Consider the following 55870-nt stretch of genomic DNA (forward strand, 5'->3'; position numbering starts at 1 on the left):
ACCCAGGTGGACGCCGCCGTCGACCGCTGGGTCTGGTACGCCGGCTGGGCCGACAAACTCACCGCCGTCACCGGCGCCGCCAACCCCGTCTCCGGGCCGTTCTTCAACTTCTCCACCCCCGAACCCACCGGCGTCGTCGCCGTCGTCGCACCCGACTCGCCGCTACTCGGCCTGGTATCCGTCCTGGCCCCCGTCATCGTGTCCGGCAACACCACCGTGGTCATCGCGTCCGAACCGGCGCCGCTGCCCTCCATCACCCTCGCCGAGGTCCTGGCGACCTCCGACCTGCCGGGCGGTGTCGTCAACCTCCTCACCGGCCACCGCACCGAGATCACACCCTGGCTGGCCGCCCACATGGACATCAACGCCCTCGACCTCGCCGGCGCGCTCCCCGAGCACGTACAGGAGCTGGAGGACAAGGCGGCCGGGAACCTCAAGCGCGTTCTGCGCCCCACGGGCGACGACTGGACCGCCGAACCGGGAACCACACGCATGACCGCGTTCCTGGAGACCAAGACCGTCTGGCATCCGGTGGGCGTCTGAGCTGAAATGGCGCTGCGTGTGTAGAGGGTCACGAAGTGTGGAATAGATCTCCCCGTAACTGATCACAGTGGGGGGAGATCAGTGCCTACCAAGACCGCATCGCGTACGGCGAGCCGAGGGACGGCCGCCCGTACGAAGAGCACATCAGCGACCAAGTCCACCGCCGCCAAGAAACCGGCGGCCAAACGGACCTCGGCGGCCAAGGCGCCGTCGCGGTCCACGACCAGCCGCACGACCAGCCGCACGACCGCGACCAGGAGCAGTACGGCGAGGAAGCCGGCGGCGTCCAGCCGCTCGGTGTCGTCGTCGACGGCCGCGACCCGCGTCACCAAGGCCGCGAGCCAGGCCAAGACCGCCGCGACGCAGATGAAGTCGGTGGCGACCAAGGCGTCCTCGTCGGCCAAGGCCATGACGGCGATGACCAAGGCGATGACCAGCGCGACCAAGGCCATGTCCGACGCCGCCAAGGCGATGGACGCGGCGGCGAAGGTCATCACCACCGCCAAGCCGACGGGGACCCGCGCCACGACGGCGAGGAAGACCACGGCGGCGAGCCGGAGCGGCACGAGCCGGACCACGGCCCGGAAGTCCACCACGGCGGCGTCGAGCCGCTCCAGGACGACGGCGTCGGGCCGGGCGGGTGCCGCGAAGACGTCCACGGCGCGCAAGTCCACGTCCAGGGCGGCCACGTCGCGGACGGCGAGCGCGGCGAAGACCTCGGGCACGGCCAGGGCGTCGGGAACGGCGAAGACGGCGGGCACGGCGAAGACGGCGGGCACGGCACGGAAGACGGCCGCGCCCAAGTCAAGGACCAGCGCCGCCCGCAAGACGACGTCGTCGCGGACGAGCGCGAGCACACGGTCCGGCGCCGCGAAGGGGGCGGCCGGATCGGGGGCCGCCAAGTCCGCGTCGTCGGCCCGCAAGACGCCCGCGCGGCCCGCGCCGCCGCCGTCCGTGGTGGAGCCGAAGACCAACTCGCTCCAGCACTCGACCCGGACGGACGGCGGGTTCCTGAGCGGGCTCACCGATGCCGGCCGCGAGCGCTGAGCCACCGATGGACGAGAAGGACATCCTGGCCCGCATCGACGCGTTCGTGGGGGAGGAGCGCCGGCTCCGCGAGCGGTACCAGCGCGACGAGCTCGACCGCGAGGAGGAGCACCGGCGGCTGGAACGGCTGGAGGTCGCGCTCGACCAGTGCTGGGACCTGCTGCGCCGCCGCCGGGCCAGGCTTGAGGCCGGCGAGGACCCCGGCGGCGCCGAGGTCCGGCCGCCGGACGAGGTCGAAGGCTACCTGCAGTGACCCCGCCTCGACCGAGGCGCCCGCTGCGGTTCGGCCTGTCCCTCGCCCCGGACGCTTCCGCGCCGCTGGTCCGCATCGCCCAGGAGGCGGACCGGTGCGGGCTCGACCTGCTCGGGATCCGCGACCAGCCGTACCGGCGCGACACCGCCGACGCGCTCGCGCTGATGGCGGCCGTGCTGGCCGGCACGTCCCGGATCCGGGTGCTGCCCGCCGTGGCGTGCCTGCCGCTGCGCCCGCCCGCCGCGCTCGCCAAGGCGATCGCGACGATGGACCGGCTCAGCGGCGGCCGTGCCGAACTCGGTCTCGGCACGGGGATGGAGCCGGGCGGCGTCGAGGTCTACGGCGGGCCGCGCCTGGCCGGCGCGGCGTCGCGCCGTGCCCTGGAGGAGGCCGTGCAGCTCATCCGGCTGCACTGGAGCGACCAGAACGGGCTCCGGTTCGCGGGCGAGCACTACCGGTTCGCGGCGTCGCAGGCGGGCCCGGCGCCCGCGCACCAGATCGGCATCTGGCTGGGCGTCACCGGTCCGCGCGGCCTCGACCTCGCCGGAAGGGTCGCCGACGGCTGGATCGCGCCGTCGTCGCTCGTCCCGCCGAAGCGGCTCGCGGACGGGCAGCGCCGCCTCGACGACGCCGCGCTCAGGGCCGGTCGGGGGCCCGGCGAGATCCGCCGCGTCTACGTCCTCGAAGGGGACGTCGACGGGCGGGAGTCGCGGGGCTTCCTGCACGGCCCGCCGCGCCAGTGGATCTACGAACTGACCGAGCTGGCCATCGGGCACGGCGTCGACTCGTTCCTGTACGGCGGCAATCCCGAGCAGCTCCAGGTGTTCGCCATGGAGATCGTCCCGGCCGTCCGGGAGCAGGTCACCCGCGAACGGGCCGGGCCCGCGCAGGGCGGGCCACGGCCGGAGGCCCCGTCACGGGCCGGTCAGCCATCGCCCCACGGTACGAGCGTGCCATGACGTGCGGCGCCGCGGCCGGCGCCCGCCTCACATGCGCTCGGGGGTGGGGACGCCGAGGAGGCCGAGGCCGGTGACGAGCGTGCGCAGCGTCGCCGCGCACAGCGCCAGCCGCGACGCCCTCGTCTCCTCGTCGGGGGCCTTCAGCACGGGGCAGTTCTCGTAGAACGTCGTGTAGGCGTCGGCGACCGAGTAGACGTAGCTCGCCAGCCGGTGCGGCTCGGCGGTCTCGCCGGCCTGCTTCAGCACGGCGCCGAACCCGAGCAGCTCCAGCGCCAGCGCGCGCTCGGCCGGGTGGGTGAGCGTGATGGGGCCGGTCGCGTCCTCGGGGGCCACGCCGCCCTTCCGGAAGATCGACCGGATCCGCGCGGTCGCGTACTGCAGGTACGGGCCCGTCTTGCCGTTGAACGAGATCATCCGGTCGAAGTCGAAGGTGTACTCGCTGTCGCGCGCCACCGACAGGTCGGCGTACTTCACCGCGCCCATGCCGACCGCCTGGACGATCCCGGCCCGGGTCGCGTCGTCGAACGGCTCGTCGTGCTGGATCTCGTCGAACACGGCGCCGGCGCGCTCGACCGCCTCGTCCAGCAGCTCCGACAGCTTGACGGTGCCGCCCGCCCGCGTCCGCAGGATCTTGCCGTCGGTGCCGAGGACGTTGCCGATCTGCGCGTGCTCGGCCTTCACCTCGTCGTTCAGCCAGCCCGCCATCCGCGCGACGGCGAACACCATCTGGAAGTGCAGCGACTGCGGCGCCCCGACCACGTAGACCATCCGGTCGACGTGCTCGGTGTCGACCCGGTACCGGATCGTGGCGAGGTCGGTGGTGGAGTAGTTGTAGCCGCCGTCGCTCTTGCGGATGATCACGGGGAGGGGCTCGCCCTCGCGGCCGGTGAACCCGGGCGGGAACGCGCACAGCGCCCCGTCGCTGATCACCGCGATGCCCTTGTCCTCCAGCTCCCGCGCGGTCGGTGCCAGCAGGTCGTTGTAGTAGCTCTCGCCCTTGATGTCGTCGTCGGTGAGGGTGACGCCGAGCCGCCCGTAGACGGAGTTGAAGTACCGCTTCGACACCTCGACGAGGACGTTCCAGAGCCGCAGCGTCTCGGCGTCGCCGGCCTGGAGCGCGACGACCCTCCGCCGGGACCGGTCGGCGAACGTCTCGTCGCTCTCGAACTTCTGCCGCGCGGCCTGGTAGAAGGCGGTCAGGTCGCTGACGGACGAGTCGTCCCGCGCGGCGGCGTCCTCACCGAGGTCGAGCAGGTGCTCGATCAGCATGCCGAACGGGGTGCCCCAGTCGCCGACGTGGTTGTCCCGGACGACCTCGTGCCCGAGGAACGCCAGGATCCGCGCGATCGCGTCGCCGACGATCGTGGTCCGCAGGTGCCCGACGTGCATCTCCTTCGCCACGTTCGGGGAGGAGTACTCGACGACGACCTTCTGCGGCTTGTCCGCGAGGGGGACGGCGAGCCGCTCGTCCTCCAGGGCCCGCTGCGCCTCACCGGCGATCCACCCGTCGCTGAGCGTCAGGTTGATGAACCCGGGTCCGCTGACCTGCACCTCCGAGACGACGCCCGCGGTGTCGAGGTTCGCCGTGATCTCCTCGGCCACCTCTCGCGGCCTGCGGCCCAGCTTCTTGGCCAGCGGCAGCGCCACGTTGGCCTGAAGGTCGGCGAACTGCGACGGCCGGATGACCGGGTCGGTGTCCGCGTACGACGGTCCGAATGCGGCGCTCAGCGCGGCCTGGACCCGGGCGGCGACTACGAGTTGCGGATCGGGCATGCTCCAAGGTTATCGGCGACGCGCCAAGGCCCGGAATCGGTTTTGCGCGAGGCTAGGGCGCGGCGGGCGGCTCTTTGCGGTCGGGGACGGTGTCGCCGGCGGGGGAGGGGATCTCCGGGACCTTCTCGCCGGGCCGGTCGGCCGGTCTCTCGGCGGGCCTGTCGCCGTCGCGCTCGCCGTGCGTCCAGCGCCCGAACCGGGACGTGCGGGTCGCGGCGACCTGCTCGCGGATCCGCTCGACGATCCGTCCGGCGGCCAGCCGGTGCGCCAGGTCGCAGGCCGAGGTGATGGCGCGGGCGCGGGAGGCGCCGTGCGCGATCACGACCGTCCCGTTCAGGCCGAGCAGGACGCCGCCGCCGTAGGTGTCGGGGTCGAGGCGGTCGCGCAGGTCCTGGAGGCGGCGCCGCTGCAGCAGCGCTCCCATCCGCGCGGCGGGGGTGGAGGTCATCGCGTCGCGGATCTCCGTGAACGCCGTGGCGACCGTGCCCTCCACGGTCTTGAGCGCGATGTTCCCGGTGAACCCGTCGGCGACGATGACGTCGACGCGCCCGCCCAGCAGGTCGTGGCCCTCGACGTTCCCGGCGAACTCGATGCCGTGGCTGCCGGTCGCGAGCAGTTCGTGCGCCCGCTTGGTGAGCTTGTTGCCCTTGCCCGGCTCGGTGCCGATGTTGAGCAGGCCCACGGACGGGCGGTCCACCCCGAGCAGGATCTGCGCGTACGCGGTGCCGAGCGCGGCGAACTGGACGAGCCCCTCCGGCTTGACGTCCGCGGTGGCGCCCGCGTCCAGCAGGATCGTGGGGCGCGGCCGGGTCGGCAGCGCCACCGCGATCGCCGGCCGCATCACGCCCTGCTGGCCCTTGAGCCGCAGCCGCGACGTCGCCACCACCCCGGCGGTGCTGCCCGCCGACACCAGCGCCGACGCCCGCCCCTGCTTGATCAGATGGCAGGCGATCGCGATGGAGGAGCGGGGCTTGCGCCAGCTCGCGAGCGCGCCCTCGCCCATGTCCAGGGCCTCGTCGGCGTGCACGATCGGGATCGTCCCGAGGACGCCGTGCAGGTCCAGCTCCCGCCGGATCCGCGTCGCCCGCCCGACCAGCACCAAGCGGACGCCGTGCTCGCGGACCGCGGCCACCGCCCCCGCGATGATCTCCTCGGGGGCGTGGTCGCCGCCCATCGTGTCGACCGCGATCGGCAGCGGGCGCACCGTCGCCGGGCGGCGCGGCGCCGGGCGCGGTTCGGTGTTCCTCGGCGGCGGCGGAGCGGCCCGCGGCGGCGCCGGGCTCGTGCGAGGCGGGTCCGGGCGAGGCGGTACGGTGCGGGGCGCCGCGGGGCCGGGCACCGGCGGGCCGGGCTCCGCCGGGCGAGGCGTCACGGGCCGCGACGGCTCGCCTGTGCCGGTCATGGCCGCTCCAGGAGGACGAAAGGAAAGACGGTGGGCCGCAAGAACGCAGCTCATCGCATCGTATGGCGTCCTTTCACCTGCCTTGGCGCCCCACGCCCGGAGTGGCGATCCTCACGCCGCCGGCCCTAGCCCTCCTGCTTCCGGCAGTCGGCGCCCAGGCACGACGCGTTCTCCACGACCGGCCGGCCGTCCACGAGGATCGTGTAGTAGTTCCTGCGCGTCTCCTGCTCACCGCTGCCGATGACCTCGACCGGCTTCTCGTCCGAGGTCATGCCGGTGCAGGACACCCGCATCTTCTTCTTCGTCCAGCCGGGCAGGTCCGCGCACCGCAGCGGCGCCCCCAGCCGCACGCCGTGCTGGTGCAGCTCGGCGGCGGCGGTCACGGGAAGCGCCTTGCGCAGCGCGGCCTGGGTCTTGTAGTGCAACTCCTCGCCGCCCGACAGCAGAAGGAACGCGCCGCCGCCCACCGCGGCGATCACGAGGAGTGCGGCGGACCCCAGGATCAGGGCCGGCTTGCGGCCGATCTTGAGGCGCGGCATCTTCACGCTGGGAATCTTCACACTCGCTACGTCACCGACGGTACGGGGGTGTATGCACTGCGTGTTGGGTTTTTCCGTTCCGTATGCGGATTCGTTGCCCGGTCAGCCGTTCGGATGCTCGCAGCCGAGGCCGAGGCAGTCCTTGCGGAGCACCTCGCGACCGCCGACGGTGACCACGTAGGACTCGCGTGGACGCTCGGTGTCGGCGTCGCGGGCGATCCCCGCCACGGTGACCGGTTCCCCGGTCGTGGTCCGGGCCGTGCAGTCGACGCGCACCACCGAGTCGGTCTCACGCCCCGGCGACTCGCAGTCGGGGCGTTCGCGCAGCTCGATGCCCCGCGCGTCCAGCTCGTCCACGACCCCGTCGGTGACGGCGTTGCGGTAGGCCCCGTCGGAGATCCTCTGCATGACCTTGCAGCCGGACATCGTCACGGCCAGCAGGACGGCGAGCACGACGGCGGGAAGGCGACTCACGCGGCCCCCTCCATCCGGCCGAGGCCGGCGACCGCGTCGGCCACCGCGTCGGGACGGTCGAGCGGGAGCATGTGCAGGGCGTCCGGGAGCTCGATCCGCATGCCGTGCGGCGTCATGCCGGCGAGCCGCTCGTGCGCCTCGGCCCAGGCGCGCTTGCGGTCGTCGCCGTCCACGTCGCCCAGCGCGGTCACGACGGCCAGCGGGACGGGCGGGAAGGGGCGCCGCTCGCGCAGCGCCGCCAGGTCGGCGGCCATCTCCCGGTAGGCCAGCTCCTCCGCGAGGACGGCGCCGAGCACCGTCCCGCGCCCGTACACCGACCGCACGACCTCCTCCGGGACGGCCTCGTCCCGGAGGCTGGTGCGCTTGAGGATCATCCGGCGGCCGAACGGCCCGGCGGCCCGCGCCAGCCGGGTCGCGCCGAGCACCACGCCCGCCGCCGCGGCGAGCGGGGCCAGCGCGGCGGCCAGCCGCACGGGCACCCACGCGTCGCCCTCGTAGCTCGGATCGAGCAGCACCATGCCCCGCACGAGCCGGTGGCGCGTCCTGGCCAGTGCCTCGGCGGCGAACGCGGCCATCGAGTGCCCGAGGACGGTCACCGGCCGGCCGGCCCGCTCCGCCAGCGCCCCCATGACGGCGGTGTCGCGGCGCAGCGAGGGCGGTGCGGCGGCGGCGGGGCTGAGCCCGAGGCCCGGACGGTCGTAGACGATCACCCGGTGCCCCTCCCGGAGCAGCGCGACGGACGGCTCCCAGTCGAACCAGGCGCCGCCCAGCCCGGAGCTGAGCAGCAGCGGCGGCCCGTCCGCCGGGCCCGACTCGACGACGTGCACCTGCTCGCCGCCCACGTTCACGATCTCGCCGGGGCCGCTGTGCGTCCCGCCGTCCGTCCCGCCGTCCGTGCGGCTCACAGGCACGCCTCCTCCCGCGCGGCCGACGCGTTCCGTGCCTCGCGCGCCGCGTCCCGCCGGTCGGAGTACAGCGCCCACGCGATGGTCAGCAGCCCCAAGCACAGGATGCCGATCTGGACGCGCTGGACGACCCCGAGCCACTGCCCCATGTACATCGCCACCAGCGTCCCGAGCGCGGCCACCGACTCGGCGAGCGCCAGCAACCAGCCCCAGCGGGCCAGGGCGGGCCACCAGCCGTACCGGCGGGCGGCCAGGGACAGCAGCAGCAGCGCGGCCACCCCGCAGACGATCACGGCGCTGCTGGTCACCGAGTGGAACTCGTGGGAGAACGACACGTTCTCGGAGCGTTCCCGGAGGGCGCACCAGGTCTCCAGGCTCGGTGCGCAGTCCAGGGGGAAGGACGCGTCGCCGATGGCGCACACGCCGAACAGCGCGAGGAACACCCATCCGGCGGTGGCGAGGGGCTTGCGGGTGAGCTTGCGGAGCGTCCCGGCCGCCACCAGGATCGACAGCACTCCGGTGATGAGGTCGCCGGCGCTGTAGACGAAGTGGTACGGCTGGTCGGAGGCCGACAGCTCGCTCACGTAGCCGTTGAAGAAGTCCAGCTTGGGGCTGAGGGCGTTCTCCAGCACGAAGCTCGCGTAGGTGACCGAGGCCAGCCCCGCGAGGACGATCAGGCGCATGGGGACGACACCCGGCCCGCCCCGCTGGTCAGAGTCCACCCGGCCCCCTCACGCCCGCACGCTCCCGTGCGCCGATCGGTCCTACCCGCCCCCAGTATTTCCGAACCGGACGCAGGTACGTGACCTGGGTCGGCTCTAACGGAGTATCCGCTGGCCGGAGGCTTAACGCGGGCTGAGGGAGAAGTTGACGTCCCGTAGTCGTTGGACAAGACATGGGGCTTCAACGATGATGACCAGGCCATTTGTCGGGATCGTCCTGACCTTGGCTTTGTCAGTGACGGACAGGGGGTATCAATTAGTCATGAAGTCACCCCAAACGGTTGAATAGGGTGGCCCGAGCAGTTCTGATCACGGTACGTGACGGCGCGCCCGGGTGCGCCTCCCCGCTGACAGCAAGGAGTACCAACACGTGACACTGGTGAACGACGCGGCTCCCGCAATGCGATCGACCGGTCGCAAGTTCCGCGCCTTCACGGCGAAGCACCTCGACGAGCTCACCGCTCGCGCGGGGCTGACACCCGCGCAGCGGCTCGCGACCCGGGCGGTGGCGACGGTACTGCCGTTCCGGACGAACGCCTACGTCATCGAAGAGCTCATCGACTGGTCGGCCGCTCCCGACGATCCGATCTACCGGCTGGTCTTCCCACAGGAGGACATGCTCCCCGCGGAGGACGTCGCGCACCTGTCGGACCTGCTGAGCCGCGAGGCGCCCAAGGCCGAGGTCGAGGCCGCCGCCCACCGGGTGCGGATGAAGCTGAACCCGCATCCGGCGGGCCAGATGGAGCTCAACATCCCGAGCTTCGGGGACGGCAAGATCCCCGGGATGCAGCACAAGTACGACGAGACGGTGCTGTACTTCCCCAAACAGGGCCAGACCTGCCACGCCTACTGCACCTACTGCTTCCGCTGGGCGCAGTTCGTCGGCGAGGCCGACCTGAAGATGGCCGGGGACGAGCCCGCCGCGCTGCGCCAGTACCTCCTCGCGCACCCCGAGGTGACGAGCGTCCTGTTCACCGGTGGCGACGCCATGATCATGGGCGAGCCGGTGCTGCGCCGCTACATCGAGCCGCTGCTCGACCTCGACCAGCTCGAATCCATCCGGATCGGGACCAAGTCGCTGGCGTACTGGCCGCAGAAGTTCGTCACCGACCCCGACGCCGACGACATGCTCCGGCTGTTCGAGCAGGTCGTCGCCTCGGGCAAGAACCTGGCGTTCATGGCGCACTTCACCCACCCGCGCGAACTCGAACCCCTGATGGTCGCCGAGGCGTGCCGCCGCATCCGCGACACCGGCGCGATCATCCGCACCCAGGCGCCGCTGATCCGGATGATCAACGACGAGCCCGCCGTCTGGGAGACCATGTGGCGCACGCAGACCCGGATGGGTCTCGTCCCCTACTACATGTTCGTCGAGCGCGACACGGGGCCGCAGGACTACTTCGCCGTCCCCCTGGCACGGGCGTACGACATCTTCCGCGACGCCTACAAGAACGTCTCAGGGCTGTCCCGGACCGTCCGCGGCCCGTCCATGTCGGCCACGCCCGGCAAGGTCTGCGTGGACGGGGTCGTGGAGATCGCGGGCCAGAAGGCCTTCGCGCTGCACTTCATCCAGTGCCGCGACGCCGATCTCGTCGGCAAGCCCTTCTTCGCGCAGTACGACCCTGAGGCCGTCTGGCTGGACGACCTCAAGCCCGCGTTCGCCGAACGCTTCCCCTGGCAGGTGTAGGGCCGCCCGTGGCGTGTTCGCCCGCTCCTGGGCGAGCACGCCACACCCTTCAGCGAAGGGGCCGGTGGAGGAAGAGGCACGCGATCAGCGTCGCGGCGCCGCACAGCACCATGACGTGACCGGGCGCCATCGCCTCGCCGAGGGCGCCCGCCGCGCCGATGCCGACCGCCTGGCCGGTCATGAGGCCGCTGCCGTACAGGCCGACCGCCTGCCCGCGGATCTCCTCGGGCACCGCGTCCACGAGCCGCCGCTGGACGACCAGCTCGTAGCCCAGCCCGAACGTCCCCGCCGCCATCAGCGCGCACGCCGCCGGCAGGCCCGGCCCGAAGGCGAACAGCAGGAGCGGCGCGCCGGTCAGCGCGGCCAGCGGCAGCGCGAGGCGCTCCCGCAGGTCCGGGCGGATCCAGCGCGCCGCCACCAGATTGCCCGCGAACATCCCGGCCGCGGCGGCCGACAGCAGCAGTCCGGCCGCGTCCGGGCGCCCCAGTTCCCCCGCGTACGGGACCGCGACCCCCTCCGCACCCACCGACAGGGAGATCGGCAGCCACCCGGCCAGGAGCAGCCCGCGCGTCGTGCGGCGGCCGAGCAGGAGCCGGTTGGTCCGCCACGTCGCCCGCGCCGCCCCCGTGGACGCGGGCCGGGACGCCGCCGGCGCGTCCGGGAGGCGGAAGCGGGCGAGGCCCGCGGCCAGCGCCGCGCCGGCGGCGGCGAGCCAGAGCGCCCCGGCCGGGGTGAGCACCGACAGCAGCAGCCCGCCCGCGGCCTGGCCGGCGATCTGGGCGGCCGCGCTGGTCATCGTGAACAGCGACCGCCCGAGCACGTAGCCGTCCCCGGGGAGCAGGACGGGCAGCCGGGCCTGGACGCTCGCGCTGCCGACCGGGGCGAACAGCCCCACCGCGACGAGCAGCGCCATGATCAGCGGCAGCGGGAGCCCGCCCACCGCGAGGACGGCCGTGACCGCCAGGCGCAGCAGGTGGTAGCCGGTGAGCAGCCGCCGCGCCGGGAGGCGGTCGGCGAGCGAGAGCAGCAGGGCGCCGCCGACCACGTACGGGAGCATTCCGGCGGCGAAGACGAGCGCCGCCGCGACGGGCGAGCCCGTGCGTTCGAACGTCTGGACCGACAGCGCGATGGTGCGGACCGAGTCGCCGGCCACCTGGAGCGTCTGCAGGGAGAACAGCGTCCGGAACTCGGGGACGCCGAAGACGTCGCGGTACCGCGCGGAGGTCGTCGAAGGAGCGGCCATGTCGGCGACTGTGCGGCCGCCGGTACCGTCCTGGACAATGTTTCGGGGAGGAGCGAAACATGTACCGCATCGTGGTGGGACCCGGCGACCTCGCGGCCAGCCGGTTCGGGGTCGCCCCCCTGATCGAGGTGCACAGCGCGCTCGGGGTGCTCGCGGGCCGGATGCCGGTCGGGCCGCTCGGACCCTGGGCGGAGCGGGTCCGCCCGGCGTACCGGCGGGTGGCCGGGGACCCGGCCCTGCGCGCGCTGGCCTTCCTGCGCCGCCCGCACGGGTACATGGCCGACTTCGTCGTCCCGCCGCCCGCCCGCCCGAACCTCACGGTCGCCGATCAGCTGGTGACCGTGCGGGCGACACCGCTCGGCCAGGCGCGCCGCGAGCTCGCCCGCAACCTCGCGGGGCTGCCGGAGCCGGACGCCGCCGTCCGGGAGGTGCTGGAGGCCCCCGACGTCGTCGAGCGGCTCGCCGCGGGCCTGGAGACGGCCTGGCGCGCCCTCCTGGAGCCGGACTGGCCGGTGCTGCGCTCGATCCTGGAACGCGACATCGTCCACCGCGCGGGACGCCTGGCAGCCTACGGCTGGGCGGCGGCGCTGGACGGGCTGTCCAGCAAGGTGCGCTGGCGCGACGGCGTCATCGAGGCGGACATCCACGGCGACGCCACCTACCGCCTCGGCGGCGCCGGGCTGACGTTCGTCCCCGTCGTCTTCGCCGAACTCGGCGCGGCGCTCGAACAGGACTGGCCGTACACGCTGATGTACCGGGCCAGGGGAGTGGCGGCGCTCTGGGAGAGCCGGGAGCCGCACGGCGAGGACGCTCTGGCCAGGCTGGTGGGCCGCACACGGGCCGAGCTGCTGCGCCTGCTCGCCGAGCCCGCCACGACCAGCTGGCTGAGCGCCCGCCTCCGGATGAGCGTCGGCGGGATCGGCGACCACCTCGCGGTGCTGCGGGAGTCCGGGCTCGTCACGCGCGAGCGCAGCGGCCGCTCCGTCCTCTACCGCCGGACGGCCGTGGGGGACGTCCTCATCGGAACCGGCTGACGCTCGACGGAACCGACTGAGGCCGCCCCGGACAGGGCCTCGGGACGGCCTCGGCGCGGACGCTCACGCGCGCCTGCGGCGGGTGCGGGGCAGCAGGACGGCCGCGGCCACCAGCCACAGGAGCCCGCCGAACCGGATGACCGGCAGCAGCGGCGCGAACCCGTCGGCGAGCAGGGCCAGCGTGGACAGCATCCCGGCGGCGGCCAGGGCCAGCCCGATCCAGGTCAGCGGGCGCGGCAGCAGCCCGGCGAGGAGACCGGTCACCGAGACCCCGGCCACGAGCATCGCGAAGCCCGCGCCGTAGAAGGGGCCGCCGGCCAGGAACGACAGGTCGGCGAGCGCGCGGGCGAGCGCGGGGCTCGCGTCGTCCGGCAGCCGCCCGCCCGTCCAGGCGGCCATCGCGCTCAGCGTCAGCGCGACCGAGGCCAGCAGCCCGCCCGCCAATGTGATGGCCGAACCCGGCGCGGTGATGCCGAGCGCGCGCAGCCTGCGGTACAGGACGGCGGCCAGCAGCGCCAGCGGGATCGCCGAGGCCAGCAGCAGCCACGAGCCCGCCTTGATCGCGGTGCCGTGCTCCTGGGCGTACCGCAGCACTTCGGCGCCCGGCGCGTCCGGATGCGGCGTGGCGCGGTTGGCGATCACGTATCCGACGGTCAGCGCGGCGAAGGACAGGACGGGCACGAGCAGCGGCGGCCCGGACTGCGGGCGGTGGCGGGACGGCGCGGAACGCTCCGGAACGGATGCGGTGGTCATGAGCTCTCCTCGATGGGTTCATCGCTATACACTCGATAATGATTACAAAGCAGAACGATTGTCAAGTGGCTATCATGTCCACATGGGTATGAACGATGAGGAGGGTCGTCCCCCGGTCCAGGTCGGGGTGGCGTTCCTGCTGGCCCAACTGGGCGCGCACGCGGCCGGCCGGTTCGCCGAGCGGATCGCGGAGCTGGACCTGACCCCGCCGCAGGCCGGGCTGCTCCGCATGCTGGCCGGCGCCCCCGGCCGCAGCCAGCGGCAACTCGCCGACGAGCTCGGCATGCCGCCGAGCCGCTTCGTCCCGTTCGCGGACGAGCTGGAGGAGCGGGGGCTCATCGAGCGCCGCCGCAACCCCGAAGACCGGCGCCTCTACGCGCTGTACCTGACCGACGAGGGCTTCGTCCTGCTCGCCAGGCTCGCGGAGGCGGGCGCGGCGCACGAGAGGGAGATGTGCCGGGCGCTGTCGGAGGACGAGCGCCAGGACGTGAAGGCGCTGCTGGAGCGCGTCGCCGAGCAGCAGGGGCTCGGCAGGGGGATCCACCCCGGCTTCCGGCACCTCAGGCCGGGGCGCAGGCCAGGGTGAGACGCGCGAGGCCGTCCCGGAACCCGGGACGGCCTCGGAGTGCGGGCGGCGTCAGACGCCGAACTCGGCGACGATCGTGGCGCGCGCCAGGGTGTGGGCGGTGATGTTGAAGCCCACGACGGCCGGGGAGGTGTCCGGGCCGAGGCCGAGCGACTCCACGTCCAGCGCGTGGACGGTGAAGACGTAGCGGTGCGGGTCGCCGGGCGGCGGGGCGGCGCCGCCGAACGCCCTGACCCCGTAGTCGTTGCGGGCGTGCACGCCGACCTTGGCGTCCTCGGTCCCGGCGCCCGTGGGCAGCTCCGTGACGCTCGCGGGGATGTCGAACAGCGACCAGTGCCAGAAGCCGCTGCCGGTCGGCGCGTCCGGGTCGTAGCAGGTCACCGCGAAGCTCTTCGTCGCGTCCGGGAACCCGGACCAGCGCAGGTGCGGGGACTCGTTGCCGCCGCTGAAACCCCAGTCGTCGAACACGTGCCGGTCCGCGAGCCGCTCGCCCTCGGCGACGTCGTCGCTGGCGACCGTGAACGAGGGGACCTCGGGCAGGTGCTCGTGCGGAAGCGGGGGCTTGCCGGGCATGGCGACCTCCTCCATCAGGATCATCGTGACACCCCATCTCTACCAGGGGGCGTCACGTTCTGACGGCCGCCATCGTGAACTCGGCGACGAAGCGGTCGACGAACAGGGTGAACGGGCACGCCGATCATCGACCAGAGGGTGTCGCCCAGCCGCAGCGCCACCCTTGCCGGTGCGCGCTACTTGCCGGTCGCCTCGATGTAGGCCGCGATGACCTCTTCGGGGTCGCCGTCCATGTGCATGCGGCCCTCGTCGATCCAGATGACGCGGTCGCACATGTCCTTGACCGTGTCGAGCTGGTGCGCGACGAGGAACACCGCGCCGGCGTCGTTGCGCAGCTCCTCGATGCGGCGCTTGCTCTTGACCCGGAACTTGGCGTCGCCCGTGGCGAGCGCCTCGTCGATCAGCAGGACGTCGTGGGTCTTGGCCGCGGCGATCGCGAACCGGAGGCGGGCGCCCATGCCGGAGGAGTACGTCCGCATGGGGTACTGGATGAAGCCCTCCTTCAGCCCGGCGAAGTCGACGATCTCCTTGTACTTGGAGCGGGTCTCCGCCGGGGTCATGCCCATCGCGAGGCAGCCGAGGACGATGTTGCGCTCGCCGGTGAGGTCCTTCATCAGGGCCGCGTTCACGCCCAGCAGGGACGGCTGCCCGTCGGTGTAGACGCCGCCGCGGTGCGGGGGCAGCAGCCCCGCGATCGCCTTCAGCAGCGTCGACTTGCCGGAGCCGTTGGTGCCGATGATGCCGACGGCCTCGCCCCGGTACGCGACGAACGACAGCCCCTTGATCGCGTGGACCTCGGTCATGGACGGGCGGTGCTTGCGGCGCAGGACGCGCGAGAACGCGCTCGCGGCGTTGCCCTTGCCGCCCGCTCCGTACACCCGGTAGACGATGTGCAGGTCGTCGACGACGACGATCGGCTCCCGGGTCGGGTCGATGGCGGCGGTCCCGCGGACCTTCGTGTCAGCCACGGCCGTAGCGCTCCTCGGCACGGTAGAAGAACAGGAACCCGCCCACCAGCATCACCGCGGCCCACACGACCGCGTAGAGCCACAGCTGCCCCGTCGAGGTGGCGTGCGCGAGACCTCCGACGTAGTTCCGGTACTCGCCGAGCAGGACGTGCCGGCTGAGCTCGACGTACACGTACGCCGGGTTCAGCTGCAGCAGCTCGCCCAGCCACGGGTACTCGGCCAGCCGGGTGCCCGGCTTCATCAGCGACGGCAGGCTGAAGATCACGCCGGACATGTAGAGCCAGGTCCGCATGACGAACGGCAGCAGCTGGGTGATGTCGCGGTTGAACGCCCCGAGCCGCGCCATGACCATGCTGATGCCCACGTTGAACATGAGCTGGAGCGCCATCACCGGGACGAACAGCAGCATCTGGAAGCTGATCGGCTCGCCGAACGCGAACACGATCACGAACAGGACGACCAGGGCGAGCAGCAGCTGCTGCAGTTCCACGATCGCGATCGCCAGGGGAAGGGTGGCGCGCGGGAAGTGCAGGGCTCTGATCAGCGAAAGGTTGTCGCCGACGGACTTGGACCCCGACGTGACCGACCGCTGGGTGAACCCGAACAGGAAGACGCCGGTCACCAGGAAGGGAATGAAGTCGGGCACTCCGCGCTTGGTGTCCAGCAGCAGACCGAAGATCAGGAAGTAGACGCCGGCGTTCAGCAGCGGGGTCAGCAGCTGCCACACCTGACCCAGTCGCGAGTCGGTGTACATCGAGATGTTCTTGGCGGATGCGAACGCCCAGATGAAGTTCCGGCGATCCCACACATCTTGGATGTACTTGCGCAGCGGGGGGCGCGCAGCGCTCTGCCTCAGCCCGTATCGTGCGGCGTAGTCGGCCAGGGTCCCGTTCACGTGAGGATGCTCCGCGATCGTCCCGACCGACTCGCCACCCGGGGTTCCGAGCCGTTCCGGGTGACTCATGTCGCGAAGCCTATTGCAGTCGCTGAGTCCACAGTGACGTTCGCCCGCATGTGACCCCCGATTTGAGATCTTTACGGAATCATGTCGGCCTCCCTGGGGATACCCGGGACATGCGCGTCAACCATTCCCGGCGCACCTGTGCGCCGTCACGATCCGTCACCCGGCGCCGGTCGCGGCAGGCCCAGGAGCACCGGGCCTGGCCGCAGAGCGTCCCCCTCCTGCGCAGGCTCGGCCGGATGGACCGGTGGGCGTTCGATCAGGTGGCGTCGGCGCGGCTGCGCGGGCTGGAGTACGTCCTGCCGCGGCTGTCGCGGTTCGCCGACCACGGGGTGCTGTGGTTCTCGGCGGCCGGCGCGATGGGGATCGCGGGACGGCCCCGGCTGCGGCGCGCGGCGCTGCGCGGGGCCATCGCGATCGCCGTGGCGAGCCCCGCGGTGAACATCGTCGGAAAGCAGGCCTTCCGCCGCAGGCGGCCCGTCGTCGACCTCGTCCCCCCGATCCGGATCCGGTGGAAGCTGCCGACGTCGCACGCCTTCCCCTCCGGGCACTCGGCCTCGGCCGCGGCGTTCGCGACCGGCGTCGCGCTGGAGGCGCCGGCGGCGGTGGGCGTCCCGGTCGCGGCGACGGCGGCGGCGGTGGCCTTCTCCCGCATCTACACCGGCGCCCACTATCCGGGCGACGTCATGGCGGGGCTCGGGATCGGCGCGCTCGCCGGGATCGGGACGCGGTTGGTGTGGCCCTCCCGGCCTCCGGTGGCGCGCGTGGCCCCGGCCGGGGACGGGAACGTGCGAGTCGCCCAGGACGGGCGGGGCGTGGTGGCCGTCGTCAACCTGGCCTCGGGCCCCTCGGTCGATCCGGAGGCCGGGATCCTCCCGCGACGTTCGGAGATCGCGCTCGCGCTGATCGAGGCCGAGCTGCCCGCGGCGGAGATCGTCCGGCTGGAGCCGGGCGGGGACGTCGACAAGGCGTGCGCCGAGGCCGCCGAGCGGGCCGACGTGCTGGCCGTGGTCGGCGGCGACGGCACCGTGAGCGCGGCCGCGCGGGCCGCGCTGGGCCGCGACGTCCCGCTGCTGGTCGTCCCCGGCGGGACGTTCGACCACTTCTCCCGCGCGGTCGGCGTGGAGACCGCGGCGCAGGCGATCAGGGCCTACCGGGAGGGCCGCGTCGGCCGCGCCGACGTCTCCTACGTGACGCCGTTGTCCGCCGAGGCGGGGGACGGGGCGGAGCAGGTGTTCCTCAACACCGCGAGCATCGGCGCCTACACCGAGGTGGTCGACCGGCGCGTCCGGCTGGAGAGGCGGATCGGGAAGTGGCCCGCGCTCGCGGTCGCCGCCGTCCGCACGCTGCGGCACTCCGAGCCCGTCGAGCTGATGGTGGACGGCAGGCGCCGGCGGGTCTGGCTGGCGTTCGTCGGCAACGGCGTCTTCGGCTCGTGGGGCGCCGCGCCCACCTGGCGCGAGCGCCTCGACGACGGGCAGCTCGACGTCCGCATGGTCACGACCGGGAGCCGCGCGCCCCGCGTCCGCGCGGTCGCCGCGATCGTCGCGGGCCACCTGCGCGTCACGCCCGGGTACCGCTCGTGGCGGACGACCGGCATGGAGGTCGTCTCGCCGACCGGTGATCTGCGGCTGGCGCGCGACGGAGAGCTGGCGTCGCTGCCGCGCGCGGTGCGCTTCGGCAAGCACCCCCGTGCACTCCGAGTGTTCACGATTCACGCCCCGGTGACCGGGTAGGGCACGGGAAGTCCATGAAGGAGGAGATCACACGATGACGAGCCGTGACCTGGGAGTCGCGCCCGGCGACCTCAGCGACGACGACCTGCTCCGTGAGCTCGGCCACCTGTACGAGACGAGGTTGGACGCGCTGCGGCACGCCGCCGACCAGGCCTACGGCGAGCACACGCGGCGCATGAACGAGTTCGAGGCCGAGTACCTGCGCCGGCGTCCCGGCCGGGAGATCGACCCCGAGCGGATGCGCGACGGGGCCCGCGCCCGCTGACGGCGCCCGGCGCGCTCCCCACGCCTGCCGTCCCGGAGGGGCCCGTGTTGTTCGGACGTTCGTTCTGTTCGGGTAAAGGCGCGGGCGCCCGCCGCGGGTGAGCGGCAGGGTCCGTGAAAGATCCCGTTGGGATCGTCGGGGGGTGTGGTCGGTGGGGCGGATCGGGCCTGGGCGCCGTCGGGAGGGACGGGGGCGCCGCAAGCGGCTACGGCACGGCGTCCGGCATTGGTGGCCCATCGTGGCGGGCACCGCCGCGTCGACGGGGCTCCTGCTGGGCGCCTACCTGGAGGGCCCGCGGCTCTCCGGGGTGTCGGCGGCGCTCACCGTGCCGCACCGCGACGCGGCCAGGCGGGGCGGGCCCGGCGCGCTGCCGCCCGAGCGCCTGATGAGCACGTTCACCACGCGGTTCGCGGCGGGGGAGCCCCGCGTCCACAACATCGAGCTCGGCGCGCGGGCCCTGGACGGTCAGGTCGTCGAGCCCGGCGCGACGTTCTCGTTCAACGACGCCGTCGGGCCCCGCACCCGGAGCCGCGGGTACGTGCCCGCGCCCGCGATCATGGGCTCGCGGCTGGCGGACGACGTGGGCGGCGGCATCTGCCAGGTGTCCACGACGCTGTACAACGCGGTGTTCCTGGCCGGGCTGGACATCCGGAAGGCACGCGCCCACACCCTGTGGATGCCGGAGTACCCGGAAGGGCGCGAGGCCGCGGTGTTCTATCCGCAGCTCGACTTCGCCTGGAGGAACGACACCGGCGAGTCGGTGCGGATCCAGGTGACCTACTCGGCGACGTCGCTGACGGTGAACCTGTGGGGCCGGCGGAGGTACGAGGTGCGGTCGCAGACGTCCGACCGCTACGGCTTCAGGCCGTTCGAGTCGGCCGTGGGCCGCGGCGGCGAGTGCATCCCCATGGCGGGCCGGGAGGGCTTCGAGGTCGACGTGTGGCGGATGCTGCTCGCCGATGGGCGCGAGGTTCGCCGTGAGAGGTTCCACACCGAGTACCGCCCGCAGCCCGAGGTGGAGTGCCTCTGATCCGCGTGGCAGGGTGGGATGCATGGAGGGAACGTTCGAGCTCGGGCCGGAAGACGGGCGGCTGCTCGTCCGGACGGGGCGCAGCGGCCTCGGCCGGCGCGCGGGGCACGACCTGACCATCGAGGCCGCGCGCTGGTCGGCGGCGGTCGAGGCGCGCGAGCCCCTGGAGGCTTCGTCGGTCGAGGTGACCGTCGAGGTGGACGGGCTGGAGGTGCGGGAGGGCGCCGGCGGTGTGAAGCCGCTCACCGACCAGGACCGCGCGGAGATCGTGAAGAACCTGCGGAAGGTCCTGGACGTCCGGCGGTATCCGCAGATCCGGTTCGTCTCCACCGCGATCGGCGAGGACGCCGTCGAGGGCGACCTGACGATCATGGGCCGGGTCAAGCCGGTGCGGCTCGCGGCGGCCCGGGACGGCGAGCGGGTGCGCGGCGGCGTCACCGTCGAGCAGAGCCGCTGGGGCATCAAGCCCTACTCGGCGTTCTTCGGCGCGCTCCGGCTCGCCGACGAGATCGAGGTCGAGTTCGACGTCCGCCTGCCCGAGTAGGCCCCGCCCGGCGGCGCCGGGCCCCAGGTTCCTCCGCCGCTGAAGATCGAATGCACTAGGGTGCTTGATCACCGCATTCCGGACATTCGATCTTCAGGGGGCCGCTGTGGCGGAGCTGAGCAGGCGGAACTTCGGGAAGGCGGCGGGCCTGGTGGCCGCGCCGGCGCTGCTCGCGGGCTGCGCGTCCGGGGGGTCCCGGACGGCGCGGGCGGCGGCAGCGGCCCGCACGTGGGGGGTGACCGGCAAGGCGCTCGCCGGACTCGGCGGCTTCGACGCCACGCTCAAGAGCTTCATGCAGGCGCGCGCGATCCCCTGCGGGCAGCTCGCCGTCGTCCGCAAGGGCAAGCTGGTCCTGTCGCGCGGCTACACCTACGCCGAGGACGGCGCCTTCAAGACGCAGCCGACCTCGCCGTTCCGCATCGCGAGCATCTCCAAGCCCGTCACGGCGACGGCGGTGCTCCGGCTCGTCCAGGACGGGAAGCTGAAGCTCACCGACCGGGCGGCGACGCTGCTGGGGCTCTCCACGACGGCCGACCCGCGTCTCAAGGACGTCACGGTGCTGCGGCTGCTCCAGCACCTCGGCGGCTGGGACAGCGGCATCTCGCCCGACCCGATGTTCCGGGACGCGGCGATCGCCAAGGAGCTCGGCGTCGCGCTGCCGGTGTCCCAGGCGAACATCATGAAGTACGCGTCGGCGCGCGCGCTCGACCACGCGCCCGGCACTCAGTACGCCTACTCCAACTACGGGTACCTGCTGCTCGGCCGGATCATCGAGAAGGTCACCGGGAAGAAGTACGAGGACTACGTCCGGCAGACCGTGCTCGCGCCCCGGGGCATCACGCGGATGCGCCTGGGCAAGTCCCGCACGAAGGCCACCGGCGAGGTCCCGTACTACTCGACCTACACCGGCGCCACCGTGTTCGACAACAGCGGCACCAAGGTGCCCTTCCCGGACGGCGCGTTCAACCTGGAGAACATGGACGCGCACGGCGGCTGGCTGGCCACCGCCATGGACCTCACGCGCTTCGCGGGCGTGTACGACGGCGGGACGTCCGTCCTGACGTCGGCGTCCGTCAGCCGGGCGTTCGCCAAGCCGGAGACGGGCGTCAACGCCGACGGCTGGTACTACGGCTGCGGATGGCAGGTGCGTCCGGTGACCGGCGGCCGCAACACCTGGCACAACGGGAGCCTGGCCGGGACGTACACGCTGCTGGTCCGGCGGTACGACGGCCTGTCGTGGGCGGTCCTGTTCGACCAGCGGCAGGAGGGCGCCGCCGCGAGCTACGGCGACATCGACTCGCTGCTGCACAAGGCCGCGAACGCGGTGACGACCTGGCCGACCGGCGACCTGACCTCCACCTACTTCTAGCACGAGGACCCGCCTCTGGCGCGGGCCGCGCGTGCGTACTGGTCGTCCAGGCTGCGCGGGAACGGCATCATCCGGTGCCGTTCCCGCCAGGGCGCGTACTGGCGGACGGCGTTGAACCCCGCCGCGGTGACGATCCGCTCGACGTTCGGCCCGGGCACCCAGGCGGGATAGACGTCCAGATGGGCGACGTGCGGCGGCAGGCCGCCGGGTCTCGCGGGCGACACCAGCGTCATCGGCGGACGGACCCGTTCGAGCGACGCCATGTCCTGCGCGTAGGCGACGAGCTGGAGCGTCTCCGCGTCGGGGCCGCTGTGCACGATGAGCCAGCCGTCCACGTCGACCGGCTCCGACGGGGGATCGGCGAGCGTCAACGGCACGACCTCGTCCGACACCGTGCGCAGATGGGCATGGTGGGCGGGATCGAGTTCCTCCAGGACGAACGTCCGGTCGAAGCGGGGCGGGCTCGCGGGGAGCAGGGGCCGGTAGGCGTCCCAGCGCAGCAGCCGCGCCAGATGCGTCGTCCTCGTCCCGGAGGGGAATCCGGTCAGCTCCCCCCTCAGCCCGGCGGGGAACGCGTCCACGATCACCTCGTCCGGCCGCAGGGCCGTCGGGCCGGCGGTCTCCACGACGTCCCAGCCGTCCGTCACGCGCGGGTCGGCCGCGAACCGCGACCCGGTCACGACGGTGACCGGCCCCTCCCGCCCGAGGGTGTGCAGGACGGACCGGAGCCGCGTCAGATGCCCCAGCCCGTCACCGGCGGCGTAGCAGACGATCAACGTGTCTCGTCGAGGACGGCCAGGTAGCCCGCGGTCTCGGCGGCCGGGGTGAAGTCGCGCCGGATCCGCTCGGCGCCCGCCGCGCCGAGCTTCGCCAGTTCCTCGCCGCCCGCCCGCGCGGCCCGGTCGACCGCCGCGCGGCACGCGTGCGGGTCGCCCGCCGGGAAGGTGAACCCGATCTCGTCGTCGGCCACGTCCGCCAGCCCGCCGGCGTCCGACGCGATCAGCGGCACGCCGAGCGCCGCCGCCTCCAGCGCCACGTTCGGCATCCCGTCGTAGAAGGAGGGGAGCGCGACCAGGTCGCAGCTCGCGTAGACGGCCGGCAGGTCGTACCGCTCCAGGAACGGCAGGAACGAGTGCGGGACGTCGTGCTCCCCGAGCCACTCCCGCACGGAGTCCTCGACCTCGCCGACGAGCAGCAGGTGGAAGGCGTCGGTGCGGCGCGACGCCGCCAGGGCCTCCAGGAAGAAGCCGACGCCCTTCTTGACCTTGAGCTGGCCGATGAGCCCGATCGTCCGGCGCCCGGGGGCGACGTTCTCCTCACGCCACGCCCGGCCCTGCTCCCGTTCGGAGGGCAGCACCCGCCACTGCGCGGTGTCGACGCTGTTGGCGACGAACGCGACCGCCGCGTCCGGGGCGAGCGCCGACACCAGCGGCGCGTGCGAGCGGGCGACGACGCACACGCGGGACGAGGCGCGGAGCGCGTCCGCCAGCACGCCGCGCCGCCGCATCGAGAAGGCGCCGACGTCGATGTCGTTGCCGCGCAGCAGCGTCACCAGCGGCGCGCCGAGCAGCGCGGACAGGACGGGCGCGGCGAGCATCGCGTGGACGCCGCCGAACGCCGCGACGTGGCTGTACCCGGTCAGGTCCGCGGCGGTGATCGTCGTCCACAGGCGGCGCAGCGCGTGCTCGGAGTCGTCCCCGAGCGGCGCGGTGACGAGCCGCCCGCCGTGCTCGCGCGACACGCTCCACGGCCGCGACCGCCGGGTCAGGTGGGCGACGTCGACCTCGGCGCCGGCGCCCCGCAGGCCCCGCACGATCCGGTCGCACGACTGCGCCATGCCGCCCCGGCTCGGCGGGTAGTGCTCGGTGATCCACAGGACGCGGGGCATCAGCTGTCCACGAAGCCCGTGTCGTCGTCCGGTCCCCAGTCACCGCCGTGGGAGTAGTCGTCGCCAGGGTTGAACGCGCCGCGGTCGTACTCGTCGAACGAGGAGTACCAGTAGCCGTCGTTGTAGGTCTGCGAGCTGCCCCGGTAGTAGTCGCGCCGGTACCCGTGCGTCCAGCCCGGGTGGTGCGGGTCCTGCGTCCGGTACCCCTGCGCCGCGGCGCATTCGGGGCACAGCGCGTTCGGTCCGGCGTGCGCGGCGCAGACGGGCCGGCCGCACTGCGGGCACGCCGCCACCGCGGCCTGCCCGCAGCGTCCGAGCACGAAGAACCCGGTGGTCACGGTGCAGCGGTTCACGTGGTCCTCCTCGCGGCCGTGCCGGGCGGCGTCCACCGGAACGGCTCCGTCGACACCTGCAGGATCCGGTCCACCAGCACCCTGTCCTCCACCGGCCCGGGGAACTTCCCGCTCGCGCGGACCACCAGCCGGCTGCCCTGCTTCACCTGCACCCTGACCCAGCGGGGCGGCGGCGACGAGGGCCGCCGGACGGCCGCGTCCTTGGCCAGCCTCCGGGTGACCCGCACGAGCTGCACCGTCTTCGACTTGCTCTTGTACTTGATCTTGCCGCGCGCGTTCCTCTTGCGGTACTTGCGGTGCCGCACCCGGTCGGAGACCGAGAGCTCCACGACGCTGCCGTCGCGCAGCTCCGCCCGCATCCGCAGCCACGGGTCGAACGCGTACCACTGCCTGAGCCCCGAGATCGGGGGCCGGGAGGGCAGCGACTGCTGGGGGCCGTTCTTCTCCGGGACGCGCGACCCGCGCATGTCCGCGGACACCGACAGCACCCCGTCGGGCGGCATGTCGGCCGACAGCACCCGCAGCAGCGGCACGAGCACGCCCGGGACCCGCTGGTGCAGCCGCCACCTGCGCCGCCGCACCTGCGCCGCGTGCTGCGCGAGGCTCTGGATCACCGGCTCCCAGTCGTCCCGCCGCAGCGAGACGGAGAAGCCCTGCTCCAGGGTCAGCGCCTTGTGCAGCGGATGGAACCGCTCGATGGCGGCCTTCTGTTTACGCCAGAACATGACGAACCACCTATCGACCCCGTGTCAGCGTGCGGTAGACCTCGGCCAGCCGGGCGCGCGACCGCGCCCAGGTCAGGCTCTCCTCGATGTGCGCGCGGCCCCTCCGCCCCATCGCCGCGGCCTCCTCCGGGTACTCCAGCAGGATCCGGACGGCCCGGGCCAGCTCGGCGGGACGGTCCGCCGGCACCAGCCGCCCGTGCCGCCCGTCCGCCATCAGCTCGCGGACGGCGGGCAGGTCCGAGGCGACCACCGGGACGCCCGCCGCCATCGACTCGATCACCTTCAGCGGCGCGCACCCCTGGTCCAGGTTGCGGGCGCAGCCCGTCAGCGGCGCCACCGACACCTCGGCGTGCGCCAGCCAGGCGGCGACCTCGTGGTGCGGCAGCGCGAACCGCCAGTCGACCCGCCCGGCGACGCCGAGGCGCTCGGCCAGCCGCCGCACCGGCTTGGCCCGCCGCTCCGGGACGGACGCGCACACCACCAGCCGCAGGCCGGGCAGGTCGGCGAGCCGCGCGAACGCGCGCATCAGCACGTCCAGGCCCTGCCACGGCTGCAGCGCGCCGACGTAGACGAGATACCGCTCGGGCGCGCCCGCGGGACGTTCCGGCCTGTCGCCGACGTCGGCGCCGTTGGGGACCAGGTGGATCCGCCCCTCCGGCACCCCGAGCCCCCGGACGGCCTCGCCGATCACCCGCGACGGCACCACGACCGCGTCGCTGCGCTCCAGGCAGAACCGCTCCAGCTCGCGGATCTTGCCGAGCGTGGCGGGCGCGGCCCAGGGCCAGGTGTGGCTCATCTCGATGGACGGCAGCCCGTTGACCTCGTACACGACCGTGTGGCGCCGCCCGTCCGCGACCGCCGGAAGCGCGCTCCACGGGTCGCGCACGTGGCAGACCTCCAACGTCTCCCAGTGCGGCCGCAGGTGGGCCGCGACCCAGCCGGAGAACGCCTCGGCCCGGTCGATCAGGTTGGGGATCGACGCGTCGAACCGCGCGACCTCCCGCGTCCCCTCCCGCTGGTAGCGCGGCAGGTCGCCGCCGCCGATCGCGGCGAGCAGCCCGCCCCCGAACCGCGTGAACAGCTCGTCGGCCATCTGCGCGATGTGGACCGCCGACCCCTTGCTCGACGGGAACCGGTCGAACGCGACGTACGCCGCCCTGTGCCGTGGAGGACCGTGGCTCATCCGACCGCCGCCCCCTCCGGCACGGTCCGCAGCCCGCGGTGCCAGGCGATCTGGTCCGCGAGCCCCTCGGCCAGGTCCGTCGCGGCCGTCCAGCCGAGCAGTTCCCGGGCGCGGGACGTGTCGGCCCAGGTGCGCGTCGCGTCCCCGGCCACGGGCGTCTCGCGCCGGATCTGGGCCGGGACGCCCAGCGCGCCGGTGAGCATCGCGATCGCGTCGCGGACCGCCACGTGCTCGGCGTGCCCCACGTTGACCGCGACGCCGGGCGCCAGGTCCTCGGCCGCCGCCGCCAGCGTGGCCGCGACGACGTCCCGCACGTGCGTGAAGCTCCTGGAGCTGCGCCCGTCCCCGAACACCGGCAGCGGGCGCCCGTCCAGCGCCGCCTCGACGAACCGGTGGAACGCCATGTCGGGGCGCTGCCGGGGGCCGTAGACCGAGAAGTACCGGAGCAGCACCGTCCGCAGCCCGCTCCCGGCGGCCGTCCGCGCGAGCCGCTCCGCCTTCGCCTTGCTCACCGCGTACGGGCTGGCCGGCTTCAGCGGATCGTCCTCCCGGTTCGGGCGCGGTCCCGCCGACCCGTACACCGACGAACTGGACGCGACGACGACCTTCGGTCTCAACCGGGGCGGCCGCTGCACGCAGGCCGCGAGGAGCCGCCGCGTCGCCGCCACGTTGTCCCGCTCGACGACCGCCCTGCCCGGCCCCCACGAGTCGCGCACCCCGGGCCGTCCCGCCAGATGCACGACGACGTCCGCGGCCGAGACGGCGGTGAGATCGTCCACCGCGAGGTCGAGTTCGGCGGCGACGACCCCCGGCCTGGTCGCGACCCTCGCCCACGTCCGCCGCGCGACGCCGGGACTCAGCGAACGCTCCGGCGCGTCGACGGCCAGCACCTCGTGCCCCGCCCCCGAGAACGCGTCGACGACATGGCTCCCGATGAACCCCGCCGCACCAGTCACCACCACCCGCACCCGGGCACCCTATCCATCACCCCCCGAAGTAGGACAGGGCTCCCGTCCCTGCTCACACGGGACTCTCCGCCGGGACACCTCGGGGCGCGGTGCGGAAACCTGCGGGTCGACGCTTCCCCGGTGAACAGAAAAGGGGTGGCCGGACATGCGTCCGGCCACCCGCTCCGTTCCTCACCGCATCAGCGGCGAAGTCCGGTCAGCTCTGGCTCGTGGTCCCCTCGGGCTTGGCGCCCCCGGGGTGGGAGCCGTCCGTGTCGTTCTTGGCCTGGCCCAGCAGCTCGAAGCCCGCCGTCCGGACCTCGGGGTCGCTGCTCTGGGTCATGTTCACACCGTTGTTCCACATGGCGGCGTTGTGGGTGTCACTCATCTAGATCACAACCTTGGGTGCGTCTGGTTTCAACCCCGCGACGCGAGGTGACCCGGTCCTTGATGACCGGGTCGACGACCATCTTAGATGATCTTGCTGCCGCGCTGTCACGCCGTCATCGGACGCCGGCAAGGCCAGGGGGTCGGGACCGCCCCCTCACCCGGCTCGGCCGGAGTTCGCCTGCCCTGCCTTTCCGGCCGCCCGTTGTTGTGATATCCAAACCGGGCGGCCCACTCCTGTCGGCGCCGCGCTTGCGGCCGGGGGCAGGTGGTGCAGGGGCGATGGGAGCGGGCATCGAACCGCTGAGCGAGGCGTTCCAGACCGGCGGCCGAGGCGGCGCGCAGCCGGAGAGCGTCCCGTGGCGGCTAGTCGTGGTGGTCTTCGACGGCGCGCTGCTGGGGAGCATGTCCTTCGCCTGCGGAGTGTTCGACATCGCGATGCACTACGGCGCCCTGCCCGGCATGGACCTGCGGATCGTCGCGGGCGAGCCCGGCGCCGCGATCGTCGGCGGAGGACTGTCGTGCGCCGTCCCGCATGATCTGGAGGCGGTCCGGGCCGCGGACCTGATCGTCGTCCCGAACCTGCCTCAGCTGACGGCCGAACGCCCGCCCGAACCGGTGCTGGAGGCGGTGCGCGCCGCGCACGCGCGGGGCGCGCGGGTGGCGGGCCTGTGCAGCGGGGCGTTCGTGCTCGCGGCCGCCGGCCTGCTGGACGGCCGCCCGGCGACGACGCACTGGTCGGTCGCGGCACGGCTGGCCGAACTCCACCCGGCGGTCCGGGTCGACGCGTCGGTCCTGTACATCGATGACGGTGACGTGCTGACCGCGGGCGGCGGCGCCGCGGGGATGGACCTCGGGCTGCACCTGATCCGGTCCATGCTGGGCTCCGCGGATGCCAACCGGGTGGCCAGGGCCATGGTGGTGCCGCCGCACCGGCCCGGCGGACAGGCCCAGTACGTCGAGGCGCCGGTCCCCGACCCCGACGCCGCGGACCCGGTGGCCGAGACGATCGCCTGGGCGCTCGAACGCCTGGACTCGGCGCTGCCCGTGTCGGCCCTGGCACGCCGCGCGCACATGAGCCGGCGCAACTACGACCGCCGGTTCCGGGAGATCACCGGCTCCGCGCCCGCGCGGTGGCTCGTCCACCAGCGCGTCATCCGCGCGCAGCAGCTGCTGGAGACGAGCGACATGCCGGTCGACGAGGTCGCCCGGCGCTCCGGGTTCCCCTCGGCCGCCGCGCTGCGCGCACGTTTCCGGCAGGTGGCCGGAGTCACCCCCACCGCCTACCGCGAGACGTTCGCTCACCCCACCGAGGGCCACGGTTTGTCCTGAAACCGTCGCCCGTCGGCCGGAATCGACCTCACGGCCGAGCGCGACGGCGGATGAGAATCAGGCCACCAGAGCTACGGAACCCCGCATGAACAGAAGGGAACCCCCACGCCCATGCGCTTCCGAGGTTTCACGCTCGCCGCCGCCGCGCTTCTGGCGGGCGCCGCCCTGACCGTCCCCGCGTCCGCCGCCGCCCCGGCCGACACCGGGCGGTCCGTCCCCCTCACCAACACCGCCACCTTCAACAGTCCGCCCGGAGCCGAGATCGTCAGCCATCTGGCCGACATGATCGAGGGCGCCAAAGAGGGTTCGACGATCATGTTCACCGCCTTCCGGTTCCAAGAGCCGATGATCGCCGATCAACTGATGCTCGCGGCGAAGAAGGGCGTGAAAGTCCAGCTCCTGGTCGACGCCGGGGCGATCGACTCCCCGGAGTACACCCGCGTTAAGCAGGCCCTCGAAGATGACGGCAAAGACGAGACGTGGGCGCGCCACTGCCGGCAGGTACTCGGTGCTCCTCCGTACCCCTCCTGCCAGGGAACGAACGCGATGCACAACAAGTTCGTTCTCTTCTCCGAGACCATGGGAGCCCTGAATGTGGTCTCCACCGGCTCGGCGAACATGAGGAAATCCTCCGGCAGCGATGCTTGGAACAGCTGGTACACGCACGTCGGAGACGCGGGCCTGTTCAACCGCTACGCCGGTTACTTCCAGGACATGCTGAGAATGGAGGGGAAGCCCGACTACTACAACGAGAACCCGCCGAAGCTCGCCGGCGACATCAAGAGCTACTTCTACCCGCGGGCGCCCGTGGAGGGCGACCTGTACGCGAACGACACCGTCGCGCACACCCTGGAGGCGACCGGCTGCCCCGGCAAGATCCGCATCGCGAACTGGTCGCTCACCAGAAGCACGGTCGCCAAGTGGCTCGTCAAGAAGGCCGCCAGCGGCTGCAGTGTCGAAATCGTCGTCCGCAAGATGCACGGTGCGGCCTGCCGGCCGCTGGCGCAGGCCATGGAGCTCGGCTACCCGGTGCGGATGTGGTCGTACGACCAGGACGACAGGAAGGCCCCGAACTACGTCCACGCCAAGGACATGATGATCGAGGCGCCCTACCCGAACACCACGCAGCAGGCCAAGGTCGTGTTCACCGGCAGCGCCAATCTCAACCACGATTCTCTGGAGAACAACGACGAGAACGTCATGAGGATCATGAACGAAGATCTCATCTACGCGGCGTTCGTCAAGAACTTCGACAACATCAAGAACCACGTGGAGACCTCGGGGCAGGGGTTCCGGATCAAGAACGTCCAGGACTGCGAGCGCGCGTACCCGCAGGGGTAGTGCGCTCTGAAGCCCGCTCGTGAGGGGGCCCGCGTGGCTCAGCGGGGGCGGGCCACGCGGGTCTCGTCCCAGACGGGGTCCGCGGACTCGTAGACCGAGCCGTCGGACCCGAAGACGAGATGGCGGTCGAAGGCACGCGCGAACCAGCGGTCGTGGGTGACCGCGACGACCGTGCCCTCGAAGCGCTCCAGGCCCTCCTGGAGCGCTTCGGCGCTGGCCAGGTCGAGGTTGTCGGTCGGCTCGTCCAGCAGGAGCAGGGTGGCGCCGCCCAGCTCCAGCAGCAGGATCTGCAGGCGGGCCTGCTGGCCCCCGGAGAGCGTCTCGAAGGGCTGCTCGGCGCACACGTTCAGCTCGTAGCGCGTGAGCGCGCTCATGGCGTCGTTGCGCAGCCGCGCGTGCTCGGTCATGACGATCTCGCACGGAGTGCGTCCGGCCAGGTCGGGACGGGCGTGCGTCTGCGCGAACAGGCCCGGGACCACCCGCGCGCCCAAGCGCGCCACGCCGGTGTGCGCGACGGGCCTCACCGGCGTCGCGCCGCGCGGGAGCGCCTCGGCGACGGCCGCGAGGAGGCGCAGGAAGTGTGACTTCCCGGAGCCGTTCGAGCCCAGGACGGCGACGCGCTCGCCGTACCAGACCTCGGTGCCGAACGGCTTCATCAGGCCCGTCAGTTCGAGGTTCTCGCAGACCACCGCGCGCTTGCCGGTCCTGCCGCCGCGCAGGCGCATCTTGAGGTTCTGGTCGCGGGGCGGGATCTCGGGCGGCCCCGCCTCCTCGAACTTGCGCAGCCGGGTCTGCGCCGCGCGGTAGCGGGACGCGAAACCGTCGTTCACCGTGGCCTTGGTCCGCAGGGTGTTGACCAGTTCCTTGAGCTTCGCGTGCTCCTCGTCCCAGCGGCGCCGCAACTCCTCCAGTCGCTCGTTGCGGTCGCGGCGCGCGGCGGCGTAGGTGGAGAACCGGCCGCCGTGGATCCACACCCGGGACGCCTCGACGGTGACGATCCGGTCGGCGGAGCGGTCGAGCAGCTCGCGGTCGTGCGACACCAGCAGGACGGTCTTCGGTGTCTCCCGCAGCCGCTCCTCCAGCCACCGCTTGCCCGGGACGTCCAGATAGTTGTCGGGCTCGTCGAGGAGGAGGACCTCGTCGGGGCCGCGGAGCAGCGCTTCGAGCGCGAGCCTCTTCTGCTCGCCGCCCGACAGGGTGCGGACCTCGCGCCACCGGCACGAGTCGTAGGAGACGCCGAGGGCCGCGACGCAGCACGCGTCCCACAGCACCTCGGCCTCGTAGCCGCCCGCGTCGCCCCACCCTGCGAGGGCCGTGGCGTAGCGGAGCTGGGCGGGCTCGTCGTCGCGCTCCATCATCACCAGCTCGGCGGCCTCCACCGCGGCCGCCGCCTCCCGAACCCGGGGCGGGGCCAGCGACAGCAGGAGGTCGTGCACGCTCGACCCGTCCCGCACGCTGCCGATGAACTGGCGCATGACGCCGACGCCGCCGCTGTGCGCGACGGTCCCGGACTGCGGCGCCAGATCGCCCGCGATCAAACGCAGGAGCGTCGTCTTGCCCGCGCCGTTCGGCCCCACGAGGGCGGCCGTGACGCCGTCGCCGACCCGGAAGGAGACGTCGTCGAGCAGCATCCGGCCGTCCGGCAGCACATGGCCGACGTGGCCCACCTCGACGTGTCCCATGCCGCCGAGTCTCGGGAAGCCCCGCCACGCCGTCAATCGATTTACCGTCGATCCACCGGGCTGTCGGCGGCGCCAGGCGTCACCGACATCGGGCAGGCGGAACCCGGAGCCTCGGCATTCCGCGCGCGGACGCGGACAGGCACCGCGACCAGGAGCGCGATGCCCCGCCCTGCGGAACCACCTGCCCATGATCATCAGGGCGGACGGTCCATGGGGTGGGCGATCCCGGATGATCGTCTACGAATGCGACAAACAAGATCCTCGAAGGAGAAATCGCCATGACCGATGGCACCAGCAACCTCGCCCCCCTCACCGACGAGCAGTACGCGGAGCTGACGCGCGTCAGCGGTGGTGTGGACCGGGAGTGCTACGACAGCCTCCGGCAGCAGTGCCCCGACGTCTCGCACGAGGAGTTCGTGGCCTCGCAGACGGGGGAGTGCCCGTGGCCTCTGTACCTGTTCGCCGTTGTGCGCGAGGTGGCCACCGCGGAGGAGAGCGAGGAGGTCTGGAAGGCCGCGCGGGAGCGTGGCCGCACCGAGGGCTTCCTCTACGGCTACAACTACGGCCGCAAGAACAGCCTGTCGCATGACGCTCTCCTGAGCGCCGATGCCGCGGGTGTGGCGCCGTTCGAATACACCCGCCTCCGGCAGCAGGGCGACGACCACGACACGATCATCGCCGCCGGCAGGCGGTCCGACAAGTAGTCGCTCGCTTCCCGCGAGCGACTCGACCTGGGACCGGCTTCGTCTTCCGAAGCCGGTCCTACCCTTTCGGGCACCTCACGGCGTCACCGGCGACCGGACGTGGTCCGCCGCGGAGTCGAGGGCGATCTTGGACGCGTCGCCGGGTCACGCGTTCGGAGCCGCCCGCGACTGCCTGAGGGCCCCTGCGGGGCCGTGTGGAGCACCTTGCCGGGAAGCGGTCGGAGGCGTCTTCTGGGACCGGCGGATCTCCAGAGGACGGCGAAGGCGCCCTGAGCAAGGCCGATGGTCAGTACCCTTGTGGCCGTGAGTCGAGAAGGTGTGACGCCGCAGAGCGAGGATTTCTCCGCCTGGTACAACGAGCTGGTGGTGCAGGCCCAGCTCGTCGACCGCGGACCGGTTCGCGGCACGATGGTCATCCGCCCGTACGGTTACCGGGTGTGGGAGCTGCTCCAGGCCGACCTGGACCGGCGCATCAAGGAGGCCGGGCACGACAACGCCTGCTTCCCGATGCTCATCCCGGAGTCCTACCTCAAGCGCGAGGCCGAGCACGTCGAGGGCTTCTCCCCGGAGCTGGCCGTCGTCACGCACGCCGGCGGCAAGGAACTGGAGGAGCCGCTGGTCATGCGGCCGACCTCCGAGACGGTCATCGGCGAGTACATGGCCAAGTGGATCGACTCGCACCGCGACCTGCCGCTGCTGCTGAACCAGTGGGCGAACGTCGTCCGGTGGGAGATGCGCCCCCGGATGTTCCTGCGCACCACCGAGTTCCTCTGGCAGGAGGGCCACACCGCGCACGCCGACGAGGACGACGCGATGCGCGAGACGATGTGGGCGCTGGACGCCTACGCGAGCGTCGCGCGGGAACTGGCGGCGATCCCGGTCGTGGCGGGGGAGAAGACGCCCGGCGAGCGGTTCGCCGGCGCCGTCCGCACCTACACGATCGAGGCGATGATGCGCGACGGCCGGGCCCTGCAGGCCGGCACGTCCCACTACCTCGGCACCAACTTCGCCAAGGCGTTCGAGATCCAGTACCAGGACGAGGAGGGCAAGCTCACCCTCGCCCACACCACGTCCTGGGGCATGAGCACCCGCATGATCGGCGGCGTGATCATGACGCACGGGGACGACAAGGGCCTGGTGATGCCGCCCCGGCTCGCGCCCTACCAGGTCGTGATCGTGCCGATCGGCCGCAAGGAGCAGGGCGAGCAGGCCGCCGCGGAGGCCCGCCGGCTCGGCGCTGCGATCAAGTCGACGGGCGTGCGGGTGCACGTCGACGACAACCGCCCGCAGCTGTCGCCCGGCTTCAAGTTCAACGAGTGGGAGATGCGCGGCGTCCCGATCCGCATCGAGCTCGGCAAGCGCGACATCGAGGGTGGCGTCGCCACCGTCGTCCGGCGGCTCCCGACCGTCGAGGGGCAGGGCAAGGAGCAGATCCCGCTGGACAAGGTGCCCGAGATCCTGCCCGGGATGCTCGCCGACTTCCAGTCGTTCCTGCTGGCCAGGGCCGAGAAGTTCCGCGAGGACAACACCGCGGTCGTGGACGGCTGGGACGCGTTCGCCGCGCAGGTCGCCACCGGCTGGGCCCGCGCGTTCCACTGCGGCGACGCCGCCTGCGAGGACGGCATCAAGGCCGAGACCGCCGCGACCCCGCGCGTCATCGCGACCGACGCGCCCGAGGAGACCGGCGTCTGCGTGAAGTGCGACCGCCCGTCCGCCTACGGCAAGCGCGTCATCTTCGGCCGCTCCTACTGAGGCGCCTCTGAGCGGGCCCGCCGAGGGGCGGGCCCGCCCCTCGGCGGGCCGGCGAGGGACCCGACGTTTCGGTTTTCATGGTCCGCCCAGGCAAGTCCATCGGCATCGACAGGGAGGACCACGTTCCTCTCGTGGCGCGTGAGCACTCTGCGCTCCCCCAAGAGGGTTTTTCGGTCTCGCCTTCGATTTGGCTTCTCGGCGAGACAGCGGAAAGGTAGCTGTCGCTGCGGCTATAGGACCGCAGAGCAGACCTCAACGCATTCGAGGAACTCTTATGGACTTCTTCAAGAAATATCGCTGGCCAGCCCTGCTCGTCTGCCTTCTGGCGGCGGGGGGCGGCCTGCTGGCGGCCCTGGACGGCCTGCCGGCCCGCAACTCGACCCCGGCCCCCCCGAAGGACTGGGGCACCTGCCCGAACGGGACGAAGATCTCGTCCTGGGCCCGTGGGTCCTCGACGCCGACCGATGGTGTCATCACCAAGCACCTTGAACAGCGGGGGTGCTGGGCTGCCGTCAAGGACCCGACTGGAACGGTTCTCTACAACCAGGTGATCCGCTCGCACCGCTACGTCGTGGTGACGGGCAACGGACGCACTGTGACGAGGCTGGTCGACGGGCGGAATCCCGAAGACTGCAAGATCGGGCGGCCGTACCGCCGCTGCCTCCTCTCAACTGCCGTCGACTGAGGACTCCCTCGGCCGACGGCCGGCTCCTGAATCCTCGGAGCGTGCGACGCGCGCTCCGAGGGTTCCTTCGCCGCGTTCGCGACCGCACCGGCCTGGACCGTGACGGCCGCGCGTCAGGAGTCCCCGGTCTCCGGCGCGCGCCTCTCCGCCCGCCGCCTCGTCAGGTACGGCTGGACGAACCATGCCCACCCGCACAGCAGCACGGCGACCACGGCCGTGGCGACGGCGGCGGCCGCCTCGTCCGACAGCGCCTGGACGACCAGCGTGGTCGCGGCGGTCATCGAGATGCCCAGCGCGAAGGCGCCGGCGATCCCGAACCGGTTGGCGCGCCGGATCAGCAGCGCCTTCTGCCCGAGCCGGAACAGGATCCGGTGCTGGATGACGGGGGCGATGAAGCAGATGGACGCGAGCCCCGCCCCGAAAAGCGAGACGTAGAACAGCGCTCTACCCGTCTCGCTGACCTTCGTGTCGAAGTTCGCCGAGAACGGAACGGTCAGCAGGAACGCGAAGAGCACCTGCACGCCGGTGGTCGCCACACGGAAGCCCTGGAGGAGCTCCATCAGTTGCCGGTCCAGACGTTCGTGCTCCGTCTCGTTGCGGGGCTTGCGTGCGGGGTCGACGCTCATGGATGCCGTTTACCCCGACAAAACGCCCGTCAGTCGCGCGGCCGGAACGTTCTAGTCGAGCGTCGGCGGCTCCACCCGCAGCGCGAGCATCGACACGTCGTCGCGCAGGTCGGCGTCGCAGAAGTCGAGCAGCGCCCGCTCCACTCCGGCGAGCATCTCCTCCGGCGGTTTCCCGGCGTGCCCGGCGAGCGCCTCCAGCAGCCGCTCCTGGCCGAACTCCTGGCGCGTCATGTCGCACGCCTCCAGGACCCCGTCCGAGTGCAGGATCAGCGTGTCGCCGACGGACAGGTCGATCGTGTCGAGCCCGGCCTCGAAGTCCTCGAACAGGCCGAGCGGGACGCCGCCGCGCGCCGCCGACCTGATCACCCCGTCGGCGCGGACGACGATCGCCGGCGGATGGCCCGCGGTGCCGAGCGACACGATGATCCGCTCGGTCTCCAGCGTCAGGCTCGCCATCACGGCGGTGACGAACCGGTCCTCGTCCAGCAGGGCCTCGTTCACGGTCGCGAGCACGTCGCCGGGACGGGCCTTCCACCGCGACGCGAGCCGGACGCAGTGCCGGGCGGTCGACGTCACGGCCGCCGCGTCCTCGCCCTTGCCGCACACGTCGCCGAGGACGAGCCCCCACCCGTTCTCGGTGCGGAACACGTCGTAGAAGTCGCCGCCGACCTCCGAGCCATGCGTGGAGGTCAGGTACCGGGCGGCCACGCTCACCCCCGGAATGGAGGGGAGCGTCTTCGGAAGCAGCCCGGCCTGCAGCGTGTCGGCCACCTCGGCGCGGCGCCGGTAGAGCCGCGCGGCCCGGATCACCAGGGCCAGGTAGCGGCCGAGCCGCTGCACGACCCCGAGGTCCATGAGGTCGAACGGGCCGTACTCGCCGCTGGCCGCCAGCGTGATCGTGCCGATGGCGCGGTCGCCGTCCTCGATGGGGACGCTGAGCACCGACGTCACGCCGATCTTGCCGCACACCGGCAGCCCGTCCGGGCACATGCCGAGCACCTCGAGGTTCTCCACGTGCGGGCGCAGCGCGCTCTGCCGGGTGACGAACACGTCGTGGGGAAGCGTGTCCTCGGCGGGGTCCACCTCTTCCAGCATCCTCGCGGCCTCGACGGACCGCTCGTCCTCCGGGCCCATCACGACCTGGCGGCGCAGCGGGGGCGCCGCGCCGGCCCTGGTCGCGCCGCCCTGCGCGGCCGCCGCCGGGCCGCCGCCGGGGCCGGTCAGGTCGATGAACGCCCAGTCGGCCAGCTCGGCGGCCAGCAGCCGGGCGCATCGCCGGACGGCCACCGTCTCGTTGAAGACCGGCTCGTCCAGCAGCAGCTCGCTGGCGGTGGCGAGGACGTCCATCCGGTGCACGATCGTGGCCACGGCCTCGTCGTCGCCCTGCCCGCCGTCCCCGGCCCGCGCCCGGGCGGTGCCCCCCGCCTGGGGCCTGGACGCCGCGGGCCCGCCGTCGTCGGCGGGGGTGGTCGTCGGCCCGGCGGCCACCACGACCATCGGGTCGGGCTCGCCGCGGATCCACACGCGCGCCACCGTCAGCACGGCGTCGATCGGATGGTCGCGGCCGAGGAACCGCACGTTGACGCGGCGCCGCTGCCCCGTCCGGATCGCCGCCGCCAGCTGCGAGCGGACCGCCGCCCGGGTCGCCATGTCGCAGAACGCCGTGAACTGCTTGCCCGACACGTATCCCGCCGACGTGCCGAGCAGCATGGCCGCCTGCCGGTTGACGCGGCGGACGTTCGTCGTCCGGTCGAGCAGGAACAGCGGCACGGGGGCGTCCTGGAAGACCGTGCGCAGCACGCGCCGCTCGTTCTCGGCGGCGGCCGACCCGCCCGGCTCGCCGGACTGCTCGCCGCCCATCGTGCGCAGCACGGTCAGCGCCAGCTCCAGCTCGACCAGCGCCGCGTCCAGCGTGGCGCGCAGGTCGGGCTCGGGCACGCCGGCGGCCTGGCGCAGCTCGCCGATGCGTCCTTCGAGGTCCGAGATCTCCCGCAGGAGGGACTCGGGCTCAAGCTGGTCAGGCCGATCGTGCATCTGGTCTCCTTTCGTCCGCGTCACCACGGTGGAACCAGGGCGGCCCCGCCCGTCCCGGGCCGGACACCGTTCTCGGGGGCCGCTTCACGCAGCCTATGCTCCCCGCCCGCACCTAGGGCAGGCCCTGGTGACCGACGATACGCTGGGCGAGTGCGGTGAGCTTCACGTGGCGGGTCTGTGAGATGCGGCGCATCTCGGCGAACGCCTCGTCGGCGTCGCAGCCGAGCGCGTGCATGAGGATTCCCTTGGCCTGGTCGACCACCGCACGCGCCTCGACGGCCGCCTGGAGCTGGACGGCGGTGCGGTGCACATCGTCGTACTGCTGGCTGTTCGAGAAGGCCGCGGTGCCCTGGGCGACCAGCAGGGACGTGATCGCGTGGCGCTCGGGCCCGAGCGCCTTCGGCGTCACCCCGTACAAGGTGAGCGTGACGAGGACCCGCGGGCTCGCGTGCGGGGTCGTGGCGAAGCAACGCACCCCGCGGCGCAGCATGTCCGACATGGCCTCGGGCCAGCGGGTCTCGGCGAGGATGTCGTCGGCGGTCAGCGCCCGGCGGTCGGCCACCACGTCGAACAGCGGCCCGTGGCCCCGGGACAGCTGCCGGTCGGTCACCTCGGCGAGGTCGGGATGGCTGGCCGCGGCGGCCAGCGGTTCGGGCCGGTTCCCCTCCGCGGCGGCGGCGCGCCCGGCCTGGAGGGGCATGTCCGGCATGCCGCTGGCCCGCTCGGGCAGGCTGACCGTGGATCCCGCATCGCCCCGCGCGCTCGGCAGCGCCCAGCGCACGCTCGCCGCGCCCGCGCATCCGGGCACGGCCCGCGCCGCGAGCTCGGTCACCCTGTGCAGGGTGCCCACGTCGGAGGACTCCCCGACCATGCCCAGCCGGGCGATCTCCAGCGCGAGCTGGTCCGTCAGGACCGTTTCGGTGGGCGTCACCTTTCCGAGAGTAGCCTGCCCCGGGGGATGCGCAGGCGGGCCCTGCTCGGCCGGACGGCACTGTTGCCTCATGGGGAGTCCTAGTTGTTGGGCGGCGCCTTGCTGATCTCGGGAAGCGGCCCGGAATCGCCGTTGGCCAGGGCCAGGTCGCCGATGCACACGATCCCGACGGGGTGGTGCTCGGCGTCCACGACCGGCAGGCGCCGGACGGCGTGCTCGCTCATCAGCCGCGCCACCGTGTCGGTGTCGTCCTCGGGGTGGACGGTGGTCAGCTCGGCCGTGCACACGTCGCCGAGCGGGGTGAGCGAGGTGTCGCGGCTCTCGGCCACCGCGCGGAGCACGATGTCACGGTCGGTCACCAGGCCGCACAGCCGTCCCGCGTAGGTGACCAGCACGTCGCCGATGCCCTTGTCCCGCATGATGCGAGCCGCCTCGTAGAGCGTCGCGTCGAGCGGCAAGGACTGGGGCGCCGCCGTCATCACGTCGCTGACCCTCGATGACATAGCGCGCACTTCCTCCCGAATAGGCGACGCCTCGCGTAGCCCGTGTTTGCGCGCCTTACCCACGGTCGGCGGCCCTATTCGGACGGTTTGTGAATCGGCCGCCGACCTGCGCCGCGTCAGAACGCGAAGACGGTTCCGGTGCGCGACTGCATGACGCAGTCGTTGCCGTACTCGGCCTGGAAGCGGGCGGGTCTGCCCTTCCATCGCCCTTCGGCGCGGACGACCACGGGCGCGTGGACGGCGGTGCACATCCGGCCGTCCGGCCGGTGTTCGAACCGCCCGCCCGACCCGTTCAGCTCCAGGCAGGCCCGTGCGGCCTCGGGATGCTCGCCCCCTGCAGGATCGCAACGCAGCGTGACCGTTCTGCTCCCGGACGTGTTACCGCCCGGATGTGTGACGGAAAGCTGCAACGACGTCTCCGGCCCGGAAGGCGAGGCGGGCACCAGCGCGACGACCGCCCCTATGACGACCGCACTGAGAAGGTTCGGCATACGCGACTCCCGAGTTCCCGAGGGATGTCGCACAAAGTATCCGACCGATAACAGATCGTGCAGGAGAATGCGCACCCTGTAGCCCCGGAGCAACCCCAGAACCACCCAAGCACCACACCCCCGCAGCCACGCCCCCCGCCCGCACCAACCTCAGCCACCACCGCAACCAAGCGAGTGAAGGGTCGCGATCGCGCCGTCACGCGCGCCCCGCCCTCAGCCACTATCCGCAACCAAGCAACACCCTGAAGGTCGCGATCGCGTCGTCACGTGTGCACCCACATCAGCCGTCACAGCAACCCTGCAACAACCTCGTGGCCGCGATCGCGTCCGAAGGCAGATTCGAGCGAAGCAAGAATCTGATCGCGCAGCGAGCCGCAAGGCGAGCCGGAGCGATGCCAGCGATCGCCGCAGTGCCCGACGATGGAGGGCCCTCCGGGCCCGAAGGAGGAGGGCACTGCCATAGGCACAGCAGGGCCGCTAGGCCCGAAGGAGGAGATGAACGCTAGGCAGCAAGAATGTGGGCGGCGCGGTGGTCCGACAGCGAGTCGCGGAGCTGCTTGCGGCCCCGGTGGAGGCGGGACATGACGGTGCCGATGGGGGTGCCCATCATGTCGGCGATCTCCTTGTAGGGGTAGCCCTCGACGTCGGCGAGGTAGACGGCGTCCCGGAAGTCCTTGGGGAGGGCGCGCAGGGCGGCGACGACCTGGGAGTCGGGGATGCGGTCGAGGGCCTCGGACTCGGCGGACCGGAAGCCGGACGCGTGCGCCTCGGCCTGCGCGATCTGCCACTCCTCCAGCTCCTCGGAGCCGGCGCGCTGGGGCTCGCGCTGCTTCTTGCGGTAGGTGTTGATGAAGTTGTTGGTGAGGATGCGGTGCAGCCACGCCTTGAGGTTCGTGCCTTCCTGGAACTGGTGGAAGTTCACGTAGGCCTTGGCCAGCGTCTCCTGGACGAGGTCCTCGGCGTCGGCGCTGTTGCGGGTCATGCGGACGGCGCTGATGTAGAGCGGGTCGGCGAGGGGCAGCACGTCGCGCTCGTAGCGGCGCGCGTTGTCGGGCGTGGCGGTGCCGTCGGCGTCGCGGCCGTTGTCGCCCTTGGCGTTGCGGTGGACGGGCGTGGTGACAGCGGTCATCGTCGCTCCCCGTGGGTTGTGTCCCCGGTGAAAGGGGACGGTTGCCTGGCGCGTGGTCGGGGGCACGCGCGGGCCGGGCGGATGAACCGCCCCCCGTCAAGTGGTACGTGCCACCGTTCCCGGCGGGTTCGGTGTGGCCTCGGCCTCGCATGGAGAGTGGGCCGAGGGTTCGGCGCGCTTCGGCGATGCCAGAGCGACCCCGTAATGGGACGTCGCGGGCGTGCCCGATCGAGCGCTTCCATCCGCCGGTGGGTCTTCCTGCCCTGTAAGACGCATGGAACGCGCCAAATGGTTGCCAGGATCGACGTGGCCTCCATCACATCAGGTCGTTTGTTGGTCAAAGCGGTACTGATCAGCCGGTATGAAGCCCGTTCGCCGGGGCCGCCCGCCGCGGCGCCCTGGACGGTCGAGCCGAGCCCGGTCTCGAAACCCTCGTCAGGGGGTGGCGAGGTGGCCCGCGAGGACGGCCCGGACCAGCCGGGCCGCGAACTCCTCCGGCTCGGCCGGGAGCCCGGCGCCCGCCGCCACCGTCTCCGCGCCCGCGAGCCGGGTCAGGAAGGCGTGCTGCTGGCAGCCTCCCAGCAGGGCCGCGGCGATGAACGGCAAGGGTGCGCCGTCCGCGAGCCGCCCCGCCTTCCGCTCGGCCTCCAGATATCCGATGAGGGCGGCGTGGCCCATCACCGGACCCGCCGTCGGCCCTCCGGGCGGCCCCGCCTGAGGACCGACGGGGGCCCCGGGAGGCGGCGGCTCGCCGGTGGGGTCGGCCTTGGTCCGCGCGCGCGACTTGGCGGCGGCCTCGTTCTGCGCCTTCCCGGGGCCGTCGCTCCGCAGCCACGCGATCAGCTCCGGGTCGGCCAGGACGGGCCCGGTCATCGGCAGCAGCTCGCCGTAGAAGCGGACCATCTCCGTCGCCAGGCGGGTGAGGTTGTCCTCCACCGTGCTCTGCCCGACCGATCCGAGAAGCCCCGTCATCGCGGTGCGCGCGGTCCCGGTCACCTCGGCCAGGGCCGCCGCGAACAGCGCGGTCTTGTTCGCGAAGTGGTTGTAGAGGCTGCCCTCGGACACGCCCGCGGCGCGGGCGATCTCCTTGGTCGTCGCGGCCACGATCCCGCGTGTCCGGATCACCGTGACCGCTGAGGCCAGGATTCGGTCGCGCATGGGTCCCGTTCGTGTCGCCAACCCGTCCCACCTCGCTTCCCTGCTGGACGTTAGCACGGCCACGCGTGATGAGTGAGTGCTCACCCGGAGATATTCGGCGGATCCCGAGCGAACCGCCCTCACAACATGTAGCTTCACCTTCACCGTGAGTTGCCGCAAAGGCTTTCGCGCGTCGTTCCACTCGGGGGAGGGGACCGCATGATGATCGCGGATCTGCTGGGTGTCACGAGGATGACGGCCGTCACGGTGAACGACCGCGGCCGCATCAGCCACTGGGACGATACCGCCGCCGACCTGTTCGGCGCCGCGCGCCCGCAGGCCCTCGGCCGCCCGCCCGGCGATCTCCTCCGGCTCCCCAGGGAGCACCGCGGCGCCTTCGAGCCCGAGGTCTTCGGGCACGTCTGGTGCGGCGCCTGCACCCTGCGGCGGGCCGACAACGGGGAGCCCGCCGAGATCGGCTGGTGGATCTACCCCATCGACGGCGCCCCGGGCGACCACGGTGTCAGGGTCCTGGCGCTGGCCGCCGACCTGCGCAGACTCCGCCGCGACGGGATCGGCATCACCGTCGGCGACCTCCTGCTCGCCCCGCCCGGCGAGCCCGGCCCGGCCGGCGCCGCCGCTCTCCGTCCGGCCTCCGTCCGGATGCTGCGGGTCGAGCCCACCCTCGCGGGCCCCTCGCCGGACGGGCCCGACCCGTTCGCGAGCCCGTTCGCCGACCGCCTCGCCGAACTGCTGCCCGCGCTCGACCCGCTCGCCTTCGGGAAGATCGCCTCGCAGGTGCTCGGCCTCGGCTGCCCGGCGGTGTCGCTGGGCCTGACCATCCGGCTGCCCATCGCCCCGCACACCGAGGCCGCCCCGGCCCCCGCGCCGACCGTCCCGCTGCCCCGGCCGGTGCCGCGCATCCCGGCGCCCCACCCGCCGCGTGCCCGCCGGAACCTCTCCCACGCGCTGGAGCCGCTGGCCTTCCTCAGCGCGGCCGGCGAGCAGATCGGCAGCTCGCTCGACCACCTGCAGGCCGCCAGGACGCTCGCCGAGGTCCTCGTGCCGCGGCTCGCCGACCTCGCCGCCGTCGAACTGCTCGAAACCGTCGTCGCCGACTCCGCGCCGCCCGCCGGCGAGGTCGACGAGACCACGCCGATGCGCCGCGTCGCCGTCGCCCACAACGACGAGCCCGGACGCTGGGACGAGGCCGTCCCCGAGGACGAGCCGCTGTCCGTGCCGTCCTGCACCCCGTTCGTCCAGGCCATGCGGACCGGGCGGCCCGTGCACATCCCGCGCGTCGACGACGGAAGGGCCGCCCGGCTCGCCGCCGCGTTCGGCGCCCGCGACCTGCGCCCCCTGTTCACCGGCCGCGCGCTGCTGGTCGTCCCGCTGATCGCGCGGGGACGGGTGCTCGGCACGTTCATGCTGCTGCGCAAGCCCGACCGGCACGGGTTCGACGAGCTCGACCTCGCCATGGTCGACGAGCTGGCCCGCCGCGCCGCGCTCTGCATCGACAACGGGCGGCTGTACCGGCGCGAGGTCCAGGTCGCCGAGGAGCTGCAGCGCAGCATGCTCCCCGACGACCCGCCGGACGTCGACGGGGCGCGCGTCCGCTACCGCTACCGGCCCGCCGAGCAGGCCGCCCAGGTCGGCGGAGACTGGTTCGACGCCATCCCGCTGCCCGGCTGCCGGCTCGGCATCGTCGTCGGCGACGTCATGGGCCACGGCCTCACGTCCGCGGCGATCATGGGCCAGCTGCGCACCGCCGTCCGCACCCTGGCCGCCGAGGACATGCGGCCCGACCGGCTGCTGCGCCAGCTCGACGGCCTCGCCCGCCGGCTCGGCGAGGACTACCTCGCCACCTGCCTGTTCGCCGTCTACGACCCGGTCGAGCGGCGCTGCACCGTCGCCAGCGCCGGGCACATCCCGCCCGTCCTCGTCACGGCGGCCGGGGAGAGCCGCGTGCTGCCCGTCCCACCGGGCGTGCCCATCGGGGTCGGCGGCGAGCCGTTCGAGACGGTGGAGTTCAAGGTCGAGGACGGATCCCGGCTCGTGCTGTGCACCGACGGCCTGCTGGAACGCCGCGACCGCGACCTCGACGCCGGCCTGGAGGAACTGCGCGCCCGCCTCGCCGAGGCGTCCGCCGACCTCGACGGCACCTGCGACGACCTGCTCGACCGGCTCGCCGGGCCCGCCCCCGCCGACGACATCGCCATCGTCGCGGTCGGGTTCGACGGCATCCCTCTCGACGACGTCGTCACCTGGCAGCTCGCCGCCGTGCCCGGCAGCGTCCCGTGGATCCGCGCGCAGGTCGGCGCCCGGATCGCCGGCTGGGGCCTGCACGACCTCGCCGAGACCGCGCGGCTGCTCGTCAGCGAACTCGTCACCAACGCCCTCGTGCACGGCGCCGGGTCCGTGGGCCTCCGCCTGATCAGGGGACGCACGCTGCTCTGCGAGGTGCGCGACGACGGCGCCGACATGCCCCACCTGCGGCACACCGAGTGCACCGACGAGTCGGGCCGCGGCCTCCAGCTCGTCAGCCACCTGGCCGCCCGCTGGGGCACCCACCGCACCGAGGGAGGCAAGGTCGTCTGGTTCGAGCAGCGGGTCCCCCGGCGCTGACGCCAGGCCCGGTGATCGAGGAACTGCGGGACCCGCAGGACGGCCGAGATCACGGAAATCGAACTGCCGGGTGGTCGGCCGACGGCGTGGTCGTGGGTGCGGCTCGCGGCTGTGTGAGGTAACTGTCCCGTTCGCGCCAGATACTTTCCAACGTCCGCTTCGTTCTGATCGAAGGGTCGCCGTTCGCCGAGGCCGCCGGGAGATGAGTTGGGTGAGAAGCTGACGCTACCGGTCCCCGAGACGCTCTACGGCACCTACGCCGTGGCTCTCGCCGAGCCCATCCGCGACCCGGCGGCCCTCGCCCGCGAGCAGCTGATGCGGCGCACCTCGCCGCCGCTCCGCGACCTCGTCCTCGGCATGCTCGGCAGCCCCATGCTCACCCTCGACCAGCGCCCGGCGGAGGGCTTCCCGCCGCTGCCCGCCGACCTGCTCGCCCTGTACGGCGGCTCCCCGTCCGACGTGGAGGCGGTCGCCGCCGCGGCGCACGTCCTCGCCGTCCGCGCCGCGTACCGGCCGGGGCGGCCGCCCGCCCACGAGTGGGCGGCGCGCGCCGTCGCGGGCGCCGTCGGCGCGGCCGCCTCCGCCCCGGTGGTCGACGTCTTCACCCCGCAGGTCCTCACGCATGACCGGCTCTTCCGCTCCCTTCCGGGGCCGGGCGGCGCCGTCCGGCTCACCGACTGGATGCTCCTGCCGCACACCGCCGGCCGGGACGGCTCCTACATCACCACCAGGGGACTCGCCAGGTTCGGCCTCCCCGAACTGCAGACCGAGCACGTCCCGCCGGGCCTCGTCGAGCCCTGGGGGCGCCTGCTGAACGGTCTCGCCCACCACGTCCTGGACCTCTGGCTCGACGAACTTCCCGCCGGCGAGCAGCCCCTCGTCGTCGAGATCCCCGAAGTCGTCTCCGTCGGCCTCCAGGACATCGCCGCCGCTCAGGGGGCCGACGAGCCGACGCGGCGCGAGGTGCCCGTGCGGCTGCGCCACGACCCGTCCCCGGACCCGGTCCTCACCGTGCTGCCCGCCGAGGGCGGCCCGGAGCGCCTCCGGTCCCTGTGCGCCACGCTCTTCGGGTCCCGATGAGCTTGCCTATGACCTTGATCTGAGCGCAGGATCGACATCGTGAGATTCGGCCCGCGTGACCGTCGCACCCCACAGCCCGAAGACCCCGGACCCGAGGAGGCCGGCCCCGAGACCACCCCCCGCCCAGGGCCCTACCCCGAAGACGTCCACGTGGCGGGCAAGGGCACCGCCCCGGAACCGGCGCCGGAGGAGCCGCCGTCCGACTGGGTCCCCGTCCAGCCGCCTCCGGAGCCCGAGAACGAGCCCTGGACCCCCCACGCACCGGTACCGCCCCCGGCCCCGCCCGTCGAAGCACCGGCGTCCCAGGAGGAGCCGCTCTGGGCCCCACGCGAGACGCCCTCCGGATTCGGCCTGGGCGAACCGGCGCCGGGCGAGCCCTGGACGCCCCCGGAGACCGGCCCCGCACCCACGGGACGGCACGCGCGAAGCGACGACGAGCCGTTCCTGCCGGGGAAGGGGCTGGCCGCCGAGCCGCCTTCGGTGACGGCGCCGGACATCCCCGTCCCGCAGTGGGCGCCCCCGCAGCAGCCCGGCCCCATGGCCGACCCCGAGCGGCGCAGGGCGATGGCGGACGCGTTCGTGGCGGAGTTCGTCGGCAGCACCACGTGGCAGGCGACGCTGGCCGTGCTGGAGAGCGCGTTCCCCGGACTCGGCATGGCCTCGACGCTGTCCCGGCGGACCGACGAGCTGTGGCAGAGCATGGACGCCCTCGACCGGACGTCCGCGGCCAGGCTCGGAGTGCCGGCATGGCTGGACGACGCGGGGATCGTGCTCGACCTCAGCGCCCGCCACGGCGTGCGGGCGGCGCGGGCGCCGATGCACGGGCTGACGCGCCCGCCCCGCGCGTCCCGGCCGTACGCGGGAGCGTTCGTCATCGACACGCTCGACCCCCTGCGCTACCACCGCGCGGTCGGCGGGCCGCGGGCGCCGCGCGACCTGCCGGGGGAGGGCGCGCTGCAGGCCCCCTCCGCGTCCGAGGACGACGACAGCGGCGTCGTGATCGTCGCGAACCTGACGTCGGCGGGCGTGCGCGTGCTGGACTCGGTGGCGCTCTGGCGCTACGCGGGCCGGGTGGTCACCGGCACGGTGCGCGAGGCGGGCCGTCCGGAGACGCGGATCCGGGCGCGGCGTGCGCTGCGTGCCCTGCGGCGAGTGGTGGTCGTCGACCCGGACCTCGGGCTCGGCCTGTGCCTCCAGATCGACGCGGCGCGGGTCCCCCGGTGCCTGCTGGCGTTCAGGGTGGACCGGACGGACGGCGCGCCCCGGTTCGTCCGCCCCTAGTCAGTCGTCCGAACGGAGCCAGGTGAGGTCGCGCTGCCGGTCGGCGGGAAGCTCGCGGATGTGCTCGACGAGCCGCCACGGTTCGGTCGGCGGCGCGCCCTCGTCCGGCAGCACGCCGCAGAGCACCGCGCTCTGCGTGCTGACCGCGACGAACGGCCCGAACCGCGCGACGCCCCCGCCCCGCAGCGACGCCAGCTCGGTGAGCAGCACGGTCACCGCGGCCGCGTCCTTCGGGTCGTAGAGGCCGCGCACGTAGGAGAACAGGTCTTCGGCGAGGACGTCGGGTCGCCGCCCGGACATCTGGTAGACGGTGCCCCAGTAGGTGCCGGTGGCCTGCTCCGACCGCTGGTCGCGCAACCGGACGCGCAGCCCGCACTCGGCCGCGCACTGCTCGTAGGCCTCCGCGAGCAGTGCCTCGCCCTCCCCCTCCTCGCTCAGCAGCGCCCCGGTGACCACGCCCTCCTCCCGGTCGAGCCGGTCGAGCATCTCGCGATGCAGCTCCTGGACGTCCTGCTCCACCGCGTCGAGCGTCCGCGCCAGCGCGCGCTGGGAGTCGCGGTCGAGGTCGATGCCCGCCAGCTCGTCCGACAGATCGCCGACCTGCTTCTCCAGGCGCTCCACCCGCCCGGTGACGGACTCCAGGCTCTCCGCGACGTCGGAAGGCGGCCCCTCGGGCTGCGGCGGCGGGATGGGAATGCCGACCGGCTCGGTCGCCTCGTCCACCACCCGCTTGAGCACGTCGTGGTCCCGCGCGAGCTCGTTCATCTGTTTCCGCAGGTTGCGCAGCTCCGCCTGGGCTTGCGGTAGCCGCTTGTCGGACGCCAGGTAGAGCTCGCGTCCGGCGATCGCGAGGCAGAGCAGAACCAGGATCACGGTGGTCATGTGACTCCTCGGGAGGCAGGCTGCGCTCACGACGATAACCACCCCCGGCCGGGTTGGCCGAGTGCGCAGCGGATCCCGTCCGAAACGCCCCTTTTTCCTTTACCCGCCGTCCCCTCGGCTATCCCCGAGATCAACCGCCCACCCCACCCGAAAACCCCGAAGAATCGGGCCCGCGCCCCCGTCTCCGGCCTCACCGGCGACGCCCCACAGACGCCCGCGACCCCAACCGCCCAGAAGATCACCGGCGATTGCGACAACGCCGCCCAGAAGCCCACCCCCCGGCCCCCTGGGAGGTTCGCCGCCTGCGTCCTGCCGGGGGCCGTTGGGTCAGCCGAAGAGGCCGCCCAGGAGGCCGCCGAGGATTTCGGCCGCGCCGCCTGCGAGTTCGCCGGCCACGTCGCCCGCGATGTCTCCGGCGATGCCGCCGGCCGCGTCCGCGATCACGTGGCCCGCGACGTTGCCCGCGTACCCGGCGAGCGCGTTGCCGAAGGCGTCCACGGGGGCGCCGGCGACGTAGCCCGCGACGTTCTGCGCGTATCCGGCCGCGTCCAGGGCGCCCATGGCCATGCCGCCGGCGACTCCCGCCGCGGCGACGCCGCCGACCAGACCGGCCGCGGCGGCGCCGTGCCCGAGGTGACGGTGCCCGTGGTAGCCGGGCGGACCGTGATGGACGGGCGCCGGCGGCGGGTGCCCGTGGGGCGAGTACGGCGCGGGCCCCGGCGGCGCGGGCGGGGGCGGCCCGGCATGGGCGGCGGGCGCGTACGGCATCGGTCCGGGCGGCGCCGGGGGCGGCGCCCCATGCGACGGCATCCCGTGCGGCGGCGCGGGAGGCGGCGGCGCTCCATGCGGTGCTGGAGGCGGCGCCCCATGGGGCGGGGCCCCGTGTGACGGCATCCCGTGCGGCGGCGGCGTTCCATGCGGTGCTGGAGGCGGCGCCCCATGGGGCGGGGCCCCGTGTGACGGCAACCCGTGACCGGGCATCGGTGAATGCGCGGGCGGCGGGAAGCCGTGCCCGGGCGCCGGGGGCATGCCGGGCGGGCTCGGCGCGTAACCCGGATCGGCCATCGGCGCGGGCTGCCGCTGTCCGGGAGCCGGCGCGGGAGGCGGGAAATGGGCGTTGCCGTGCGACCCGTACTCACTTGGCCCGCCATAGGCGGCCGCGGGCTGCGGCGGTGGCGGCGGGAACGCCGAGTGCCCGCCGGGCGGCGGCAGCGGAGCCTGCCCGGGCGGCGGCGGGGGAGCGCCGTGAGCCGCCGGGCCGGGCCGGGACGACCGGGGCATCGCCACCGCGGCCTCCAGCCACTGGCTGATCTTGGCGTTCCAGTCGGTCTCCGCGGCCTCCGCGTGCGGCACCTTGAAGACGCCGAACGACTCGTCCTGCGGGGTGTCGCGGTCCTCGGCGCGCAGGACGAAGGCCATGACGCGCGGGCTGGCGACGAAGCTCAGCCCGACCTTCTCGATCCGCCCCTGGTGCGACGACGGCGGGTTGAGGTGGATCTCCTGGTGGAACGGCAGCTGCTGGGAGACGCCCCGCAGCTTGGACGACTCGAACGTCACGTTCGTGATCTGGAAGCCGAGCCGGGCGATCGAGGCGAGGACCCACTGCTGGGACTCCAGCGGCTCCACCGAGATCGGGTCGATGTCGCCCGGGTCGGGCTGCCCCGCGACGTCGATCTCGGTGCACATCCCGATGGTGAAGCCGGGAAGCTCGTGGCCGAGGACGGTCGTGAACGGCAGCTCGTACGGCAGCGGGATGGAGAACGCCAGGTCGCGCTGCCCGCCGGCGTCCAACCGGAATCCGCGGGTCAGCGCGCCCCGGTACACCTCGGGCCCCGCCGTCTCGCCGCCGTGGTGCCGCATGCGCGGCATCAGCGCGAGCGTCACCTGCCGGATCTCCGCGGGCCCGGCGCCGCCGCGCAGATGCACCTTGCCCGCCACGACCCCGCCGGGTTTGCAGTTCGGCTCAGCAAGGATCGTGTCGACGGACGGTCCACCGCCCGCCATCTGCCCGTAGGACACCGGCCGTTCCCCTCTCCCGCCGCGAGACGTCACGCCTCGCGCCCACCGCCCGCGCGGCCCAGACCGCGCGCACCAGAAACTTAGACCCCCTCCACCATGCCACCGGTTCACCCCGCCCGGACCAATCCCTCAATTTCCGCCCAAGTGCGCGTACCCGTGCGGGGACCGGCGCCGCACGACGTATCTGGTGCCCGCGCCGGCGGCCTCGTCCGAACCGGGCGTCTCGGGGCTCAGCGGTCTTCGGTCGAGGACGATGCGATCAGGTCGAGCAGGCCGGGGAAACGGGCGTCGAGGTCGTCGACGCGCACCTCGCTGCGGCGCTCCAGGCCGTACTGGCGCTGCCGCAGGACGCCGGCCTCGCGCAGCGCTTTGAAGTGGTGGGTCAGCGACGACTTCGGCCGGTCGAAGCCGAACCAGCCGCAGGGATGGTCGAACTCCTCGCGCTCCAGGAGGAGCTTGCGGACGATGGCCAGTCGCAGCGGCCCGCTCAGCGCCCCGAACACCGTCTCCAGCCGGAGGTCTTCCACGGCGGGCTCCGCCAGGGGCTCGGGCAGGCAGGGCGGTTCCGGGAGCACCCGGATCGCCGGTCGCGTGTTCGATGCCATCTTCCGTCCCCTCGCTCGCTTGTACGAGTTTAATCGTACTGCATGCTAAGTTCGAGAAAAATCGTACTGCTTGACGAAGGGTCCCCCATGCCGAACGTCCGGACGATCGATGCGACCCGGAGCGCCCCGCAGGCGGATGCCTCCACCCGTCGGATCTGGCTCGCCGCCTGGCCCGTCACCGCCGTCTTCGTGCTGTCGAACGCGGCGACGCCGCTCTACGTGCTCTGGCAGCGCGACATCGGCTTCTCCAGGGGCACGCTCACTGTGATCTTCGCCTTCTACATCGTCGGGCTGCTCGGCTCGCTGCTGGTGTCCGGAGTGCTGTCGGACCGGCTCGGCCGCCGTCCCGTCCTTCTGCCGGCGCTCGTCCTCGCGCTGGTGGCCTGCGGCGTCTTCGCGACCGCCACCACGGTGGGCATGCTGATCGTCGCTCGGCTGCTGACCGGTATCGCGGTCGGCGCGACCGTCTCCGCGGGCATGGCCGCCGTCACCGACGTCGCCGGCCCCTCCCGCCGCCGCTTGGCCGCGCTGCTCGCCTCGTCCGCGATGGTCTTCGGCGCCGGTCTCGGGCCGTTCCTGGCCGGCGCCCTGTCCGAAGGCCTCCCAGCACCGACCACCACCGTGTTCGCGGTCGAGGCCGTCGTGCTGGCAACGGCGGGCCTGGCCGTGATGCGCCTGCCGAGGCCGCGTCCCTCCGTCCCCGCGACGAGGTCATGGGTCCGGGTGCCCGGCGTGCCTCGCGAAAGCGCGATGCGGCTCGCCCTGGGGATCGCGGTGTTCGCGCCCGGCATCACCGCGACGTCGTTCGTGCTGTCGCTCGGGCCGTCGCTGCTGTCCGGCCTGCTGGGCACCGACAACCGGATCGTCGCCGGAGGTACGGCATTCGTGATGTTCGCCGCCGCGACCGGCGTGCAGTTCGCCGTCCAGCGGCTGCCCCGGCGCACCATCCTCCTCGCGGGCGCGGCCGCCACGACCGCCTCGATGGCCGCGCTGGTCACCGCCGTGCACGGCTCGTCGGCGGCGGCGCTCGTCGCGTCGGCCGCCCTCGCCGGTGCCGGCCAGGGAATGGGGCAGCTCGGCGGTCTGTCGCTGCTCAACAGCGCCGTCCCGCCGTGCCGCCTTGCCGAGGCCAACGCCGCGTTCAACATCGGCGGCTACGTCCCCGCCGGGCTCCTCCCGGTCACCGCGGGCTACCTCAGCGACGCCGTCGGTCTGACCACCGGCGCCACCCTGTTCGCTGCGGCTCTCGCCGCGCTCGCCGTGATCGGTGGCCTCCTTGTGGCCGCCGGGCGACGGCACCTGGAGGGCTAGAACTGCGCTGGCAGGGCGCTGCGGTTGGAAGCCGCCCGCGGCGCGGCATGGTGTGCCGGGTCGCAGGGCGGCAACGGTGGGCGGGCGTTGCCCTCGAGACCGCGCAAGCCACTCCACACCCGACGCGCCCTTGGGGGAGTCAGCTCTCCTTGGTGGTGACGGTCACGGGGGCGTAGGCGAGTTTTTCGAGGGGCTCGCGGATCTGGGCGGCGTCGCCCACGGCGATGACGGTGAGGGCGTCGGGGTCGATGTGCTTGCGGTAGGCGCGGGCCACGCCGTCGGGGGTGGAGGCGCGGACCGCGGCCAGGTAGGCGCTCGGGTAGTCGGCGCCGAGGCCGTTGGCGGACACGTCGGCCAGTTCGGCGGCCACGGCGCGGGCGGTCTCGTACTCGGCGGGGGCGCGGTCGGCCAGGGCGCGGACGGACGAGCCGTGCTCCTCGGCGTCGATGCCGCGGGACACGATGCCGCGCAGTTCGGTGAGGGCGTCGGCGACCGCGTCGGCGGTGACCTCGGTGTGGACGGCGCCCTGGGCGATGAACAGGCCGCAGTGCCGCATGCGGAGCAGACCTGCGCGCATGCCGTAGGTGTAGCCCTTCTCCTCGCGCAGGACGGCGTTGAGGCGGGACGTGAGACCGCCGCCCAGGACGTGCGACGCGACCATCAGGGACGGCCAGTCGTGGTGGGAGCGGTCGGGGACGCCGTGGCCGAAGCTGAGGTAGGTCTGCACGGAGCCGGGACGGTCGACCACGACGATGCGGGCGGCGGACTCGGGCAGGATCCGGTCGGCGGTCGGGAGCGGCGCGGCGGAGCCCGCCCAGCCTTCCAGGGCGGCGCTGAGGGCGCCCTCGGCGTCGGTTCCCGCCAGGTCGCCCGCGACGACCGCGGTCGCCTCGGCGGGGACCACGGAACCGTAGAAGTCTCGGACGTGCGAGCCCTGCAGCGCGCCGACCGAGTCGGGGGTGCCGCCCGTCGGGCGGGAGGCCCGGGCCTGCTCCGGGAAGAGGACGGCCCGCAGTTCGCGCATGGCGCGCGTGCCGGGGTCGGCGTCCTCCTGCGCGATCTCCTCCAGGCGCTCGCGGACGAGGCGCCGGACGTCGGCGTCGTCGAGGGCCGGGCGGCGCACCACCGAGGAGAACAGGTCCAGGGCCGCGCCGAGCCGCGTGGTCGGGACGTCCAGCGCGATGCGCAGGGCGGTCAGGTCGGCGTGCGCGTAGAGGCTGGCGCCGAGCCGCTCGAACGCGGCGGTCAGCGCGGTGCCGCCGCCGGGCTCGGTGCCCTCCAGCAGGGCGCGGGAGACCAGCGTCGCGACGCCGTCGAGGCCGGACGGCTCGCGGCCCGCCCCCGCGTGCAGGACGAGGCGGACGGCGGCGAGCCGGCGGCCGGGCAGGTCGCAGCGCAGCGTCGCGGGGCCGGCCGGGACGCGGCCCGCGGTGCCGGCCGGGAACGCCCAGGCCGGGACGGGCCCGGGGACGGGACGGGGCTGCAGTGCAAGGCCGCTGCTCACGAGTTGCCTCCGTAGGTCAGGGCGGTGCGGGCGCCCGGGGCCAGCCAGCGGCCCGCCATCTCCTTGATCGCGTCACCGGTGACCGCGGCGGCGCGGCCGGGGGCGGTGAAGACCCGGGCCGGGTCGTCGAACTGCGTCGCGTTCTGCGACAGCGCGTTGGCGAGCCCCGTCACCGTCTCGGTCTGCTCCAGGAAGCCGCGCTCGGCCTGGGCGGTGGCGCGGGCCGTCTCGTCGGCGTCCGGGCCGTGCGCGGCGAACCGTCCGAGCTCCTCGTCCAGCACGGCCGCGATCTTCTCGGGCTCGGGGCCGACGGCGTCCACGATCGCCAGGGACTGGCCGGACGCGAGCCGCGTGACCCCGGCCCACACCTCGGTGGCGATCTGGTCGCGCCGCACCATCCGGTCGTAGAGGCGGGAGCCGGAGCCGCCGCCGAGGATCTCGACCGCGAGCTCGGCGGCCTCGATGTCGTCGCCGCCGTCGGTGGGGAGCGGGAACATCGCGAAGTAGGCGGGGGAGGGGACCTCCTCGTCGAGCGTCTCGCCGCGGACGCCGGTCAGCGGAGCGAGCGCGCCGGGGCGCGCGGCGGGCTGGGCCGGGCCGGCGGGCAGGCCGCCGAAGTAGCGCTCGACCGCCTCCAGGGTCTTCTCCGGGTCGACGTCGCCCACGACGGACAGGACGGCGTTGCCCGGCGCGTACCAGGTGGCGAAGAAGTCGGTGCAGTCGTCGAGGGTGGTGGCGTCCAGGTCGTCCATGGAGCCGATCGGGGTGTGCGCGTAGGGGTGGCCCTCCGGGAACATCAGCGCGCACAGGCGCTCGAACGCAGTCCCGTAGGGCTGGTTGTCGTAGCGCTGGCGCCGCTCGTTCTTCACCACGTCGCGCTGGTTGTCGAGGTTGGCCTGGGTCAGCGCGGCGGGGAGCGTGCCCATCCGGTCGGCCTCCAGCCAGAGCGCGAGCTCCAGGTGGCTGACCGGCACCGTCTCGTAGTAGTTCGTGCGCTCGAAGGACGTGCTGGCGTTGAACGCGGCACCGGCGCTCTCCAGCAGCGCCGCGTGCTCGCCCTCGGCGACGTTCGCCGAGCCCTGGAACATCAGGTGCTCGAAGAGGTGCGCGAGGCCGGTGCGGCCGGCCCGCTCGTGCCGCGAGCCCACCCCGTACCAGATGTTCACGGCGGCCAGTGGTACGACGTGGTCTTCGCAGACCACCACGCGCAGGCCATTGCCGAGCGTGTGCTCATGCAGCGGCTGTTCTGCCACGGAGCGCTCCCGTCCGTTCGATGGGCCGGACAGCACCGCGCGCGTCGGGAGGCGTCCCAGGCGGCGGGCTTGATCTCGGTCTCACCGTACCGGGTGCGCTCGGCGGGGGGAGCGCCGACGGAAACTGTGGATAACTCGCACCGACGAAAAGGTGCGAGGGCGGGCGAAGCGGGACGGGAGGCGGGGGATCAGGAGCGCGAGGCTCAGGGCGCCGCGGACTCGTGCGCCGCGATCGCGTCCTCCAGCGACCGGTGCAGGACGAAGATCTTGGTGAGCTGGGTGACGTGGAAGACGCGCCGCACCCGGTCGTTGACGCCCATGAACGACATCGACCCGTCCCGCGCCCGCAGCCGGTGGTAGATCCCGACGAGCACGCCGAGGCCCGTGGAGTCCAGGAAGGTCACCTCGCCGAGGTCGATGACCAGGTGCGCGCCGCCGTTGTCGATGATCTCGAGCAGGGCCTCGCGCAGGCGGGGGCTGGTGAAGACGTCGATCTCACCGCTGATCTTGACGACCGTGAGACCCTGCTCGACGCGATGCTCGACGGCGAAGTCCACCGGTGCTCCTCTCCGCCCCTCGACTCGTCCAACCCTGGAGAAGTTCTAGGGCCTCGTCGGGGGGAATTCCATTGTTACCCCGGTCGCGCGCTGTTACGCCCGTCGACCCGGTCGCGTCCTTCAGGGGGACCGGAAGAGGGCCCAGACGACCTTCCCCTGCGCGAGGGCGCGCCATCCCCACCGGACACTGAAGGACTCGACGAGGTGCAGGCCGCGTCCGGTTTCGGCGATGTAGTCGGGTTCCTTGCGGCGGGGGGCCGTCCGGCTCGCGTCCATGATCCCGCAGAGCAGCCAGGGCCCCTCGTGCCCGAGGCGCAGCCGGATGGCGGACGGCGCGGAGCCGAGCGGGTCGGCCGGGTCGCCGTACACGCCCTCGCGGTGCACGTCGTCGCCCGGCCGCCCGCCGGCCGTCTTCCCGCTGTGTCGCAGCGCGTTCGTGACGAGCTCGGAGACGACGAGGCCGACGTCGTCGACGAGCTCGGCCATGCTCCACTCGGCCAGCCTTGCGATCGCGAAGTGCCGGGCCTCGGTGACCGATTCCGGATCGGGCTCGACGATGAACGAGACGGTGGACCCCCGCAGTTCCGTCAGCGCCGTGACGGCTTTGTCCAGGCGGGGAGGCAGGTCGAACGCCTCCGGGACGGGCGTCGAGCGCCCAGCCTGGGCCCGTGGGTCGTCCGGCCCCGCGAGAGGGCCGAGCTCCCAACGCGTGTCGTCGTGCGCGTGGCGTGACGTCATTCCACCGGACCCCGCAGAGTGATCTCGTTGTGCAGCCGTGGCTCGGAAGTCTCGTGCGTTATCCTGCGCATCGTAGCGTGCGAATGCAAGGCCCAATGCACGTGCATCCGCGTCGCGAGGGTGTGGGCCGACGCGGATCGCATGCGGGAGATCGGAGGTAACCGCAGGACGCTGAGGCCAGTGGCACACTAGGTTCGCTGTCCGCCGAATAGCCGGGAGGTTGGGCGTGACTCCAGAGACGCCGGGAAGCGGGTCGACGGTCCGTCGGATCCTGCTCGGGTCGCAGCTTCGCCGTCTGCGCGAGCAGAAGGGCGTGACCCGTCAGGACGCCGGCTACGTCATCCGCGCGTCGGAGTCGAAGATCAGCCGTCTTGAGCTCGGCAGGGTCAGCTTCAAAGAACGAGACGTGGACGACCTGCTCACGTTGTACGGCGTCGGCGACAAGACGGAACGCGACGCGCTGCTACAGCTTGCGCGGGAGGCCAACACCCCCGGTTGGTGGCACCGGTACAACGACGTGTTGCCCGGCTGGTTCCAGACCTATGTGGGCCTGGAGGAGTCGGCGGCGTTGATCCGCACATATGAACTGCAGTTCGTCCCGGGACTGCTGCAGTCGGAGGGGTATGCGCGTGCGGTGATTCGCCTGGGCAACGCCGGGGCCGCCGAAAACGAGATCGACCAGCGCGTGGAGCTGCGCCTGCAGCGTCAGGAACGCCTCACGGGCGCGGAAGCGCCGCGCCTGTGGGCCGTGGTGGACGAGGGGGCGCTGCGGCGCCCCATCGGCGGACCGGAAGTGATGCGGGGCCAGTTCGAGCACCT

Annotated in this window: 55 protein-coding genes (1 of these 55 cut by a window edge); 21 read left to right on the top strand and 34 right to left on the bottom strand. The window is 73.0% G+C overall.

Annotated elements, in window-relative coordinates:
* Nucleotides 1-543, top strand: a 543-nt coding sequence (locus AB0H37_RS20690) for an aldehyde dehydrogenase family protein (protein ID WP_360614448.1), incomplete at its 5' end; no start/stop codon positions are given.
* A 62-nt stretch (nt 544-605) separates the two neighbouring features.
* Here the strand turns inward: AB0H37_RS20690 and AB0H37_RS20695 are convergent.
* On the bottom strand, nt 606-1595 hold the full coding sequence (locus AB0H37_RS20695; protein WP_360614450.1) for a hypothetical protein: 990 nt from the start codon (nt 1593-1595) through the stop codon (nt 606-608).
* A gap of 2 nt (nt 1596-1597) precedes the next feature.
* Between AB0H37_RS20695 and AB0H37_RS20700 the strand changes: the two genes are divergently transcribed.
* Nucleotides 1598-1843 carry a DUF2630 family protein gene (locus AB0H37_RS20700; RefSeq protein WP_179832489.1) on the top strand — a complete coding sequence of 82 codons (246 nt, stop codon included), beginning with the start codon at nt 1598-1600 and terminating at the stop codon, nt 1841-1843.
* Complete coding sequence (locus AB0H37_RS20705; protein ID WP_329095323.1) at nt 1840-2802, top strand: LLM class flavin-dependent oxidoreductase; 963 nt, start codon at nt 1840-1842, stop codon at nt 2800-2802. The genes AB0H37_RS20700 and AB0H37_RS20705 overlap by 4 nt, the downstream gene beginning before the upstream one ends.
* 27 nt (nt 2803-2829) lie before the next feature.
* Here the strand turns inward: AB0H37_RS20705 and argS are convergent, their stop codons facing one another.
* The 6 genes from argS to AB0H37_RS20735 form a co-directional block, all read right to left on the bottom strand.
* Nucleotides 2830-4575, bottom strand: coding sequence for an arginine--tRNA ligase (gene argS, locus AB0H37_RS20710; RefSeq protein WP_360614452.1), 1746 nt, complete (start codon nt 4573-4575; stop codon nt 2830-2832).
* Between the two features lie 52 nt (nt 4576-4627).
* Nucleotides 4628-5977: a phosphate acyltransferase PlsX gene (plsX, locus tag AB0H37_RS20715; protein ID WP_360614454.1), complete on the bottom strand. Its 1350-nt coding sequence runs from the start codon at nt 5975-5977 to the stop codon at nt 4628-4630.
* Between the two features lie 125 nt (nt 5978-6102).
* Nucleotides 6103-6516, bottom strand: coding sequence for a hypothetical protein (locus AB0H37_RS20720; protein ID WP_179838368.1), 414 nt, complete (start codon nt 6514-6516; stop codon nt 6103-6105).
* Between the two features lie 102 nt (nt 6517-6618).
* A complete protein-coding gene (locus tag AB0H37_RS20725; RefSeq protein WP_329095317.1) occupies nt 6619-6990 on the bottom strand; it encodes a hypothetical protein in 372 nt (123 codons plus the stop codon).
* Nucleotides 6987-7895, bottom strand: coding sequence for an alpha/beta hydrolase (locus AB0H37_RS20730; protein WP_360614456.1), 909 nt, complete (start codon nt 7893-7895; stop codon nt 6987-6989). Before AB0H37_RS20730 ends, AB0H37_RS20725 begins: the two co-directional genes overlap by 4 nt.
* Entirely contained in the window at nt 7892-8617 is a 726-nt protein-coding gene (locus AB0H37_RS20735; RefSeq protein WP_329095313.1) for a DUF998 domain-containing protein, read from the bottom strand. Before AB0H37_RS20735 ends, AB0H37_RS20730 begins: the two co-directional genes overlap by 4 nt.
* A 400-nt stretch (nt 8618-9017) precedes the next feature.
* Between AB0H37_RS20735 and AB0H37_RS20740 the strand changes: the two genes are divergently transcribed.
* Complete coding sequence (locus AB0H37_RS20740; protein WP_179838371.1) at nt 9018-10304, top strand: lysine 2,3-aminomutase; 1287 nt, start codon at nt 9018-9020, stop codon at nt 10302-10304.
* A 49-nt stretch (nt 10305-10353) separates the two neighbouring features.
* Here the strand turns inward: AB0H37_RS20740 and AB0H37_RS20745 are convergent, their stop codons facing one another.
* A complete protein-coding gene (locus tag AB0H37_RS20745; protein ID WP_360614458.1) occupies nt 10354-11547 on the bottom strand; it encodes an MFS transporter in 1194 nt (397 codons plus the stop codon).
* Between the two features lie 59 nt (nt 11548-11606).
* Between AB0H37_RS20745 and AB0H37_RS20750 the strand changes: the two genes are divergently transcribed.
* Nucleotides 11607-12581 carry a helix-turn-helix domain-containing protein gene (locus AB0H37_RS20750; protein ID WP_360614460.1) on the top strand — a complete coding sequence of 325 codons (975 nt, stop codon included), beginning with the start codon at nt 11607-11609 and terminating at the stop codon, nt 12579-12581.
* A gap of 63 nt (nt 12582-12644) precedes the next feature.
* On the opposite strand, the gene AB0H37_RS20755 is transcribed toward AB0H37_RS20750, so the two are convergent.
* Nucleotides 12645-13334 carry a DUF4386 domain-containing protein gene (locus tag AB0H37_RS20755; RefSeq protein WP_360614462.1) on the bottom strand — a complete coding sequence of 230 codons (690 nt, stop codon included), beginning with the start codon at nt 13332-13334 and terminating at the stop codon, nt 12645-12647.
* Between the two features lie 82 nt (nt 13335-13416).
* On the opposite strand from AB0H37_RS20755, the gene AB0H37_RS20760 reads away from it, so the two are divergent.
* Nucleotides 13417-13920, top strand: a complete 504-nt coding sequence (locus AB0H37_RS20760) for a MarR family transcriptional regulator (protein WP_329095302.1) — start codon at nt 13417-13419, stop codon at nt 13918-13920.
* A gap of 51 nt (nt 13921-13971) precedes the next feature.
* Here the strand turns inward: AB0H37_RS20760 and AB0H37_RS20765 are convergent, their stop codons facing one another.
* The 3 genes from AB0H37_RS20765 to AB0H37_RS20775 all read right to left on the bottom strand — a co-directional run bounded on the left by AB0H37_RS20765 (nt 13972) and on the right by AB0H37_RS20775 (nt 16425).
* Nucleotides 13972-14493 carry a YbhB/YbcL family Raf kinase inhibitor-like protein gene (locus AB0H37_RS20765; protein ID WP_329098401.1) on the bottom strand — a complete coding sequence of 174 codons (522 nt, stop codon included), beginning with the start codon at nt 14491-14493 and terminating at the stop codon, nt 13972-13974.
* A 176-nt stretch (nt 14494-14669) separates the two neighbouring features.
* Entirely contained in the window at nt 14670-15461 is a 792-nt protein-coding gene (locus tag AB0H37_RS20770) for an ABC transporter ATP-binding protein (RefSeq protein ID WP_329095300.1), read from the bottom strand.
* Complete coding sequence (locus tag AB0H37_RS20775; protein ID WP_329095298.1) at nt 15454-16425, bottom strand: ABC transporter permease; 972 nt, start codon at nt 16423-16425, stop codon at nt 15454-15456. The genes AB0H37_RS20770 and AB0H37_RS20775 overlap by 8 nt, the downstream gene beginning before the upstream one ends.
* A gap of 110 nt (nt 16426-16535) precedes the next feature.
* Between AB0H37_RS20775 and AB0H37_RS20780 the strand changes: the two genes are divergently transcribed.
* From AB0H37_RS20780 to AB0H37_RS20800, 5 genes are all read left to right on the top strand, one after another.
* Nucleotides 16536-18158 (top strand): phosphatase PAP2 family protein, encoded by a 1623-nt coding sequence (locus tag AB0H37_RS20780; RefSeq protein WP_360614464.1) that lies wholly within the window; start codon nt 16536-16538, stop codon nt 18156-18158.
* 34 nt (nt 18159-18192) lie between these two features.
* A complete protein-coding gene (locus AB0H37_RS20785) occupies nt 18193-18423 on the top strand; it encodes a DUF6158 family protein (RefSeq protein WP_179832498.1) in 231 nt (76 codons plus the stop codon).
* Nucleotides 18424-18661: 238 nt separating this feature from the next.
* Nucleotides 18662-19453 (top strand): VanW family protein, encoded by a 792-nt coding sequence (locus tag AB0H37_RS20790; protein WP_329095293.1) that lies wholly within the window; start codon nt 18662-18664, stop codon nt 19451-19453.
* Nucleotides 19454-19475: 22 nt separating this feature from the next.
* Nucleotides 19476-19997 (top strand): YceI family protein, encoded by a 522-nt coding sequence (locus AB0H37_RS20795; RefSeq protein ID WP_179832500.1) that lies wholly within the window; start codon nt 19476-19478, stop codon nt 19995-19997.
* Between the two features lie 106 nt (nt 19998-20103).
* Complete coding sequence (locus AB0H37_RS20800; RefSeq protein WP_360614467.1) at nt 20104-21366, top strand: serine hydrolase domain-containing protein; 1263 nt, start codon at nt 20104-20106, stop codon at nt 21364-21366.
* Here AB0H37_RS20800 and AB0H37_RS20805 read toward each other — a convergent pair.
* The 7 genes from AB0H37_RS20805 to AB0H37_RS20835 all read right to left on the bottom strand — a co-directional run bounded on the left by AB0H37_RS20805 (nt 21363) and on the right by AB0H37_RS20835 (nt 26850).
* Nucleotides 21363-22142, bottom strand: a complete 780-nt coding sequence (locus tag AB0H37_RS20805) for a hypothetical protein (protein ID WP_360614469.1) — start codon at nt 22140-22142, stop codon at nt 21363-21365. The genes AB0H37_RS20800 and AB0H37_RS20805 overlap by 4 nt on opposite strands.
* Nucleotides 22139-23254: a glycosyltransferase family 4 protein gene (locus AB0H37_RS20810; RefSeq protein ID WP_179832503.1), complete on the bottom strand. Its 1116-nt coding sequence runs from the start codon at nt 23252-23254 to the stop codon at nt 22139-22141. Before AB0H37_RS20810 ends, AB0H37_RS20805 begins: the two co-directional genes overlap by 4 nt.
* Nucleotides 23254-23607, bottom strand: a complete 354-nt coding sequence (locus AB0H37_RS20815) for a hypothetical protein (RefSeq protein ID WP_179832504.1) — start codon at nt 23605-23607, stop codon at nt 23254-23256. Before AB0H37_RS20815 ends, AB0H37_RS20810 begins: the two co-directional genes overlap by 1 nt.
* The gene (locus AB0H37_RS20820; protein ID WP_179832505.1) at nt 23604-24332 is read right to left on the bottom strand and encodes a hypothetical protein; all 729 of its coding nucleotides are present in this window, start codon (nt 24330-24332) and stop codon (nt 23604-23606) included. Before AB0H37_RS20820 ends, AB0H37_RS20815 begins: the two co-directional genes overlap by 4 nt.
* Before the next feature lie 10 nt (nt 24333-24342).
* A complete protein-coding gene (locus tag AB0H37_RS20825; RefSeq protein WP_360614471.1) occupies nt 24343-25515 on the bottom strand; it encodes a glycosyltransferase family 4 protein in 1173 nt (390 codons plus the stop codon).
* Nucleotides 25512-26483: an NAD-dependent epimerase/dehydratase family protein gene (locus AB0H37_RS20830; RefSeq protein WP_360614473.1), complete on the bottom strand. Its 972-nt coding sequence runs from the start codon at nt 26481-26483 to the stop codon at nt 25512-25514. The genes AB0H37_RS20825 and AB0H37_RS20830 overlap by 4 nt, the downstream gene beginning before the upstream one ends.
* Nucleotides 26484-26679: 196 nt before the next feature.
* A complete protein-coding gene (locus tag AB0H37_RS20835) occupies nt 26680-26850 on the bottom strand; it encodes a hypothetical protein (protein ID WP_329095280.1) in 171 nt (56 codons plus the stop codon).
* Nucleotides 26851-27131: 281 nt separating this feature from the next.
* On the opposite strand from AB0H37_RS20835, the gene AB0H37_RS20840 reads away from it, so the two are divergent.
* The gene (locus AB0H37_RS20840) at nt 27132-28181 is read left to right on the top strand and encodes a helix-turn-helix domain-containing protein (RefSeq protein ID WP_329095278.1); all 1050 of its coding nucleotides are present in this window, start codon (nt 27132-27134) and stop codon (nt 28179-28181) included.
* A gap of 111 nt (nt 28182-28292) precedes the next feature.
* On the top strand, nt 28293-29522 hold the full coding sequence (locus AB0H37_RS20845) for a phospholipase D-like domain-containing protein (protein WP_360614475.1): 1230 nt from the start codon (nt 28293-28295) through the stop codon (nt 29520-29522).
* Nucleotides 29523-29560: 38 nt separating this feature from the next.
* On the opposite strand, the gene AB0H37_RS20850 is transcribed toward AB0H37_RS20845, so the two are convergent.
* Nucleotides 29561-31204, bottom strand: coding sequence for an ATP-binding cassette domain-containing protein (locus AB0H37_RS20850; RefSeq protein WP_360614477.1), 1644 nt, complete (start codon nt 31202-31204; stop codon nt 29561-29563).
* A 278-nt stretch (nt 31205-31482) separates the two neighbouring features.
* Between AB0H37_RS20850 and AB0H37_RS20855 the strand changes: the two genes are divergently transcribed.
* The 3 genes from AB0H37_RS20855 to AB0H37_RS20865 all read left to right on the top strand — a co-directional run bounded on the left by AB0H37_RS20855 (nt 31483) and on the right by AB0H37_RS20865 (nt 34345).
* Nucleotides 31483-31908, top strand: a complete 426-nt coding sequence (locus AB0H37_RS20855) for a hypothetical protein (RefSeq protein ID WP_360614479.1) — start codon at nt 31483-31485, stop codon at nt 31906-31908.
* Nucleotides 31909-32211: 303 nt separating this feature from the next.
* Nucleotides 32212-33660: a proline--tRNA ligase gene (gene proS, locus AB0H37_RS20860; RefSeq protein WP_329095268.1), complete on the top strand. Its 1449-nt coding sequence runs from the start codon at nt 32212-32214 to the stop codon at nt 33658-33660.
* Between the two features lie 274 nt (nt 33661-33934).
* Complete coding sequence (locus tag AB0H37_RS20865) at nt 33935-34345, top strand: hypothetical protein (RefSeq protein WP_360614481.1); 411 nt, start codon at nt 33935-33937, stop codon at nt 34343-34345.
* A gap of 113 nt (nt 34346-34458) precedes the next feature.
* On the opposite strand, the gene AB0H37_RS20870 is transcribed toward AB0H37_RS20865, so the two are convergent.
* The 7 genes from AB0H37_RS20870 to AB0H37_RS20900 all read right to left on the bottom strand — a co-directional run bounded on the left by AB0H37_RS20870 (nt 34459) and on the right by AB0H37_RS20900 (nt 41217).
* Nucleotides 34459-34971, bottom strand: coding sequence for a DUF6328 family protein (locus tag AB0H37_RS20870; RefSeq protein ID WP_360614483.1), 513 nt, complete (start codon nt 34969-34971; stop codon nt 34459-34461).
* Nucleotides 34972-35022: 51 nt separating this feature from the next.
* Complete coding sequence (locus tag AB0H37_RS20875; RefSeq protein ID WP_360614485.1) at nt 35023-37005, bottom strand: SpoIIE family protein phosphatase; 1983 nt, start codon at nt 37003-37005, stop codon at nt 35023-35025.
* A gap of 112 nt (nt 37006-37117) precedes the next feature.
* Nucleotides 37118-37936, bottom strand: a complete 819-nt coding sequence (locus AB0H37_RS20880; protein WP_329095260.1) for an ANTAR domain-containing protein — start codon at nt 37934-37936, stop codon at nt 37118-37120.
* A gap of 80 nt (nt 37937-38016) precedes the next feature.
* On the bottom strand, nt 38017-38439 hold the full coding sequence (locus AB0H37_RS20885; protein ID WP_329095257.1) for a CBS domain-containing protein: 423 nt from the start codon (nt 38437-38439) through the stop codon (nt 38017-38019).
* Between the two features lie 116 nt (nt 38440-38555).
* A complete protein-coding gene (locus AB0H37_RS20890; protein ID WP_360614488.1) occupies nt 38556-38930 on the bottom strand; it encodes an SSI family serine proteinase inhibitor in 375 nt (124 codons plus the stop codon).
* A gap of 502 nt (nt 38931-39432) precedes the next feature.
* On the bottom strand, nt 39433-40059 hold the full coding sequence (locus tag AB0H37_RS20895; RefSeq protein ID WP_329095252.1) for a sigma-70 family RNA polymerase sigma factor: 627 nt from the start codon (nt 40057-40059) through the stop codon (nt 39433-39435).
* 435 nt (nt 40060-40494) lie between these two features.
* Nucleotides 40495-41217, bottom strand: a complete 723-nt coding sequence (locus AB0H37_RS20900) for a helix-turn-helix domain-containing protein (protein WP_360614490.1) — start codon at nt 41215-41217, stop codon at nt 40495-40497.
* Between the two features lie 198 nt (nt 41218-41415).
* Here AB0H37_RS20900 and AB0H37_RS20905 point away from each other — a divergent pair, with 198 nt between their 5' ends.
* From AB0H37_RS20905 to AB0H37_RS20915, 3 genes are all read left to right on the top strand, one after another.
* Nucleotides 41416-43821, top strand: coding sequence for a SpoIIE family protein phosphatase (locus tag AB0H37_RS20905; protein WP_360614492.1), 2406 nt, complete (start codon nt 41416-41418; stop codon nt 43819-43821).
* Nucleotides 43822-44028: 207 nt separating this feature from the next.
* The gene (locus AB0H37_RS20910) at nt 44029-44901 is read left to right on the top strand and encodes a hypothetical protein (RefSeq protein WP_360614494.1); all 873 of its coding nucleotides are present in this window, start codon (nt 44029-44031) and stop codon (nt 44899-44901) included.
* Between the two features lie 39 nt (nt 44902-44940).
* Nucleotides 44941-46182 carry a hypothetical protein gene (locus tag AB0H37_RS20915; protein WP_360614496.1) on the top strand — a complete coding sequence of 414 codons (1242 nt, stop codon included), beginning with the start codon at nt 44941-44943 and terminating at the stop codon, nt 46180-46182.
* On the opposite strand, the gene AB0H37_RS20920 is transcribed toward AB0H37_RS20915, so the two are convergent.
* The 3 genes from AB0H37_RS20920 to AB0H37_RS20930 form a co-directional block, all read right to left on the bottom strand.
* On the bottom strand, nt 46183-47064 hold the full coding sequence (locus tag AB0H37_RS20920) for a hypothetical protein (RefSeq protein WP_360614497.1): 882 nt from the start codon (nt 47062-47064) through the stop codon (nt 46183-46185).
* A gap of 327 nt (nt 47065-47391) precedes the next feature.
* Nucleotides 47392-49083 carry a sporulation protein gene (locus AB0H37_RS20925; protein ID WP_360614499.1) on the bottom strand — a complete coding sequence of 564 codons (1692 nt, stop codon included), beginning with the start codon at nt 49081-49083 and terminating at the stop codon, nt 47392-47394.
* Between the two features lie 230 nt (nt 49084-49313).
* The gene (locus AB0H37_RS20930; protein WP_360614501.1) at nt 49314-49688 is read right to left on the bottom strand and encodes a helix-turn-helix domain-containing protein; all 375 of its coding nucleotides are present in this window, start codon (nt 49686-49688) and stop codon (nt 49314-49316) included.
* 87 nt (nt 49689-49775) lie between these two features.
* Here AB0H37_RS20930 and AB0H37_RS20935 point away from each other — a divergent pair, with 87 nt between their 5' ends.
* Entirely contained in the window at nt 49776-50999 is a 1224-nt protein-coding gene (locus tag AB0H37_RS20935; protein ID WP_360614503.1) for an MFS transporter, read from the top strand.
* A 139-nt stretch (nt 51000-51138) separates the two neighbouring features.
* Here the strand turns inward: AB0H37_RS20935 and AB0H37_RS20940 are convergent, their stop codons facing one another.
* From AB0H37_RS20940 to AB0H37_RS20955, 4 genes are all read right to left on the bottom strand, one after another.
* Nucleotides 51139-52503 (bottom strand): pitrilysin family protein, encoded by a 1365-nt coding sequence (locus tag AB0H37_RS20940; protein WP_360614505.1) that lies wholly within the window; start codon nt 52501-52503, stop codon nt 51139-51141.
* A complete protein-coding gene (locus tag AB0H37_RS20945) occupies nt 52500-53756 on the bottom strand; it encodes a pitrilysin family protein (protein WP_179832525.1) in 1257 nt (418 codons plus the stop codon). The genes AB0H37_RS20940 and AB0H37_RS20945 overlap by 4 nt, the downstream gene beginning before the upstream one ends.
* A 203-nt stretch (nt 53757-53959) precedes the next feature.
* Nucleotides 53960-54313: an STAS domain-containing protein gene (locus AB0H37_RS20950; RefSeq protein ID WP_179832526.1), complete on the bottom strand. Its 354-nt coding sequence runs from the start codon at nt 54311-54313 to the stop codon at nt 53960-53962.
* A gap of 120 nt (nt 54314-54433) precedes the next feature.
* Nucleotides 54434-55051 carry an ATP-binding protein gene (locus AB0H37_RS20955; protein ID WP_360614507.1) on the bottom strand — a complete coding sequence of 206 codons (618 nt, stop codon included), beginning with the start codon at nt 55049-55051 and terminating at the stop codon, nt 54434-54436.
* A gap of 226 nt (nt 55052-55277) precedes the next feature.
* On the opposite strand from AB0H37_RS20955, the gene AB0H37_RS20960 reads away from it, so the two are divergent.
* On the top strand, nt 55278-55870 hold the 5' portion of the coding sequence (locus AB0H37_RS20960; RefSeq protein ID WP_179832528.1) for a Scr1 family TA system antitoxin-like transcriptional regulator. The gene runs 274 nt beyond the window's last position; only the first 593 of its 867 coding nucleotides appear in the window; the start codon lies at nt 55278-55280; the stop codon falls past the right edge of the window.

Origin of the sequence: Actinomadura sp. NPDC023710 (assembly GCF_040639875.1) — a bacterium.
Lineage (GTDB): Bacteria > Actinomycetota > Actinomycetes > Streptosporangiales > Streptosporangiaceae > Spirillospora > Spirillospora citrea.

Excerpts from the sequence above, each read along its gene's own strand:
- AB0H37_RS20750 (WP_360614460.1), top strand. The coding sequence starts at position 11,607 with ATGTACCGCATCGTGGTGGGACCCGGCGACCTCGCGGCCAGCCGGTTC.
- AB0H37_RS20885 (WP_329095257.1), bottom strand. The coding sequence starts at position 38,439 with ATGTCATCGAGGGTCAGCGACGTGATGACGGCGGCGCCCCAGTCCTTG.
- AB0H37_RS20850 (WP_360614477.1), bottom strand. The coding sequence starts at position 31,204 with ATGGGACACGTCGAGGTGGGCCACGTCGGCCATGTGCTGCCGGACGGC.
- AB0H37_RS20810 (WP_179832503.1), bottom strand. The coding sequence starts at position 23,254 with ATGCCCCGCGTCCTGTGGATCACCGAGCACTACCCGCCGAGCCGGGGC.
- AB0H37_RS20835 (WP_329095280.1), bottom strand. The coding sequence starts at position 26,850 with ATGAGTGACACCCACAACGCCGCCATGTGGAACAACGGTGTGAACATG.
- AB0H37_RS20795 (WP_179832500.1), top strand. The coding sequence starts at position 19,476 with ATGGAGGGAACGTTCGAGCTCGGGCCGGAAGACGGGCGGCTGCTCGTC.
- AB0H37_RS20765 (WP_329098401.1), bottom strand. The coding sequence starts at position 14,493 with ATGCCCGGCAAGCCCCCGCTTCCGCACGAGCACCTGCCCGAGGTCCCC.
- argS (WP_360614452.1), bottom strand. The coding sequence starts at position 4,575 with ATGCCCGATCCGCAACTCGTAGTCGCCGCCCGGGTCCAGGCCGCGCTG.
- AB0H37_RS20955 (WP_360614507.1), bottom strand. The coding sequence starts at position 55,051 with ATGACGTCACGCCACGCGCACGACGACACGCGTTGGGAGCTCGGCCCT.
- AB0H37_RS20820 (WP_179832505.1), bottom strand. The coding sequence starts at position 24,332 with ATGTTCTGGCGTAAACAGAAGGCCGCCATCGAGCGGTTCCATCCGCTG.
- AB0H37_RS20855 (WP_360614479.1), top strand. The coding sequence starts at position 31,483 with ATGACCGATGGCACCAGCAACCTCGCCCCCCTCACCGACGAGCAGTAC.
- AB0H37_RS20785 (WP_179832498.1), top strand. The coding sequence starts at position 18,193 with ATGACGAGCCGTGACCTGGGAGTCGCGCCCGGCGACCTCAGCGACGAC.
- AB0H37_RS20700 (WP_179832489.1), top strand. The coding sequence starts at position 1,598 with ATGGACGAGAAGGACATCCTGGCCCGCATCGACGCGTTCGTGGGGGAG.
- AB0H37_RS20905 (WP_360614492.1), top strand. The coding sequence starts at position 41,416 with ATGATGATCGCGGATCTGCTGGGTGTCACGAGGATGACGGCCGTCACG.
- AB0H37_RS20930 (WP_360614501.1), bottom strand. The coding sequence starts at position 49,688 with ATGGCATCGAACACGCGACCGGCGATCCGGGTGCTCCCGGAACCGCCC.
- AB0H37_RS20895 (WP_329095252.1), bottom strand. The coding sequence starts at position 40,059 with ATGACCGCTGTCACCACGCCCGTCCACCGCAACGCCAAGGGCGACAAC.
- AB0H37_RS20900 (WP_360614490.1), bottom strand. The coding sequence starts at position 41,217 with ATGCGCGACCGAATCCTGGCCTCAGCGGTCACGGTGATCCGGACACGC.
- AB0H37_RS20720 (WP_179838368.1), bottom strand. The coding sequence starts at position 6,516 with ATGCCGCGCCTCAAGATCGGCCGCAAGCCGGCCCTGATCCTGGGGTCC.
- AB0H37_RS20755 (WP_360614462.1), bottom strand. The coding sequence starts at position 13,334 with ATGACCACCGCATCCGTTCCGGAGCGTTCCGCGCCGTCCCGCCACCGC.
- AB0H37_RS20775 (WP_329095298.1), bottom strand. The coding sequence starts at position 16,425 with ATGAGTCACCCGGAACGGCTCGGAACCCCGGGTGGCGAGTCGGTCGGG.
- AB0H37_RS20890 (WP_360614488.1), bottom strand. The coding sequence starts at position 38,930 with ATGCCGAACCTTCTCAGTGCGGTCGTCATAGGGGCGGTCGTCGCGCTG.
- AB0H37_RS20870 (WP_360614483.1), bottom strand. The coding sequence starts at position 34,971 with ATGAGCGTCGACCCCGCACGCAAGCCCCGCAACGAGACGGAGCACGAA.
- AB0H37_RS20740 (WP_179838371.1), top strand. The coding sequence starts at position 9,018 with ATGCGATCGACCGGTCGCAAGTTCCGCGCCTTCACGGCGAAGCACCTC.
- AB0H37_RS20920 (WP_360614497.1), bottom strand. The coding sequence starts at position 47,064 with ATGACCACCGTGATCCTGGTTCTGCTCTGCCTCGCGATCGCCGGACGC.
- AB0H37_RS20840 (WP_329095278.1), top strand. The coding sequence starts at position 27,132 with ATGGGAGCGGGCATCGAACCGCTGAGCGAGGCGTTCCAGACCGGCGGC.
- plsX (WP_360614454.1), bottom strand. The coding sequence starts at position 5,977 with ATGACCGGCACAGGCGAGCCGTCGCGGCCCGTGACGCCTCGCCCGGCG.
- AB0H37_RS20780 (WP_360614464.1), top strand. The coding sequence starts at position 16,536 with ATGCGCGTCAACCATTCCCGGCGCACCTGTGCGCCGTCACGATCCGTC.
- AB0H37_RS20845 (WP_360614475.1), top strand. The coding sequence starts at position 28,293 with ATGCGCTTCCGAGGTTTCACGCTCGCCGCCGCCGCGCTTCTGGCGGGC.
- AB0H37_RS20825 (WP_360614471.1), bottom strand. The coding sequence starts at position 25,515 with ATGAGCCACGGTCCTCCACGGCACAGGGCGGCGTACGTCGCGTTCGAC.
- AB0H37_RS20935 (WP_360614503.1), top strand. The coding sequence starts at position 49,776 with ATGCCGAACGTCCGGACGATCGATGCGACCCGGAGCGCCCCGCAGGCG.
- AB0H37_RS20760 (WP_329095302.1), top strand. The coding sequence starts at position 13,417 with ATGGGTATGAACGATGAGGAGGGTCGTCCCCCGGTCCAGGTCGGGGTG.
- AB0H37_RS20875 (WP_360614485.1), bottom strand. The coding sequence starts at position 37,005 with ATGCACGATCGGCCTGACCAGCTTGAGCCCGAGTCCCTCCTGCGGGAG.
- AB0H37_RS20745 (WP_360614458.1), bottom strand. The coding sequence starts at position 11,547 with ATGGCCGCTCCTTCGACGACCTCCGCGCGGTACCGCGACGTCTTCGGC.
- AB0H37_RS20865 (WP_360614481.1), top strand. The coding sequence starts at position 33,935 with ATGGACTTCTTCAAGAAATATCGCTGGCCAGCCCTGCTCGTCTGCCTT.